Genomic DNA, 40,442 nt, shown 5'->3' with positions numbered 1-40,442 from the left:
CTGTTGGTTGTCCGCTTGTTTTTCATGTCATGCTTGGCGTATCCAAGAGAGGACTCGATTTCAGCTTCCAGCATTTCTTGGATTGTGTCTGCGAATAGATCCTTTAACGCTGACTGTACGTCGTCCACTGACTTCATGTTTTTCTCTTTGATCCACTGCTTGATCTGCTCTTTTGACATCATAAAAATCTCCCAACCTTTCTACTCCTAATTGTAGTTTAGAGGTTGAGAGTTTACACAAAATATTTTACAGACTCGGAATTAATGGCATATCACATATACTACCACTTTGTTAATGTCCACATATGGAGGACGTAGCCAAAGAGTAAGCGCAGAGAAAGCTTTTCTTTTGGGTACTTGTAGCACGGTGTTGAAATAGAGATCTCCCCCATTGAAATACCTCCATGCAAAATCGCTAGTGTGTTGAAAGCCCGTGTCCGAATCGCTATGATCAGGGAAAGGAGGAGATGCAATGCCCGTGGATCGCCGAGAAGCCGAATTTCACGGCATCCGCTCGAAGTAGAGCCGTTTATAGCTCTTGTTTTCAAGGAGGTAAAACATGGATAAAATTTTACCGAAAGAAGCGGCGTTAAAGAAGAAATGGTAGCCTAAAGATACCATAGCGGCGGGTTATCGTCATACCGTCGCCCTTAAAGCGGACGGCACGGTGACGGCTGTGGGTGATAATAGATATGGCCAATGCGATGTAAGCGGCTGGTGCGACATGGTGGCGGTTGCGGCGGGTAATGCTCATACGGGCAATGCTCATACAATCAGGCTGAAAGCGGACGGTACGGTGGCGGCTGTGGGGTGGAATGAGCATGGCCAATGCAATGTAAGCGGCTGGCGCGATATTGTGGCGGTAGCGGCGGGTTGCGCTCATACGATCGGGCTTAAAACGGACGGCACGGTAGTTGCTGTGGGCAATAATCAATACGGTCAATGTGATGTAAGCGGTTGGCGTGACATCCGACTGCCCGGCAATTAGTTTTCTTTTACATATTGTCTGGTGGATTGCAGAATTGCATCTCGGTTATACACAACAACCGGGTATGGTTTTTGATCACTGCGGATAATTTCGGCCTTGCGTCTCGATAAGGCCCGTTTCACGGTCTCCCAACGAAACCAACCCAGACTCTGGTATAGCTGCAATCGATGATATAGGGGGAATGCCAGTCCATAACGGCGTACAGATACATCCAGCCGACCTTCATTGGATTTTCTTCTTTCGGAATTTTCAATACGGTTCAACATTTTTCCTCAATTGTAAAATTTCTTCTGCTGGTCGTCATACATCAAGAAACTCCTTTTTTGCTAACAAGCTTCTATGTAGCAGGATAAAGTGCCCCTGAGTCCGACCCAAGGGCACCTTTCCCGAAAACACCTGCACCTACAACCTAGGACTCACCAGAATCTTCACCTGATTTTTCTCTTTCAACAAAGCCTCAAAGCCTTGCTCCACGACATCATCCAGCTTGATTCGCTGGGTAACCAGCTTCTCGGCAGGGAAGAACCCTTTTTCCATCAGGCTGATGACGGCCGGGAATACATCGCGATACCCGATGATGCCTGTCATGGTCCGCTCCTTCATGACGATGTGGTTCGGTTTGATAGGCGCTTCTCTTTCGAAAATGCTGACAATCATGATCTGTCCGCCGATTTTGGTCGACTCGATCGCCTGGGTGAGAACAGGAGGAACGCCGGTTACCTCGAAGGCGACGTCGGCTCCGCCGCCTGTCCGTTTGTGAATTTCTTGGACGACATCGCACTCTTTCGGATCGAGGACGATCGCGCCCAGCTCTGCTGCTTTGAGCTTGCGTTCCGGCGACAGCTCGACGGCGTAAATGTCCGAGGCCCCGGAAGCCTTCAGTGCTTCGATGACGAGCAAGCCGATCGGTCCGGTACCGAACACGACAGCCTTGTCTCCGACCTTCAACTGGCTGGAGCGGACAGCGTAAAGCGCGACAGCGGACGGTTCGACCAGAGCGCCTTGCTCATAAGAGACGCTGTCGGGAATTTTATGGACCATGTGCTCATCGACGGCTACGTATTCCGAAAACCCGCCGCCACCGCCGGCGAGGCCGAGGAAGCCCATTTTGTCGCAAAGGTTGTATTTGCCTTGCTTGCACGCCGGGCATGTCCCGCACGCGAAGACGGGCTCGACGACGACGCGGTCGCCTGCTTTGATGGAGGTGACACCTTCTCCGACCTCTACGACTTGTCCGGAAAATTCATGTCCCATTACAATAGGGGCTTTTTCGTTTGTCAGCGGGTGGGCGGTGCCTTCCGGGATGAAAATCGGGCCTGCCACATATTCGTGCAGGTCGCTTCCGCAAATGCCGCACCATTCCACTCTGATTTTGACTTTCCCTTTGAGCGCTTGAGGTTCCGTAATTGTTTCCAAACGCAAGTCTTTTACGCCATGCCAGCGCAACGCTTTCATATCTTCCATCTCCTTGTCAGTTCGGATCATAAAAATAGAGTCCAGCAAGAAAAATAGGAAACGTTTCCGAAAATTAATATGTCACAAGTTTGATACATTGTCAAAGTGCTTTTTGAATGAAAGTGTTGGAATAAAATACCTTCCTGAAAAGCTTGATCACGGATGCTTTTGCGTGCGTCGATCCTTTTTTGCGGCAGGAGGGTCCGAGGCCCCGGTGTGCAGCCCGCCTCCCGTCAAAGCATCGCCTCCTATGATATAATAGATCGAGGCGACCGACGTTGGTTCGTATCGCAGAAAACGATTCCAATAAGGAAGGGACATCTCTCTTGGCCACAAAGAAAAAAGTAACGATTGAAGATGTAGCAAAGAAGGCAGGGGTAGGGATTGCCACCGTATCCCGGGCCATTAACAATAGCGGCGGGATCAGCCCGAAAACAAAGGCGCTGATCCTGCAAATAATCGAAGAAATGGGCTTTATTCCGAATACGTCAGCGCAAAGCCTGAAGGTGCGGCAAACGAATCAAATTGCTTTGGCCGTGCCGGATATCCGCAATGCAATCATTCCTGATATCGCCTGGTCTGTGGAGCAGACTGCCAAGCAGCACGGTTACCGTGTCGTGCAGATCAATACCTCCGGGAACGCCCGGGCCGAGCTGGAGATCGTGCGCGAGGTGAAAAAGCTGCATGTGGACGGGCTGATTATCATGCCGCTGGCTTATCCCAAAACGCTGGTCGACTTGATCAATAAAACAACCGTACCTGTCTCGATCATCAACTACGGAAAAAAGCTCGACGACAATGTGAAAGCGGATGTTGTCGGTCTGGCCAGCCAGGAAGGCCGCCTGGTCATGGAGCATCTGATCAAAATCGGGCGGACCCGGATCGCTTACGCGGGTGCTCCCAAGAACAAAATCGAGGAGCGTTACTTTGCCTATGAACAGTCTTTGCCGCAGGTCGATCCTTCCCTCGTCTATTTCGGCGAGGACTTCTCGTTTGAAACAGGCGTGCGTGCGGCTGATTACTTTTACAGCCTGAAACATATGCCGGATGCGATCTATGCGGTAAACGACATGGTGGCGATCGGGATCGTGAACCGGTTCAAGGAGCTGGGAGTTCGCGTCCCGGAGGATGTGGCGGTCGTGGGCATCGACAACAACCTGTGGACGACGGTCACAAGCCCGCAAATCAGCTCGGTGTCGATCATGGGGGGCGAAGTGGCTCGCCTGGCAACCGAGCTTTTGCTGAAGCGGATTCGCGACAACGGGGCCGGGGAATATGAACGCGTGCAGTTCGAGCCTCGGCTGATCGTGAGGGAGTCGAGCGTGGCTGTCATTCGCCAGTCTCCTTCGATCTCGTAAACGAAGCGGCGGGGCTGTACTGTACTGCCTTCGCATGAGCAGGCATGTCTCTGGGACAACGGCGAAAAACGTGTTACGATTTGCAAGTAGCATCATCCTGACGCGCTTAGCTGTTTTGCTTTTCGCAATGGAATGGCATTCGCGCCTGCAAAAAGCAGGCTAAAAACATGGCGAAGCCAGGTCGAAGCAATGATGGCAGCCTGCCATGCACATGCAGAAGGCAGCCATTTCGGACCGATTCATCTCCTATCCTATTAAAAGCACAGGTGAACAATATGCATATCTTATCAGTAGAAAACCTTTCCAAAGGCTACGGCGAGAAGGTCCTGTTCGACGGGATTTCCTTTCACATCGCGGAAGGCCAGCGGATTGGCCTGATCGGCGTTAACGGTACAGGCAAATCCTCGCTCCTGAAAATAATCGCGGGACTCGACACGGCAGACAGCGGGAAAGTAATCCACGCCAATCACTTCCGCGTCGAGTACCTGCCGCAAAACCCGAGCTTTGCGGAAAACTCCAGCGTCCTCGAACAAGTATTTTACGGCGACTCGCCGCTGATGCAGCTGCTGCGCGAATATGAGCAGGCGCTGGGGGAGCTGCAGGCAGATCCTGCCGATGAACAGAAACAGGCCCGGATGCTCAGCCTGCAAGGCCGGATGGATACAGCGAACGCATGGGAGGCGAGCACGCTCGCAAAAACGATCCTGACGCAGCTCGGCATCCACGATTTTTCCCAGCAGGTCCAGGAGCTGTCCGGCGGGCAGCGCAAGCGGGTGGCGATGGCACGCGCGCTGATCCAGCCGGCGGACCTGCTCATCCTGGATGAGCCGACGAACCATATCGACAACGAAACGGTGGAGTGGCTGGAGGAATACCTTTCCCGCTACCAGGGAGCCCTTTTGCTTGTAACCCACGACCGCTACTTCCTGGACCGCGTCACGAACCGGATCTTTGAGCTTGACCGCGGCAAGCTTTACAGCTACGAGGGCAATTACGCGACCTTCTTGGAAAAAAAGGCGGAACGCGAAGAGAATGAAGCGGCTGCGGAGAGCAAACGGCAGAATCTGCTCAGACGGGAGCTGGCCTGGCTGCGCAGGGGGGCCAAGGCCCGCACGACCAAGCAGAAGGCTCGCGTCCAGCGGGCGGAAGAGCTGCGGGACAGACAGGTAGACGGACCGGCGGACAAGCTGGAAATGGCGTTGGGAGCGAGCCGCCTGGGGAAAAAGGTGCTGGAGATTGAGCACATTCGCAAAGGATACGGCCCTAGGCAGCTCATCGACGATTTCAGCTACATCGTCCTGCCGCTAGACCGTGTCGGGATCATCGGTCCCAATGGCAGCGGAAAATCGACGCTGCTGAACATTCTGGCCGGCCGGCTTGCCCCTGATGCCGGAACGGTGGAAACGGGCCAGACCGTGAAGCTGGCCTATTACACGCAGGAAAACGTAGAGATGGATGAGAAGCTGCGGGTGATCGAGTACATCAAGGAAGCGGCGGAGGTCGTGCACACGAGTGACGGGGAAGTGATTACCGCTTCGCAAATGCTGGAGCGCTTTCTGTTTCCGCCGCATTTGCAGTGGACGCCGATCTCTCGCCTGTCCGGCGGGGAAAAGCGCCGCCTCTATCTGCTCCGCACGCTGATGGGAGAGCCCAACGTTCTCTTTTTGGACGAGCCGACGAACGATCTGGACATCCAGACGCTGAGCATTTTGGAAGACTATTTGGAGCAGTTCCCGGGGGCTGTCATTACCGTGTCCCACGACCGATATTTCCTCGACCGGACCGTGGACCATCTGTTTGCGTTTGAAGGCGAGGGGCGGATACGCCAGTTTACCGGAAACTACTCGGAGTACCTCGAGGTCCGGCGCAGAGAGCTGGAGCAGGAAGCTGCGGACAAGCGAAAAGCCGGGAAGGCGCAGGCGGAAGCCAAAGCGGCTGCAGCCGACGAGAAAAGCGCCTCCGGACGCGGAAACAACCGCACGCGCAAGCTCTCCTACAAGGACCAGAAGGAATGGGAGACAATCGAGGACAAGATCGCCGCGCTGGAGGCGAGAAGCGTGCAGCTCAAGCAGGAGATTGCCTCGGCAGGCAGCGATTACGGCAAAGTGGAGAAGCTGTACGCGGAAGAGCAGCAGGTTGCGGCAGACCTGGAGGCTGCGATCGAGCGCTGGGCCGAACTGTCCGCCTTGATCGAAGAGCTGGAACAAGGGAAATAACTGCCGATAACAGAAAAGAAACCCTTCCCGATTGCAGTATGGGAAGGGTTTTTGTCATATTTGGATAATTTTGATTCCGCTGATGATGATGAGAACCGAGATCGCATAGCGCAGGAAAACGGTGGGGACCTTGCAGGACAAGCGGCTTCCCAGCAAGACGCCGGGCACCGAGCCGAGCAGGAGCCAAAAGACAGTTGCCAAATGAACAGTGCCGAAGCTCATGTGCGCCAGACCAGCGGCCGTGGTCAGCAAAAAGGCATGGGCGATGTCGGTGCCGACTACTTCTTTGCCGGAGAGCTGAAAGAAATACATGAGTGCGATGGCAAAGAGCGAGCCGCTGCCGATGGACGTCAAGCCGACCAGAAAGCCGAGAAAAGCGCCGATGATGATGAGCGGGGTACGCTTTTCGCGCGTGCTCATGCTTTGCCATTTATTCCAGGAAGGACTTTTGCGGCTGAGCCAGCTTTTGGCCAGGATGGCCAGGGGGATCAGGATGAGGACAAAGCCGAGTATTTTTTTCAGGATGAGGTCTGCCCCTTGGACATGCTGGTGCACCCAGTTCATCAAATTCACGGCGATAATGCCGCTCGGGATGCTGCCGATCGCAAGGTAGAGCACGATGGGAAAGTGAACGGTTTTTTGCCGCCAATGCTGCCAGGTCCCGAAAATCTTGGTGATGGAGTTGTAGACCAGATCAGTTCCGACAGCGATAGCGGGCTGTATCCCCAGCAGGAGCAGGATCGGGGTCAATAGCGCGGCGCCCCCTACACCGGTCAGGCCGACCAGAAATCCCACCAGGAGGCCGACGACTGTCAAGTGAAAATCCATCAAGCAACCATCCTCTGTATTTCTAGTATGCATGCCTATCATCAGGATAAGCAGATGCCCGGATATCGTGCGCCTAAATTGGGCAGCGCCGCGCCTAATTCACTGTTTGATTGTTTGACAAATCACCCGTTTTCAACTACATATAATTCTATTATTATTAAGGATATCAAAATAATTGTGAAAAAGGGGAAGGCTATGGCGGAATATTTCACGGAACGTAAGGCTTTGCAAATGACTCTGCAGTCGCTTTTGGAACAGCGGGCTTTGCTGCGCCGACAATATGTGGATCAAGACAAACAGCTCGGGCTTGACATCAAGCAGATTTTGGCGCGAGTAAGAGAGCTTGACCAAGCGGAAGGCAATGAAGAACCGCTGCTGGCGGAAGAAGCAGAGAACGGAACCGTCGGCATGAACGTGGAAGTGATGGAACGGCTGAAAGGGCGAAAAACGCATACCCGTCATGACTATGAAACTGTAGCCAATCATGTAGAAACAATCTTGCGGGAGATGTCGGCATTAACGTTGAATGAGCTCTGTGATGAGTTGAAAAGACGGAGCGGAGTCGAATTTGCCAGCCCGTACATTGGCATTCACAAGACGATCAAGCATTTGCCGCAGGTCAAGGTTCAAAAGGACGGAAGAAAACTTGTTTTTTCTTTGGCGACATAGACGGGCAGCAAAAAAGAGGGCAGTTGTGCATTCCGGCACAAAAGCCCTCTTTTCCTTTATCAGGAAATAAACTTCCTCTATTAGGAAATAAAACACACTTGCAGCAAGATTAGCCTTGGAAGGCTTTCAGCATCCACACATGCTTTTCGAGACTGGTCTGGATGGACAGGAGCATGTCTGCGGTGCCCTCATCGCCGAGTTCCTCCACTTTCTTGATGCCGTCTTTTAATTCATCGATTACAGTGGTAAAATCCTCGATCAGTGTTTGAACCATTTCTTCAGCAGTCTCGCGGTCGCTTGCTTCTTCGATGCTGGCGTCTCGAATGCACTCTCCCAATGTGGCAACGGGTTTTCCGTTACGGGCCAGGATGCGCTCAGCGAGAGTATCGATGTGTTCGGAAGCTTCGTTGTACAGCTCTTCGAATTTGTCGTGCAGGGTAAAGAATGCAGGTCCTTTGACATTCCAGTGGTAGTTTTGCAGCTTCATGCGCAGGATCGTCCAGTTGGCTACTTGTTTATTTAGTACAGAATACAGGTTTTCCATTGTTCATCCGCTCCTTATTTATAATAATTATTATCTGATACCTATTATAATATAAAAAACAGTATTGTCAACCGCCTTTCTCCTTTCCGCACGAAAGTTCTCAAGAACAGGAAACGAAGAAAGGATTGAGCCAATCATCAAGCAAATGATTGCGCGTCATTCTTGAATATGAGAAGCCGATTTCTCATTTCACTGTGCATTTCTGTATGAAAAGAAGGGAGATCGGGGGCATTTCTCTCTGTTTCGGCTGGCATTGTTCTTGCAACTTCTCCAAGGTGAAAAACCAAACCGGAAAGGATGAGGTGCATGGAACGCAAATCACGGGAAGAATCTCTTGAGCTTGCCAGTGAAATTCTTTCATTCATCGAAAGCGAGACACTGACAGTCGAACAGAAAAAGAAAATTGTAAGCGATTCGGTCGAGAACTTTACCAACCATGTGACCAAGGCTATACTTGCGCACCGCAAGTCTGTTTCGACCGACTATTCGGTCGTGGAGTGGGAAGATGAAGGAGCCATTTTCCGCGACACGATGGGGGATGAATACATTGATTGCCTGGGAGGCTACGGTGTATACCTGCTCGGCCACCGCCACCCGAAAGTGGTCAAGGCGGTAGAGGCCCAGTTGAAGCGCTACGCTCTGCACAGCCAAGAGATGGTGGACCCGCTGCGGGGCTATCTTTCCAAGCTGGTGGCGTACATTACACCAGGAGATTTGCAGCACTCCTACCTCGTAAACTGCGGTACCGAGGCAAACGAAATGGCCCTGAAGCTGGCGAGGCTGGCCACGGGGAAAAAATGCTTCATTTCAACGGAAAGAGGCTTCCACGGCAAGACGCTCTTTTCCCTTTCGGCGTCGGGGAAATCTACATTCCGCGAGCCGTACATGCCGCTCGTTCCCGGTTTTCAGCACGTTCCGTTCGGGGATGCGGACGCGGTGGAGCAGGCGATTCGCATGCTGATCGCTACTGGCGAAACGGTGGCTGGCGTGATCGTCGAACCGATCCAGGGAGAGGGCGGCGTGAATATTCCGCCGGATGACTACCTGCCGCGGCTGCGCCAAATCTGTGACAAATACGAGTGTCTGTTGATCGTTGACGAGGTGCAGACCGGCATGGGGCGGACCGGCACTCTGTTTGGCGTCGATCACTGGGATGTCGTACCGGATATCATGACACTGGGCAAAGCTTTCGGCGGTGGTGTCATGCCGATCGCTGCCATGGTCGCCAAGAAGAAATGGTGGGGAAAAATGGAGGAAAATCCGTTCCTGCTGGGCTCCTCCACCTTCGGCGGCAACCCGCTCTGCTGCGCGGGGGCTATCGCGGGCATTCACACGATTCTTGCCGACAACATCCCGCAGATGGCCAAGGAAAAGGGCGATTACATCATGCTGCGCCTGAACGAGATCAAGGAGCAGTACCCGGAGGTCATGGTCGACGTACGCGGACGGGGCCTGTTGATCGGGATGGAGTTCGCCACCAACAACCTTGGCTATACGCTGGCCAAAATGCTGTTCGGCAAGAAAATCCTCGTCGGCGGTACGATCAACAACGCGACGGTGATTCGCATCGAGCCGCCTGCAGTCATTTCGTACGAACAGATCGATTACGTGTTGGCTTGCATTGAAGAGGGGATCGCCCAGCTTTCCAAAGAAATGAAAGTGGCGCGGTAGTTTGGCAAAAAGGGAGGGAGCGGTTTATGGATGCTCCCTTCCTTTTTTCATTCGGTTGGCGGATCTTTATAGGCAGGAGAGCGGGGGCGTCGCAAGGAACTGTTAGAGCGGCAGACAATCGATAAAGATGCCAATAAAGAAGGAGCTGACCGTTATGGCGATGTCTCAATACTATAAAGATTTGAGAGAAGCGTTCGGGCCCGGCCTGATTTTCATGCCTTGCGTCGCTGCAATGATCCGCAATGAAAAAGATGAAATTCTGTTTGGACGCAAACATAACGAGGAGAATTGGGGCCTGATCGCCGGGGCGATCGAGATCGGAGAAACACCAGCGGAGGCCGTACGTAGAGAAGTGCTGGAGGAGACCGGTTTGGAGGTAAAGCCGGAGAGAATCATCGGAGTGTTTGGCGGGGAAAAGCACAGATTTACATACCCGAACGGACATCAGGTGGAATACTTGACGGTTGTTTTTGAGTGCGCGGTTGTCGGAGGCGCTCTTCACCCGGAAAACGACGAAATGTGCGAGCTCGGGTATTTTCAAGAAAACGGGATTCCTCCCCTCGCCAATTACTATCCGCGGGAGATCTTCCGAAAAGAAGAAGCAAAGCAAGCGATTTTCGAGTGAGGTTGACACACGGAAAATAACAAACGCCCCAGCCTTGGAAAGGTTATATCAAGGCTGGGCGTTTTGAAATGTGGTTCGGCCTTTAGACAATTGGCCGGGACGTTTCGCAATGTAGCACGGTCTGGGGCAATTAGCCGGGACGTTTCGCTATGTGGCACGGTCTGGGGCAATTAGCCGGGACGTTTCGCCATGCGGCACGGCCTCGGGCAATTGGTCGAGACGTTTCGCCTATGTGGCACGGCCTCGGGCAATTGGTCGAGACGTTTCGCAATATGCCACGGCCTCGGGCAACTAATGTGCGAGGGCGGAGCAATTCGTATAGCGACACTGCCGCCAGCTCACTGCGAGCTTTTTACTTCGGACCAGATGCGGTCGTACAGTTTAACCGAATCGCCGATATCCTTCAGGCTTTCCACCCGCTTCATCTCTTCGGGCGGGGGATAGATGGCGATATTTTCCAGCGTCTCCTTGTCGATCAGCTTGCGGGCCTCGGTATTCGGATTGATATAGGGAAAATCCTTGGCGATTTCCGCGCTGATTTCCGGTTCGAGCAAGAAATTGATGAAGGCCTCCGCCGTTTTCTTGTGTTTCGCACCTGCAGGTATGACGAAGTTGTCAAATGTTATCATCAGTCCCTCTTTGGGCAGGACTGTCGTGATTTGCGGCTTTTCCCGCTGTGCCAGCGCGATTTCCGGTCCCCAGACGAGGGCGACGTTCACTTCGCCGTTGATCATCAGCGTCTTCGGGCTGTCGCTGTCAAAGGCCTTGATATTGGGCATCAGCTGGAGCATTTTTTGCTTGGCCTCCTCGAGGTGGGCAGGATCGGTGTCGTTGCCGGAGTAGCCCAGCGTTTTCAACACCATGCCGAGGATGAACCGCTGATCGTCCACCATCACGATCTGGCTCTTCAATTCGGGTTTCCACAGGTCCGCAAAGCTGGTGATGCTCGTCTTGATATTGTCGGGGTTGTAGGCGAGCGAGACCGTATTGCCCATGTAGGGGACGCTGTATTTGTTGCCGGGATCATGCTCTTTGTTTACGAGGTCGGGCTCCAGGTTCTTGAAATTGGGAATATTGTTCAGATCGAGCGGCTCGATCAGTCCTTGATTGGCCATCGGCTGGATAAAATAGTCGCTCGCTACCGTCAGATCGTAAATGCCGCCCCCTGCGGAAACCTTGGCCAGCATCTCTTCATTGGAGGAAAACGTACTGTAGTTTACTTTTACCCCGTATCTCTCTTCAAATTTTTTGATGACCGAGTCGGGCAGGTACTCAGACCAGTTAAACACATTGAGTTCTTTGTCCAGACCGTTTTCTCCGCCTTGCGATGACGGCGTGGAGCTGCAGCCAGCCGCTGTCAGTGCGATCGTCAGAAAGCCGGCCGCCACTATTTTCCGAAAGCCTTGCTTCATATCAAATCCCCCTTTGTAATAATATGGAAACTCAAGAGCTGAGCGTTTGAACTACTCCTTGCGCATCCGGATGCGTTCGGCAAAGATGACAATAGCCAGTGTGACGACGAGCATCAAAGTAGACAGAGCGTTGATTTCCGGAGTCACGCCGAATTTGACCATGGAGAAAATCTTCAGGGGCAGCGTCGCGCTCGCAGGCCCTGCCACGAAAAAGCTGATGATCACGTCGTCAAGAGACAGCGTAAAAGCAAGCATCGCGCTGGCCAAAATGCCCGGAGCGATGACCGGCATCGTCACTTTGACAAACGTCTGCCAGGGCGTAGCCCCCAAATCCATCGCCGCCTCCTCGATGCTTTTGTCAAATCCGGCCAACCGGGCCCGCACCACGACAACGACGAAGGGAACGGAAAAGGTGATGTGCGCTGCGATCAGGGTGAAATAGCCGAGCGGCACCTTCAACTGGGCGAACAGCGCGAGCATCGAGATCCCCATGACGATTTCCGGGATGACGATGGGCAGGTACAGCATCGCGTCCAGAGCCGTTTTTCCGCGGAAGTGGTAGCGGTACATCCCGACGGCCGCCAGCGTGCCGATCATCGTCGCGGCCAGCGTGCTGATCAGCGCTACGATCAGAGAGGTCTTCATCGCTTCCAGCACGTCGCTGTTCTGCATCAGCTTTACGTACCAGTCGAAAGTAAAACCGGTCCAGACCGCATTCAGCTTGGATTGGTTAAAGGAATACAGAATCAAAATGGCAATGGGCATATACAAAAACAGGTAGATAAGCGAAGCGTAGAAAACGGAGAATTTGCGGCCGAGCGAGTAGCGCATCCTAGAGCAGCTCCTTTCCCTCTTTGTCTTTGGTGATCAGGATGTAGGCTGTGATAAACAACAGCGTCAGTCCCATCAGGATAATGGAGCTTGCCGAGCCGAATGGCCAGTCGCGGGCGGTGAGAAACTGATTTTTGATCAGGTTTCCGATCAGGACGGTCTTGCTTCCTCCCATCAGGTCCGGGATGAAAAAGAGGCCCAGCGACGGAATGAAGACGAGCAGGGAACCGGCCATGATCCCTGGCGCGGTGAGAGGCAGGGTCACCTTCCAGAAGGTATGGACGGGCTTGGCGCCCAAGTCCGAGGACGCCTCCAGCAGCGATTTGTCCAGCTTTTCGATCGAGGCGTACAGCGGCAGCACCATAAACGGCAGCATGGTGTAAACAAGCCCGATCAGAACGGCAGTCTCGTTGTACAGAAGCGGCAGGGGCTGACTGATGATCCCGAGCTGCATGAGGATTGTATTGATGACCCCTTCGGTCCGCAAAAGGACGATCCAGGCGTAGGTTCGGATGAGCGAGTTTGTCCAAAAGGGAACAATGATCAGCAGCATCAGAATGTTGCGGTAGTTGATCGGAGAGCGGGCGACGATATAGGCGAACGGATAGCCGAGAACGAGGCAAATCGCCGTCGTAAAAAAGGCCAGCACACAGGAAATCCACAAAATTTTAAAGTAGAGCGGGTCGAAAAAACGGACGTAGTTCTCCACTGTCAAAGGCAGTTCAATCCCGCCAAATGAGCTGCGGGTAAAGAAGCTGACGCCGAGAATCAAGATGAGCGGCAGCAGGAAAAGGGCACTCATCCAGATCAGGATGGGCCCGATTGTCCAGGTCTTTCCGTAATCGCGGACAGGCCGGTTCGGGGTCGTGGCTGCAGGTCTGCTGGAGGTGGCGGAGCCGATTACAGGGGCCTTCATCGGGTTAACACCACCCCGTGCTCCGGCTGCCAGTTGACGAATAGTTCGTCGCCTTCGTTTACCGGCAGGAGCTGATCCGTTTTTTCCACGGCGACAAAGGGAATTCCCCCGGGCAAGGTGACGACAGTCCGCGTAATTCCGCCGCAGTAGATTCGCTCTGTCAATCGGCCGGGAAGCTGTACGAGCTGGTCAATCCCGGTTTCTACCGGTGCAAGACTGAGAGCCGATTTTTCCGGGCGGATCGCGACGGTCACCTTCTCATTCTCGGGAAGCTGCAGAGAAGCCGCGGCTACCTCCATGCCCCCGCAGTCAATCAGCATCCGGCGGGAATCCCGCAGTTTGACTGTTCCGGTCAACAGGTTGGTCTCGCCGATAAATTCCGCGACAAATCGCGTCGCAGGCCGGTCGTAGATGTCGGCAGGGGTGCCGACCTGTTCGAGGACACCCTTGTTCATAACCGCGATGCGGTCAGACATGGTCAACGCTTCTTCCTGGTCGTGCGTGACGAAGACAAACGTGACCCCGAGCTGCTTTTGCAGATGCTTCAGCTCGACCTGCATCTGCTTGCGCAGCTTTTGATCCAGGGCGCCCAGCGGCTCGTCGAGCAGCAGCACCTTTGGATTGTTTACCAGCGCCCGGGCGATGGCAATCCGCTGCCGCTGGCCGCCGCTCAGCTGCTCCGGCTTGCGGCTGGCGTACTCTTCCAATTGAACGAGGCGAAGAGCCTGTTTGACCCGCTGGTCGATCTCTTCCCTGGCGACTTTTTTGACACGCAAACCGAACGCTACGTTTTCGTAAGCGTTCAGGTGGGGGAAGAGGGCATAGCTTTGAAAGACGGTGTTGACATCGCGGGAGTAGGCAGGCAAATCCTGCACGAACTCGCCATCCAGCTTTACCTTGCCGGATGTCGGATGTTCAAATCCGGCAATCATTCTGAGCGTAGTGGTTTTGCCGCAGCCGCTGGGGCCGAGCAAAGTGAGAAATTCACCTTTCTGGATGTGGAGGGACAGATCGTGTACGACTGTATGTTGACCAAAGCGTTTGACGACGTTTTGAAGCTCCACCATAGGACCAAGCATGGGAACCCCCCTCGTTTTTTTCTTTTCGCACCTCTTGTTACAAGCAAAAATAATGCCAATTTTGAATATTCCAACATATAGGTCGATCAGACACGAAAAAAGAAGCAGAAGGCAGGAAAATCATCGCCCGTTGCTTCCTAGAAATTAGAATACTTTCTCATCATTGAGAAGTTTATGTCCCTCCAGTTTTCTGTATAGAGTCGCCAGGCCGATGTCCAGTTTTTCTGCCACCAGCTTTTTGGCTTCCAGAGAATATCCGTATTGCTGCAGCATGCTGTACAGGATTTGCCGCTCGTGGCGCTGGAGTCGCTCCTTCAACGGCTGATCGGCTTCGCCGGGACCGGTGATGCCGCTGACGCTGTGGTGCTGGCGGATGCGCACCGGAACGCTGTCCAGTCCGATGTACGGCGAGACCTCCATGTTGACGGCGTACTCGATGGCATTTTCCAGCTCGCGGACATTCCCGGGCCAGTGATAATGCATGAACAGTGCCCGAACCTCCGGGGTGAAATCGAGAATCGGGTGGCCTAAAAGCTCCCGGTACTTCGCCAGGAAGTGATCCATGAGCAGCGGGATGTCTTCTACCCGCTCGCGCAGAGGCGGCATGTGCAGGGGGATGACGTTCAGCCGGAAGTAGAGATCTTCGCGGAATTCACGGTTTCGCACCATTTCCTCGAGGTTTTTGTTCGTGGCGGAGATGACCCGGATGTTGACAGGGATCAGCTGGTTGGACCCGACCCGTTCGACCTGCTTGCTCTGCAGGACGTGGAGCAGCTTCACCTGGAGATGCAGCGGCAAATCGCCGATCTCGTCGAGAAAAATGGTGCCGCCGTCGGCCAGCTCGAACTTGCCCGCCTTGCCTTCCCGCTTGGCTCCGGTAAATGCGCCCGCCACATAGCCGAACAGCTCGCTTTCCAGCAGCGCCTCGGGAATCGCCCCGCAGTTGACGATAATGAACGGACCGTCCCGCCGGTTGCTTGCGGAGTGGATGGCGGCGGCTATCATGCCTTTGCCGGTGCCGCTCTCGCCGGTGATCAAAATGTTGGAGGTACCGCGTGCGACTTGCTCCGCCTGTTTGATCACGAGCGACTTGGAGCGGCTTTTGCCGATGATTTCCGAAAAGTACAGGTCCTTGTGCTCGTTGGTCAGGACGTAGGCGAGGCGGCGCATGTCCGCCATCCGGCGAAACGAGGCGACAACCCCCGCTACCCGGTCGGCCACGCGGATGGGACGGGCTGTTACGATGAAGTGCATGTCATGCTCCCCGAGGCGGTAAATCTCCTCCTGCTCGACATAGCCGACGCCGGTTTCAAGCACTTGCAGCATCGGCGAGTCGGCCCAAATCGTTTGCAGGGGAGTGCCGATGAGCTCCTGTTTGTTCTTTTGAATAAGCTGCTGGGCCGTTTTGTTGCAATTGCTGATCAATCCGCGCTCGTCGATGGCGATAATGCCCTCATGGATGGATTCGATCAAGGTTTCCAACTGGGTGAACGTCTTCTTCCACTCGTTCCAGGCTTCCTGCTCGGCGATCTTGCCGGTGAGCAGCTCGGTCATCCGCTGCAAAAAGGTAAGGTACGGCAGCCGATTGTGGATGAGCAGCCTCCTCTGGGTTTCGGTGAAGGCGATCAGGCCGATCACGCCGATCACCTCGCCTTTGTAATGGATCGGCGTGCACAGCTCCGCCAGCTCTTCGGTGACCCCCTGCAGGACGGACGGATCGTAGGAGGGATCGCTGCGGGCGTCCTCGATGAAGAACGGCTGGTTGGTGGTCAGAACCCGGCCGTACAAATAGCCGGCGTTCACTTCGCCGCCCTCCTCCTTGGTGTTGATGCGGTCTTTGTACTTTCCCGTCCCGGCGATAATCGTCATCGTGTCATCGACAATCTCCGTCTCGATCTGCAAAGCGGCTGAGATGGCTTCGGCCACCTGCTGCGTGATCTCCTGGAATTCCCGCAATAAACTCATTTGCATTTCTCCTCCTGTCTGCAGGCAAAACAGTTGCAATACGAGGTCCCCAATCCTTGTAGACGGGGTTTTATTCACAAGACGGAAGCAGAAAAACAGATGCAAAACCCACTTCGACAACAGCAGATAGAATCCTCTCAATTTTGGGAATATTTATAATAAAAAACCGGGCGAGCACCCGGTTGCTTGATATTTACGTGCGAAAACGGTTCACCAGAACCTTTAGTTGTTCCGACAGCTCCGCTAGTGTGAGAGCCGAGGCGGTCACCTCCTGCATAGCAGCCGTTTGCTCCTCCGAGGCGGCCGAAACAGCCTGCGTCTTTTTCGCAGAAAGGCTGGCAATTTCGGCGATTCCTGACACGGCATCGAGAACGGATTCAGTCGTGCTCGACATGTTTTGGGCGCGTCCTGACACTTCCCGAATCATCTCAGTCAGCGAGAGGATCGACTGGCGAATTTCGGCGAAGGAAGCGCCGGCATTGTTGACGGTTTCGATTCCCTCGGCGACCTCGGCGCTGCCGGAGGCCATCGTCTGTACGGCCTGCTCCGCTTCAGCCTGAATGCTGACGATCAATCGCTCGATTTGTTCGGCTGAACGCGCAGACTGTTCGGCAAGCTTGCGCACCTCGTCCGCAACGACAGCAAATCCGCGCCCGTGTTCACCTGCCCGGGCTGCTTCAATCGCGGCATTCAAGGAAAGCAGGTTGGTCTGACCGGCGAGCTCTGTAATCACGTCGGTAATCTGCCCGATCTCCTGGGAGCGCTGCCCGAGCTCCTGCACGACAAGCGAAAGCTGGTTCATGGTATGGAAGATGTTCCCCATCTGCTTTACAGCTTGCTGGATCGCGATATCGCCTTCTTCGCTCTTTGCGCCGGTGTGGATGGCCGCGGCGGATATTTCCTCTGACTGCGCGGCGATCAACCGGGCATTCGAGGAAATATCCGTGATCGCCAGAAGGCCGTTATTTACTTTTTGCACCTGCTCCTCGGAGCCGATCGCGACTTCTGACACATGCTCCGCAATCTGGCGTGAGGCTTCGCTAATCTGTGCTGCGCTGGAAGAAAGATTTTCCGAGGAGGCGGCAACCTCACGCGAAGTCAGCGCGACGGTGTCGAGCAATTCTTTCAATTTGGCGCTCATGTGATTGTAGGAGACTGCGATCCGGCCGATTTCATCGCCAGATGGGTCGCTTAGTTTTCGGGTAAAATCGCCATTCCCGGCATTTTCCAGGACTTCCGTGATCGTGCCGAATCTTTTTTTCAGGCGGCGGGTAAACAAGAAGAACGCAGCTTGGACAATGAGCAGCACGACGATCAATGCCCCGGCAAAAATCGCCATAAACTTTTTCTGGGTGCTGTCGATCAACTCCTGGGAAGCGCCGACATACCAAATGCCGATGACCTTTCCGCTGCTGTCTGTAATCGGCTGATAGGCGGACTGGTAGCGATGGCCGACGACGTTTGCTTCTCCCAGGTAGATCTCGCCATTGGTCAGGACGGTCTGAATGACAACGTCCGATGCCTTTGTGCCGACTGCGCGCTGTCCGTCCTTCATGACATTGGTCGTGACCCGCGTATCGCCCAAAAAGATCGTGACCGTATCGCCGCCTGTCAATTTGCCGATCTCGTCTATCAGCTCGAAATTGTCGTTGATCCGCGTCTCCCCCTTGTAAAGGAACCCGTTCTGCACCGACCATGCTCCGGGAATTTTTTGATCCAGGTAACCATAGCCCAGCGCCAAATCCGACTTGGCCTTATTCAGAGCAGCAGTCTTGATGCCGCTCTCCAGCTGTGTTTGAGCCGTTATCAGGACAACGGCGGAAACCAGCAGCAGAGCGGCTACGAATAGCAAATTCATTTTCGCTCCGAGGGATAATTTGTTGAGAAATGGCATGTGACCGCTCCTTTCTTTGCTATCTTCGAAGTATATTGATAGTATCGAGAAACCGACAATAAAGTTAATTCTTTTTTTCTCTGTGAAAATATAATAGAGTTGAATATTTTGGGTAAAGGAATTGATCGCGTGCGGAAGAAATCGATAGCCGGAGTCATTCTGGCAGGAGGAAAAAGCAGCCGAATGGGCCAGCCCAAAGAGCTGTTGGCATGGCAGGGGAGTACGCTCATCCAATATTTGCGGCAGGAAGTGAACGCGGCTGGATTGCCCTGTCTGATCGTGTCCAATACGCCGGAAGCCCTGCAGAGGGAAGGGGAGAAGGGCCAGGGAGCGGAGGTAGCGGAAGCAGCGGTAGAGGTAGAGGTCACACGCGACCTGGTGCCGTCAGCGGGACCGATCAGCGGGATCGTCAGCGCGTTTCGTTTGCGCAGCGAGGAGGCATTGCTGGTGCTTTCTTGCGATTTGCCGTTTGCGGACCGGACACAGCTCGAACGTTTGATTCAATACGCTGGAGAGGTAAGCGAATGGGATGCGATTGTGGTAAAGGAGGAGCGGCTGCACCCGCTGTTTGCGCTGTACCACAGGAGGTCTCAGCCGAGGTGGGAGGAGGCGCTGCAAATGAAGCAGCATCGCTTGATGGAGGTGCTTCGCGGACTTCAAGTGGTGACGACTCCGCCCGGCTTGCTCGACCCTTGGGCGGCTTTTAATGCCAATACGCCGGAGGAATACCGCATCGCCCTGCAGGAAAAGCAAAAAAGAGAGACCGGGCAGCCGTAACGGCCCGGTCTTTCTCTTTACACAAAGCTCAAGCTGTCGGTACGATGACCCTATGAGGATTCGTGTACACGTTCATCCTGTCATTGCGGATAAAGCCGATCGCCGTAATGTTCAGCTCCTCCGCCAGCTGCAGGGCGAGGTCGGTCGGGGCCGATTTGGACAAAATGATGCCCGCTCCGATTTTTGCCGCCTTCAGCAAAACCTCTGAGGAGATCCGGCCGCTGAAGGTGAGAATTTTATCGGCGGTCGAAATATTTTCCCGCAGGCAGTACCCGTAGATCTTGTCCAGCGCATTGTGCCTGCCGATGTCGGAATACTGGAGCAGCACCTGGTCCGGCGTGCACAGCGCGGCGTTGTGCACGCCGCCCGTCTTGCGGTGAATGTCGGACGAGGCTTGCAGCACATTCATGAGCTGCAAGCATTGCTCCGGTGTGACGGTGACGCCGTCTTCAGCCGGTTTGGCAGTACGCGCGTCGCTGAAGAAATAAAACGACTGCCTGCTTTTGCCGCAGCAGGAGGTGATGCGGCGCTTGGAGTAAAAGCTCTGGGACAGCATGGTCTTCTGATGGGTGTCGACGTACGCGAACCCTTTTCCCTCGTCGATGGTGACTTGCTTGATGTCTGCATAGGAGCGGATCGCGCCTTCTGCGGCAAGAAAGCCGATTACCATTTCCTCCAGATCGGCGGGCGTGCAGACGATGGTGGCAAACTCCTCGTCCCCGAGAAAAATCGTCAACGGGTATTCGGTGACAACCTCGTCGTCTTCCCACTCGGACTTGCCCACCTGTACCTTCAGGACAGGGCGCGTAATTGTTTTGGACAAATCGGACATACTGGCCTTGGCCTCCTTTTGAACCGTTATATCAAAAAAAATTTAAGGAACGTATTGTAGAGTAAGCGCTCACATGGTAGTATACTATTTGAGGTTTTGGTTGTCACAGAATTTTCACCTTTTTACGAAACAGTTCACAAATTGACGTGGGATAGCGTACCTGTCGCCGGTTCTTTTGTCGGACTGCCTGTAAGTGAATACCAAACACTAGCTGTTGATGCTGAAGTAGCGACCCTGCTGATGATTAACTGTCGTGTTTCATCTTTTCGCCCATGTGCCGGTTTCCGGCTTCCAGTAGCGAGGATGGACCGGCAGTTTTTCTTGTTTTCGGGGCGTGCTTCGGTATCGCCTCTCAAGTTGATGATGAAGGAGATGAATTGGCATGCAGCAGAAAGTGAAAAACCGCTGGTTGATTGCAGCGGCTGCGGTGGGAATCCACCTCTCGATCGGTTCTGTTTACGCGTGGAGCGTATTCACCAAGCCGATCACCAGCCAATTTGGCTGGGAGCTGTCCAGTGTACAGCTGACGTTTAGCATCGCAATTTTGTTCCTGGGGCTGTCCGCGGCATTCCTCGGGCACTATGTGGAGAAGCACGGACCGCGCAAGGCAGGCATTCTTTCTTCAATCTTTTTTGGCGTAGGTATTACCGGTTCGGGTCTGGCCATCAGCATGGAAAGCCTGCCGCTTTTGTACATATGCTACGGCGTATTGGGCGGAATCGGACTGGGCGTCGGGTATATTACTCCGGTTTCCACGCTGGTCAAATGGTTCCCTGACCGCCGCGGTTTGGCAACAGGACTGGCGATCATGGGATTTGGCTTTGCATCGATGATTGCGGGACCGATTATTCAAGCACTGATCGAAAGCGTAGGAATCGCGAATACATTCTTTATTCTCGGCATCATTTATTTCGTCGTTATGTTTGCTTCCGCTCAATACCTGGCTCCGCCGCCACAAGGATGGGTGCCGGCAGGATATTCCGCACAAGCAAGCGAGGGACAAAAGCAGATCAAGAAGGACCTGTGCCAGCTGACCGCCAACGAAGCGGTGAAAACGCGCCGATTCTACTGGCTGTGGCTGATGCTTTTTATCAACGTGACCTGTGGTATCGCGATCATCTCGGTTGCGTCTCCGATGGCGCAAGAGATTGCCGGAATGTCTGTCGGCATGGCGGCAACCATGGTTGGCTTGAACGGCTTGTTCAACGGAGCCGGCCGCATCGGCTGGGCATCCCTGTCTGACTATATCGGCCGTGCCAATACCTACACCGCCTTCTTCGCGATCCAGATCGTCCTGTTCTTCCTTTTGCCGAATTTGACGATCCAGACGCTGTTCATGATCGCGATGTTCATCATCATGACCTGCTATGGCGGCGGCTTCTCCTCGATCCCGGCCTACATCGGCGACCTGTTCGGCACGAAGCAATTGGGCGCTATTCACGGCTACATCCTGACAGCATGGGCGGCAGCGGGACTGGCTGGTCCGATCTTTGCAGCCTGGGTACGTGAAAAGACTGGCAGCTACACCGGCACGCTGAGCGTATTTGTGGCAATGTTTGTGGTAGCTCTCGTCATCTCGCTGATCGTCCGTCTCGACATCAAAAAGCTGAAAGAAGAAGCGAAGCGCAAAGAAAACGCTGTTGAACTGGCTAGCTGATAAGTGGTAAAGTTTTAGGTAAGATCAATTAGTTAAAGGTGACTTGCATCGATGAATAAATATGAAGCTGAGTTCAGCAATCTGGTCAGAACCTTCCGAAAGCGACACATGGGCAAGGGACCGAGCAAAATCGTCACGACGTTTTGCAAAAATTGGGCGATTTGCGAGATGGAGGGGAACCTCTCTCCGGTAGAAAAGTTCATTGCGACTGCTGATGAAGGGAAACAGATGCTCCGTGCGGCCCGGACGGAAATGGTAAAGGAAATGTACCGGAAAAACCGTCCGATCGACATGGAGGCATTTCTAGGTGCGGCCCTCGTGGATTTATTCGTCGATATTGACATTGAACGCGATTTTGGGATGTCCATCTTCGTGTTTGACCAAGACATCGAAAAAAAGTTCAAAAACGAGCCGTAAGCCTGAGCGCAGCAGCGATCCTGTGAGCGTTTGGACAAGACGGAGTATCGCCTCACACACGCAAGGTACTTGGTAGCGCTCCTGCCGAAGAACCACCGTGGACATTCCTTTCGCTTTGATGGGACTGTTTCGCGGTGGTTATTTTCTTGCAAATAATGAAAACGCTTTTTTTCGGATGATGGATAGGAAGGAATACGATTGTTTCGGCGGAATAATCGTTAATAAAGAAAGGAGCGAGTGTCATGGGAAAGACGAAGCACAACGGTCCCATTAAGCTTGATACATCCTGGAAACCTTCTATGTGGGCATCTCTGGTTCCAATGGGACTTGGCAAGGTAAAGCCGCATCACATCCGAGATACGGTGAAGGTCATCTACGAGAATCGGGATAACCTCGCATACGCATACCGCATCCTGACGCAGGGAGTGTGCGACGGCTGTGCGCTCGGTGTCTCCGGCTTGTCCGATCAGACGCTGAAGGGCGCTCACCTGTGCACGACGCGCCTGAACGTGCTGCGGCTCAATACGATGCCCGCCATCGATCCGAAATGGCTTGAAAATGTAGAAGAAATGAGGAAGCTGTCCAGCGCAGATTTGCGCAAGCTGGGCCGCATCCCCTACCCGCTCTCCCGCAAGCCTGGTGAAAATCGCTTTGCCCGCATCAGTTGGAACGAAGCCTTAAACCGCATCGCCTCCAAGATCAGAGGCATTTCTCCCAAGCAGCTGGCGTTTTTTCTGACCTCCCGCGGCATAACCAACGAAGTGTACTATACGGCAGCAAAAGTGGCCCGTTTCCTCGGAACGAACAATATCGACAATTCCTCCCGAATCTGCCACTCTCCGAGCAAAACGGCATTGAAACGCTCACTGGGCATCGGAGCGTCCAGTTGCAACTATCAGGACTGGATCGGGACAGATGTGCTCGTCTTTTGGGGCTCGGTGCCAGCGAACAACCAGCCTGTATCCACCAAGTATATGTATGCGGCCAAGAAAGCGGGGACGAAGATCATCCTGATCAACCCGTACCGGGAGCCGGCGATGGAGAAGTACTGGATTCCGTCCATCCCTGACAGCGCTCTGTTCGGCACCAAAATCGTCGACGATTTTTATCAGGTCAATATAGGCGGCGACATCGCCTTCATGAACGGAGTCATGAAGATTTGGTTTGAGATGGAGGAGGCCGAGCGGGGAGCGGCGCTCGATCACGACTTTTTGGCCCATCATGCAAACGGACTGGATGAATTGAAGGCGCATGTCTTGGCTCAGGACTGGGCGGCGCTGGAGAAATCGGCGGGAACGAGCCGGGAGCGGATGAAGGAGTTCGCCGTCTTGCTGGCACGCGCGAAATCAGGAGTGTTCGTCTGGTCGATGGGCTTGACGCAGCACCGTTTTGGCACGGACAACATCTCCCAGGTGGCCAATCTGGCAATCCTGCGCGGCTTCATTGGACGGAAGCACTGCGGCGTGATGCCGATCCGCGGGCATTCCGGGGTACAGGGCTCGGGCGAGATGGGAGCCGACCCGTTCAGTCTGCCCGGAGGAGATTTTGATGAAAAAAGCTGGAGCCGGCTCGAGAAGATATGGGGCTTTTCGATTCCGAAGTGGCAGGGGGACATCGTCGGCGTCTCGCTGGAAAATGCTTTGCTCCCAAACGGCCACGAGCGGAAAACGAGGCTGTTTTACACCAGCGGAGGAAACTTTCTCGAGACGATGCCTGATCCTTCTTATATGAAGAAATGTCTGGAGAACGTCGAGCTGCGGGTGCATCAGGACATCATTTTCAACACTTCTACGCTGGTGGACGCCAAGGAGGAGGTCATCGTCCTGCCGGCGATGACCCGCTATGAACAGCCGGGGGGAGGCACCTCGACCAGTACGGAGCGGATGGTCTATTTCAGCGCCGAGGTAGAGGGGCCGCGGATCGGGGAGGCCCGGGCGGAATGGGAGATTTATGTCGATCTGGCCTGCCGGGTAGACCCCAAGCGAAAGCACTTGATCCAGTTTTCCAGCGCGCAGGAGATACGGGAGGAGATCGCCCTGGCCAATCCGAATTACGACGGCATCCAGCATCTCAAAAAGCGGGGCGATGTCTTCCAATGGGGAGGGGCGTGGTTGTGCGAGGACGGCGTCTGTCCGACTCCCGACGGGCGGGCCAATCTGATTCCGATCGAGCTGCCTGAGCTGCAGAGGCCGAATGGTCAATTTTTCGTCACGACCCGCAGAGGCAAGCAGTTCAATTCCATGGTATATAGTGAGAGAGACCCCTTTAACGACGCGGATCGCTACGACGTTCTGATCCATCCGGAAGATGCCAAAAGCTTGCATATTCGGGAGGGGGAGCCGATCGTCGTGTATAATCAGTTTGGAACGTTTCAGGGCAAGGCGAAGTATGCAGATACGCTTCAGGGAAATATCCAGGTGTATTGGCCAGAGGGGAATGTGCTCATTCCCAAAGGCGTTTACGAAAAGTATGCGGGCATTCCCGAATACAATACGACTGTGAAAGTGGAAAAAGCGGACCGATTTACAGCAGGCAAGGATTTGAAGTACGCGGAAAAGCGGGTGGAGGATCTGGAAGTGGACGTCGGCTAATCGGGCTTGCGATACGCGAGGCAGGGAACATCTAGGAGGAGGAACAAACCATGCGCTTTCAGCGACAAACGATCAGCGTGGAGGAAGCGGTCGGCAGGCTGCTGACCGACCTGGGCAGGCTGGAGGAAGAACAGGTCGACATATACGAATCATACGGACGCATTTTGGCCAGAGATATTACGGCTACGAGCGATCTGCCTCCATTTGACCGCTCCCCGTTGGACGGATTTGCCGTGAGGGCGGAGGATACAGCAGGTGCTACCGTGGAGCAGCCCGTCCCGCTGCAGGTAGTGGAAACGATTGCGGCCGGCGATGTACCGGCAAAGGAAGTGACACCGGGGACGGCGAGCCGGATCATGACCGGGGCGATGCTGCCGCCCGGGGCCAATGCAGTCATCATGTTCGAGCAGACAGAGCAGCCGGGTGAAATGTCGCGGGAGGTCAGAATCAAGCGCCAGCTTGCGCCGGGTGAAAACCTCTCGCGCCAGGGGGAGGAAATGCAGCAGGGCAGCGTTGTAGCCAAAGCGGGCGAGCGCATCAATGCAGGTACGCTTGCCATCCTGGCTACATTCGGCTACGCCCGGGTGCCGGTGGTCCGCAAGCCCCGGGTCGGCCTGCTGTCGACCGGCACGGAACTTTTGGAGGTAGACGAGCCGCTCGTGCCGGGAAAAATTCGCAACAGCAATGCCATCATGCTGTCTGCCATGATCGCGGAGACAGGCGGGATACCGGTCCTGTTCGAAGGGCTTCCCGATGAATTGCCGCTCGCCAAGAAGCGCATCGGAGAGTGCCTGGAGCAGGTCGATTTGTTGGTCACGTCCGGAGGCGTTTCCGTGGGGGATTACGATGTCATGGCTTATCTGACAGACGAGCCGGATGTGAGCCTTTTGTTTAACAGAGTGGCGATCCGTCCCGGCAGTCCGACCACGGCGCTGCTCTACCAAAACAAGCTCATCTGCGCGCTTTCGGGCAACCCGGGCGCTTGTTTTCTGGGCGCCCACCTTTTCCTGCTCCCTGTTTTGCGGTCGCTTTTGGGTGAGGGCAAGGTCCAAACGAAGCGGATCAAAGCGTTTTTGGGCGAGACGTACGACAAGCCCTGCCCGTATCCCCGGTATTTGCGGGGCAAGTTGACAGAGGAAAAGGGGAGCTTGTACGTATGGCCTGATTGGAACGACAAAGCGGGAAACCTTTGCACCATGTCAAAAAGCGAATGCTTTGCCATTATTCCGCCGGGAGGCAGAGGCAAGCTGGCCGGAGAGGTCGTCGAGGTCATCTGTCATGTCATGCCGGGCTGGTCGAGGGAGGAGTGACGGATGGCGAGGGAAGCGGTCGTCCTGCAGATCGTAGGCTATTCCGATTCGGGCAAAACGACATTGATGGCCAAGCTGATCCCGCTTATCGAGGAGGCAGGCATACGTGTAGGTGTCATCAAGCACGACGGCGGGCATGACTTTGAATGGGATCAGCCGGGCAAGGATACGTGGACATACAGAGAAGCGGGAGCCTCGCTGGTGGCGATCACATCGCGGACAAAAACGGCGATGCTGGAGCAGCGGCCGCTGCCTTTGTCAGAGCTGATCGAGCGGATGGCAGCAGCAGGTGCCGAGCTGGTGCTGGTCGAAGGCTTCAAGCGGGAGAACTACCCGAAAATGGTCGTCCTGCGCCGTCCGGAGGATCAGCAGCTGCTCTCGCTCGTATCGGGTGTGGTCGCTGTGATTAGCTGGGATGCTTTTGCACATCCAGAGGTGCCTGTGTTTTCGGTGAATGACCGGGATCGGGTCGCCCGGTTTGTGCTGGATTATTACGAGGCTGGAAAAAAAGGGACGGGCTAAATTGCGTCCTTTTACTACGGGCAATCCTGATTGAAAATGGATTGCGGTACAAAAAGGTGCGCTTAAAAACCGTACTTAAAAGCCGCTCTCAAACAGCCGTTGTCCTGCCACTTGGGAAAACGGCTTTTCTTTGTTTCATTCCGCCCGATCCCCAGTGGTGAGCGTTTCCTAATAGATACAGCTTGCGCATTTGACAGGCGCATTCCTGACGTGAGGCGGATATGTTTGCTCTCTTATCAAATTTTTTCTTCCATCCCAAAATATTTTCTTCCTATAATATAGAGACAGCAAATGAAGACATCCTTGCTTCTACAAAATTTTGGAAATACTCTGCACATGGTGAAACCATTGGGTTACAATGACAGGGGGAGGGGTACATAATGACAAAGCAATTACCACAGCGTTGGGATTTGGATGTGTTTTTTCCAGGCGGAAGCGCCTCGGAAGCGTTTCGTACATTTTTGGGCCAACTGGAAGACGAGGTTGCCGCACTGCGCGCTCAGTTAACACAGAAAGGACTTTCCCTTTCTGAGCCGTCACCGTTTCAAGCCGTACTCGCTACTGTGCAAAGCATTGCGGTTCGCCTGAAAGAAGCGGGGGCGTTTATTTCCTGCCTGACAGCCCAGAACGTCCGGGACGAGCAGGCTACGCTTCTCGGGGGACGGGTCAAAAGTCTGTCCGCTGCGTTTGCCTCCGTTTTGACGACATGGGATGTTCACCTGCTGAACATTGACGAGCAATCATGGAATGCGATCCTGCAGCTACCGGATGTGGAGCCGATCGCCTTTCCGTTGAACGAACGGCGCAGACGGGCTCAGGAAAAGCTGACTCCTGAACAGGAGATGCTGGCTACCGATCTGGCTGTCGACGGATATCATGCCTGGCAGGATTTGTCCAATGCAGTCGTAGGACGCATGACGATTGAAGTGGAGATCGACGGGGAGACGAAACAACTGTCAGTCGGTCAAGCGGCCAATCTGATGAACCATCCGGATCGTTCCGTCCGCGCTCTCGTATTTGCCAAGTGGGAAGAAGCTTGGGCGAAAGAAGCAGAATTGTTTGCCAAAGCGATCAACCATTTGGCAGGCTTCCGTCTCGCGCTGTACCGCCATCGCGGCTGGGAATCCGTTCTGCGCGAGCCGCTTGACATCGGCAGAATGCAGGAAAAAACGCTCGATGCGATGTGGCAGGCGATCAACAACCGCAAGGACCGCCTGGTTGCGTACCTGGAGCGGAAAGCGAAGCTGCTCGGTGTGGAAAAAGTGAGCTGGTACGATGTGTCCGCACCGATCTCCAAAGAACATAAACAGGTTTCTTATGATGAAGCGGCTGCCTTTATCCTCGAGCAGTTCGGCCGTTTCCACCCGGCGATGGCTGAATTTTCCCGCCGTGCATTCGAGGAAGGCTGGATCGAGGCAGAGGATCGCGCAGGCAAACGTCCCGGGGGTTTCTGCACCAGCTTCCCGGTGAGAAACCAATCCCGCGTATTCATGACTTACGCTGGAACTGCGAAAAACGTATCGACCCTGGCGCACGAGCTCGGTCATGCTTATCATCAGCAGGTCATGAGCGGTTTGCCGCAATTGGCGCAAAATTACGCGATGAACGTGGCGGAGACGGCGTCCACCTTTGCGGAAATGATCGTCGCCGATGCGGCTGTGAAAAACGCTGCCAGCGACAAGGAACGCATCTCCCTTTTGGAGGACAAACTGCAGCAGACCGTCGCTTTCTTTATGAACATCCACGCTCGCTTCCTGTTCGAGACGCGTTTTTACGAGCAGCGGAAAAAAGGACTGGTCAGCGTCGGCGAGCTGAATCGCCTGATGGTCGAAGCGCAGAAAGAAGCCTACTGCGATGCGCTCTCCGAGTACGAGCCGCATTTCTGGGCGTCCAAGCTGCATTTCTATATCACCACCTATCCGTTCTACAATTTCCCGTACACCTTCGGCTATCTGTTCAGCCTGAGCGTATATGCACGCGCGCTGCAGGAAGGGCCCGGCTTTGCCGACATGTACGACGCCCTGCTGCGCGATACGGGGCGGATGACCGTCGAGGAGCTGGCTATGCGCCACCTGGGCGAGGACATTACGACTGTGGAGTTCTGGCAGACAGCCGTCGATCTGGCGGTAGCCGACATCGATGAATTCCTGCGGTTGACGGAAAAAGAGACGGTGTAGGAAACGTCCCAATAGCAAGATCCGGCCGGTGAATGGTCGGATCTTTTTTGGTGCGGAACGTTTTCCTTCGATGGGAAGGGCCAGCTTGAGCGTACAGAGACATCAAAAATGTCCTGCTGCCAAACCATTTTTTATCAAAAATAGGAGAAACAAATCATTTCCATATCCGTAAATATTGATATTCTGTTACGTGGAGGTGAAAAGGATGGCTCGACTGGAATACCGTCTGCTTGACGAGGAAAAGGATTATCCGGTTTTGTACTATTACGACGGGATTGACAAGGACGAGATTTCCTTGCGGTTTGCCTGCGATTACCTGGTCAAGGGTCACGTCGTGTTTGAAAAGACGTCCTGCGCGACTGAGCCGGGGTGCTACGTCATTTATGTCCGGTATTCTGCGGAGGAGCAGGCCGTGGACTACGTCGATACAGCGGCAGCACGCTGGGGCAGCATTCAGATTGAGTTGCGCGAGTACAAGGAAGGAACCAATGTATACCCGCTTATACATACGTACTCCTTCAAGGATGACGACGATGTTCTATTGCTGTTGCAAAGCGACTATATTACTTTGAACGGTCGCGAATGGGAAAAGACATCTGCAGAGGTGGATGAAGATCGGCGCGTGTATGTTTATTACGCACGGCCGTCAGCGTAGGAGGAAAGATGATGACACAAACCAAGACGGCTAAAGTAGTCGGACTGTTCGTGGCTGCGGCATTGACGATCAGCGGCTGCTCGTCGGGGGGCTATGACGACGATTGCTATGACGCGGACAATGATGGATATTGTGATGATGGCGGGGGCGGTTCGAGATCGAGCTCCTCTCACTATTACCATTCCAGCAGCAGTAAAGACAAGAGCAGCTCATCAGGCATCAGCAGCGGTTCCAAGGGCGGCATCGGCAGCTCCGGAACGTCCAGTTCGGGGTGAGAGATGACAGCGCCGCACAACATTGATCGGGAACGTTTATACGGTCCTCTGAGGACGGAAGGCGTGTTTACATGGGATTGGATGTACGGCGAAGAATACGCGTTGGCCGACATTCATCTGATCACAGGCTCCTTTCGCGAGGAATTGGCTTTGGCGACGAAGCAATTGGCCGTAATTTTCGCAAAAACGGTGCCCGTGCTGCAAAAGGCAGATGACTCTCTGTTGCTTGAGCTGGGTGTGCCGCAACCAGCACTGCGAGCTGTGCGAACCGCCATCCCGCAGATTCCTGCGACGGTCGTCGGCCGTTTCGACTTTGCCCAGACAGCAGAAGGGTTGAAAATGCTGGAGTACAACAGCGATACGCCAACGGGGATTGTGGAAGCCTTTTGCGTCAATGAGCACGTCTGCCATGCTTTTGGAGTAAATAACCCAAACCAGGGGATGGAGAAGAGATTTGCTCCGTCATTTCAGAACATACTGGAAGCTTACAAAGAACGGGGGTACCGGACGAAGCACATCTGGTTCAGCGCGCTTGACTGGCATGAAGAAGACAAAGGGACGACGCAATACCTTCTGGAAAAGTCCGGGTTGCCAGCCCGCTTTGCCGGACTCGAGCAGCTGCGTGTCTTCGAGGACCGGCTGTACGTGCTCGAGGGCGAGGACCTGACCCCTGTGGATGTCCTGTACCGGCTGCATGCCCTGGAAAAGCTCGCAGAGGAGAGAGACGAGGACGGCTACCCGACCGGCGAGCATGTGCTGCAGCTGATCGCAGATAAAAAGCTGGCGATTATCAATCCGCCTTCGGCCTTTTTGCTCCAGTCCAAGGCTGTTCAGGCCCTGATCTGGAATTTGCATGAAGCGGGCGAGTTTTTTTCGCAGGAAGAGCATGACATTGTTGCAACGTATATGCTGCCGACCTATTTTGAAAACCGGTTCGCGGGCGTTGCCGATTACGTCACCAAGCCTGTCTTTGGGCGGGAAGGAGGCGGGGTCGTGCTGTTCGATGCGGAAGGCAGCGTCGTAGAGAAGGACCAGGAGGAGTTTTACTGGGACCAGCAGATGATCTACCAAAAGCGCGTGGAGCTTCCCGTCGTTACGGTAAGAACATCTGAAGGACAACGCGAAGGGCGGCTGCTCTGGGGCTCGTTTTTGATTGGCGGAGAGGCATCGGCAATCATTGCCCGTGTCGGAGGGCCGATCACCAACAACATGTCCTACTATTTGCCGGTAGGCCTACAAGAATAAAGGAGGGAGAAGAGAGCGACATGGACTCACAAGTGGGGTATCTATTAAACTTTCTTTCTTATTTGGCTGTCACCATTCCCATTTTGGGAGTAGGTATTTTTGTATTTACTTTTACGACTCCGTACAAGGAATTTGAACTGATCAAGAATGGATCGCAGACAGACGATCCGAAAAAAATGGCTGCAGCCAAAGCGGCGGCCCATGATCTCGGGGGAAAAATCATCGGGCTTGCGATCGTGCTCGGATCTGCGGTTTACCATTCCGTAAACCTGCTGGACCTTTTGCTCTGGGGGATTGTCGGGGTCGTTTTTCAGGTTCTCGTCTTTTACCTGTTTGAATGGCTCACTCCATTTAAAGTCGTTTCGGAAATTCCAAACGGAAACGTATCAGTCGGCATCTTTGCTTCCCGCTTGAGCATTGCGGCGGGGCTGCTGCTGGCAGCGTTGATCAGCTACTAGTAAAGGAACCGTCAGGGTGTATGCCCCGGCGGTTTTTTTGTCGCTCGTAAATCGGACAGCCCCTCGCTTTCTTAAAGAAACCTTTACCTTGCATTGATTCAGGAGTTACGAATGTTCCGTACAGTTGAGGGAGAGGGAGAAAGAGAAAGGAAATAGGGAGAGCGCTGTTGCAGGAGGCTATGCGTACAGCAAAAAACGTTTGGGAGGGATCGTCATGGATACGGGAAGTCATCTGTTGCTGGGAGTTACTTTGGGGGGCCTTGCCCACCTGAGTCCGGGCGTCGCGAGCGATCCGGTATTGGCGCAAGCGGTCATGGCTGCGACTGTGATTGGTTCAAATGCACCCGACTTTGACACGGTGGTCCGGGTCAAGGGACAGACAACCTACATCCGCTATCACCGGGGGGTTACGCATTCAATCCCGGCATTGTTCCTGTGGCCGGCCGTTATTTCCTTGCTGGTGTCTGCCGGTTACGGTTTGTGGGGTCATCTCTGGCTCTTGTATGGGTGGGCTTTGGCTGCGGTCATCCTCCACGTTTTTCTCGATATGCTGAATACGTACGGCGTCCAGTGCCTGCGTCCGTTGTCACAGCGCTGGGTCCACCTCGACATTCTGGCCATTTTCGAGCCGTTCCTGTTTGTGCTGCATGCGGGTGGGCTGGTATGGTGGATTTTCTTTCACGGAGAGCCGGGAACGATTTTCGCGATTGTCTATCTGGCATCATTTGGCTATATTGCCGTCCGGGCTTGCCAGCATCAGCTGCTGATTCGCCGTGTGAAAGGCCAGTTTGGCCTGGACGGGGTGTATCATGTGATCCCCAGCTTTCATCCGTTTTTCTGGAGGTTTGTCGTGGAAACGGACCGCCACTTCTATACGGGAAAAGTGGAGTATCAGCACATATATGTAGAGGAGGTTTACCTGAAGGAGCAGAGGAATGAGATTATTCGGGCCACGATGGGAGTCGACGGGGTCAGGGCCTTTCTCGGGTTTGCCCAGCGGGTCCATGTGACGTGGAAAGAGATTCACGACGGTTATGAAGTGACCTGGAGCGACGTGCGGTTCTGGTACGATCGCAAGCTTCCCTTTGGCGTGGATGTTCGTCTGGACCGGGAGCTAAACGTCGTTTCTCTGAAAATGGGCTGGCGGAAGAAAATGTGGAATCCGCCGTTTGTGTGACTTGGTGCACGGGAGCTGTCCCGTGTTTTTTTCCGTGTTGTTTCCATCCTCCTTGGCTAATTGCCGGAGCCTTTTTGTCATTGATTGATGTTTGTGAGGGAGAATGTGAAACTCCCAACCTGTTCGTTAAAAAAGGTTGGGAGTATTTATAGCTGGTTGGACGATTAATACGATGAATACCCGATCGAATGTTTTAAGGTAGCTACCGCTGTGTTGTACTGGTAGATGGATTCAACATGCCTTGTCTCCAGCTCCAACAATTCGCTCTCCTGCTGGGCCAACTCCGAAAGAGCCGCCTTCCCGTTGTGATAGTTTGACAGAACGGCGCGATAACGCTTCTCTGCCGATTTTCTGCTTTCAGCGCTTTCCTCCATAGCTTGTCTGGCCGCAACTGCTTTCTTGTAGCTTTCCGCGATTTCCTGATCCGCCTTTGCTTTTGCTCGCTGCAAAAGAAGCTCCGCTTTTTTTCCGTCGTTTCTAGCCATTTTGCCGAGGTATGTACTCAAAGCGGAATAATCTTTGAGGTAATCGATTTTTTCCTGGGCAAATGTTTTCTCGGCTATCGCTTTTACGATGTCCGGGCGTTTTTCGTACGCGGCTTTCTGGATTTCCTCAAGAACGGGCAGTTTGTCATTCGTCAAGTCATCGGCTGCCTCCAGCTTCCACTCTTTGGACGGATTCTCATTCAACAGTTCGTTTAGCTTGGCTAAAGCTTGTTTATGGTTGGTTTCGAGATTTTCGATGTTTTTTTGCGTTTCTTCACTTGGAGCGGAAGACCAGAATTGTCGCTTGATGCTTTTCTTTTGCAAGTCGAGCTGTGCTTTGCCAAACAGCGCGTCAAGGTAAGCTTTTTGCACTTGCAGGCGCAAAGTGTTTTCTTGTGCTTTCATCGCAGCCTGGCTATGGACGAGGTCCTTGCGTGCCTTCGCCATTTCCTCGTACTTCTTTTTTGCCTGATCAAGCGTTTTTATCGAGCCGCTCTTGATGGCCCCTTTTTCTTGCAAAGTCTGGCGTGTCTTGTAATAGGTTGAATCGGCATCAAGCCGCAGCATGGCCAGATCGATGCTGTTGTTTAGCGCTATGTCTTCAGCCTGAGCAAGCGTCAATGCTGCTGCTTTTGCCTGTTCAGTCTGGTTTCGTGTGAATGCCGCTGCCTCAGCCTGTTTTGCCTGGTTTACCGTTGACGGCGCTGCATCCGTCTGTTTAACCTCGCTAAGCGCTGCTTTGTCTGCGCTAGCTTGTTCGGCATGTGCAGCAAACGGAACACCAAGAGCGATGTGCGATCCCGACAGGAAAGCGGTGATCAAGGTTGTACTGTAAAGACGTTTGATAACTGTAGATTTCATATGAGACCTCCAAAGTAAATATATGATAACGATTATCATTATCAATATCGTGTTTAGTATATATTTTCCTGTTCACATTCGTCAACATGAAAAACGCACTCACATTTTAAAAATTAGCAGATAACCAGTCGCATCACGTCCTTGTAATGCCAGATGCAAAACGGGAAGGACGCCAGGGATCCAGTGCTCCTATTGACAAAAAACAAACAGGAGGGGTAAAGTTGAATCATCAAATAAATATTCGATGGTGATCGAATGAAAAATATGTATTCTATATATATCGAATTCTCTCCTGTGTACGAATGTATAACCAGCTTTTATGCATACACCCATCAAAAGGAAGTGAAAAGCTATTTTCTCGAACCTGCCTGGAGAGAAAAAACAAAACAACTGCTGCCAGCGTCCTTTGCTGCAGAACTGGAGGATGAGCGCTGGGAGGTGCTCCACCGGATCGTTCTTTTGGCTGCACAGTCACCCCGAAAGGAGACGGTCGGCGAATTCCTTGACTGGCTGGGCTCGCTGCCTGCCGGAGAGATGTATGAGCGGATGGCACCGTGGGTCGACTCTATTCCACTCAATTTGGGAGAAATTCGTGATCGCTCCTTGAGGCTTTTGTCTAGCTGGAATGAGCATTACTTTTCCCGTCAGGAGCAGGCTGTTTTGGCTTCTTTGAAAGAAAGCGCGGGATACTTGCGGGAGCGGGCAAAGAGCATCGAGGCGCCGTTCTTGATCGATGAAGCGACAAATGGCATCTGGATCGAGCCGACAGAGAGTCTCAAACGCGTCGTGCTTGTTCCTCAGGCTCACTGTACACCGACCACGATTCTTGACTTTTATCGCGGCATGGCGACGGTCTTGTACCCGGTCATTGACGGAGAAATTGTGAAACAAAACCCAGTGAGGCAGCTATTGGCGACTACCCAATGCCTGGCTGACGAGAAGCGCCTCCTCATCCTTCGTACGCTGGCCCAGAAAACATGCACATTGAGCGAATTGCAGGCAGCAGTCGGGCTCGCCAAAAGCACCGTTCATCACCATGTCACGGCTTTGCGCAGGGCAGGCCTGATCCGCGCCCACTACGCTGACAGTACAACGGTGCAGGGCTATAGCATACGGGACGCGGTCTTTGCCAAACTGCCTGACATGTTGTCGCAATACTTCTACGATGGAGGAAGCGAGCGATGAACAGGCTGAAAGAAGCGTGGGCCGCCCAACATCCCGTTGTCCATCTGCTGATGGCAGGCACCGTATTCGTCATGCTGACGCAGTCGATGAGCATGCCGTTTTTGGCGATTATGCTGAGCGAGACGACGTCGCTGTCGCCTGCAGAGATCGGCGTGATTATCGGTGCCGGTCCCTTGGCCGGAATGGTCGGAGGATTTCTGGGCGGCCTGCTGTCCGACTTGTTCGGTCGCAGAAAGCTGATGCTTCTGTCCATGCTTTTGATGGCAGTCGCTTTCGCCGGATTTGTCGTCACCAACGACCCGTTCATACTCCTTCTCAACAGTATTTTGAGGGGATTGGCCAGCGCCTTCTTCGGTACCGTATCCAAAGCGCTGATGGGAGATTTGACACCGGAGGACAAGCGGTTTCGCGTCTTCGCCAACCGGTATTTGGCGATCAACCTGGGCTTCTCCATCGGGCCGATGCTGGGGGCTTTTCTCGGAATCGCGGGCAGCGGCTTCACGTTTGTGCTGACTGCCATGACCTATTTGCTGTTCGCCGGATTGCTCTCGTATGTTTGCAAAAAGTACCGGGTAGGGGACGCGCCCGGCCAGTTGGCGGAAAAACCGCAAGTTGCAAAGATGTGGCAGGTGCTTGGCCGCGATGTCGTCCTGCTGATGTTTGTGCTCGGAGGCGTACTCTTGGTTACGGTACATGGCCAGATGTCCGTCACACTCTCTCAGTATCTGCAGCAGAACATCAAGGAGGGCGTGGCTTTATTCAGCGTGATGATGAGCGTCAACGGAGTGACTGTTCTGCTGCTGCAGGCCCCTTTGACCAGATGGGCAGAGCGCTTAACGCTGTTTCGCCGGATGGTCGGGGGAGTGCTCTTGATGGCTGCAGGCGAGGTTGGCTTTGCCTTTTCCCAGGAATGGAGCTCATTCATCATTGCGATGATTGTATTTACTCTTGGTGAAATATTGATCGTTCCAGCAGAATACGCCCAGATCGATCAGATTTCTCCCGCACACATGAGGGGAACCTATTATGGAGCGCAAAGCTTTAGTGAGTTGGGCAATTTTTTGGGCCCGTGGGCCGGCGGCATGATTTTATCCACTTATGGGGGAACGGTCATGTTCCTCGTCATGGCGGCACTCGCCGTCATCAGTCTCGTGTTTTACGGAGCGGGGCGCAGTCTTTACGAAAAGAAGCAACGCAGGTTGGCCAGTCCAGTATCTGCAGGTTGAGCCGGACGAACGATGCCAACGTGAGATATTGGTGTAATATCGTATGCAGTGCCAAATAGATTACGAACGCAGTACGGCATGCAGAGTCGAAGCCGAATCAGAGCCATATGCAGCACCGAATCCGTCACGAAAGCCCGGACTTTTTCTGTTCGGGTTTTTCCTGTTTGTCCGACAGGGAGCATAGAGTAGTAGAAAAAGAGAAAAGGAGGTCGCAAAGATGCAGAAACGGATGGAGGAAGACGACACAGCAGCCGTTTCTTGGGGAAAGGGGATCGAGCAGGCGTCGTTTCTATTTTTGCGGTTCGTAACCGGACTGGTTTTCTGGGCGCATGGCCTTGCGAAGCTGAAAAAGGGGATGGAGCCGGTCGGAGAATCGTTTGTCGGCTACGGTTTGCCGGAATGGCTGGCTTATCCTGTTCTGGCCGTGGAACTGCTCGGAGGAATGGCGTTGATCCTCGGTATCGCCACCCGCTATGCGGCATGGGCGCTGGCAGCCATCATGATCGGTGCCATTGTTACGGTAAAATGGCAAAACGGCTTGATAGGAAGCGGAGGCAAAAGCGGGTATGAGCTTGATCTGGTGCTGCTGGCGACAACTCTCTACCTGGGTGGTCGAAGGCAGAAGCCGCGGATAGCAACGGACTAATGAGTCGTTTTCTGGCAACAGCTTTTATCGTTTCAAAGGCCTCCCGACTGTTCTGCGACTTGGATTGGGATGTGCATGAAGACGCGAAAAAACCGCCAACGTGTAGCGGTTTTTATCGGTACATCGGCTGCTCCCACCATCCGAGCGAAACGATCAAATCGACAGCTTCTCCCTCCCCGGGAAAATAAAATAGCAGAGCTGTACCGGGACCCAGTATCCAATGGCCGGTTTTTTCGGCGGCGACGGATGAGCTGGGAGAGACGACCCGCGTAGCCGAGGCAGTGCCGTTCATGGGAAGCGGGCCGGTATCGTAGACGATCTGACCTTGGGGCTGTGGACAGGGGGAGAGCTGCACAAATCCGGGTGTGACGAACTGGGATACGGTAGGATTGCCGAGAGAAGCGGCTTTGCCGAACCAAAGCTGCGCTTCAGCCGGATAGGCGGCAGAGCGGTTCGTGATTACATACTCATTTACGAACAGATGGACTTCAGAGCGGAGCGGATTGACCAGCGCCGCCCAGGCAGAAGTGCCGCCCCCCGCTGTCAATGGTTCGGTCTGGCCGAGGTAGTATTTGCATTGCATGGCCATGGCCATGGGCAAAGGGATGCCAACGTTCGCATCGGGATGTTCTTCGGCTGTCTGTCCTGGATAGGGGTAAAAGCCCATTTGCATGTACATATCTGTCATGCCGTAAAAGTAAGGCGGCTGATGAGAAAACGGGTGTTTTGCCATCCGGTTCGCTCCTTCGGGGAAACTCACCTACAGGATATGGCAAAGGCCCGGGTGCCGTGCTAGGCATTTTCGCTGAAGATGTCAATTCCGCGTCTGCTCAAAATCGCGGCAGCCTGGCGAACAGGGAGGCGCGGCAGTCCGAATTCTGTTGCAGAATGGAAAACGGCTTCTCCGTCGAAGAAGAAGCCGCATGATGTAAAGACAATGAGTAGGTTAAGAAGCTGTTTTCCACGCCTGGATGGCAAGCAGCGCCCAGCCGACCAGGAAAAGCACGCCCCCGAACGGGGTAATCGCACCCAGCACCTTGATGTTGGTCAAGCTGAGGGCATAGAGACTGCCGGAAAACAGGACAATGCCGAAAAAGAAGCACCAGCCTGCCCAGGTCAATGTGGAGGAACCGGGGAAAAACTTGATGAGCAAGGCAACCGCGATCAAGGCGAGAGCATGTGTGGCCTGGTAGGTAACGCCGGTCTGAAAGACGCCCAGCAAATACTCATCCAGCTTTTGCTTCAAGCCATGGGCTGCAAACGCGCCGAGTGCAACGGACAAAAAACCGTTGATCGCGCCAAGCAATAAGAAGGTACGCAACGTATATCGCTCCTTTGAAGAGGAAATGGTCAATTCAACTGACTCGCTGCTTCTATTGTACCTTACAGGAAGAGCAATGCCCAATTGCAAATTGATGAACACGCCTTGTACTTCTGTCTAAACCGCTTGGCCACCTCTCGCATAGGGTGTAGTAAATCCAGCAGAAGTTAGAGCTGGGTGAACGGGAGGTGACGCACAGATGAACAAATGGCTCTCGCTTCTTGGCGGCTTGGTCGGAGGCTATGCTTTTCTGAAAACGCCTCTGGAAGGTTCCTTCCTCTCCGGCCTGAACCCTGTCGTGGATGGACTGGGCATTATCTCGATACTGGTATTTTCCGCTGCACTTATCTATACAGGTGTACGCGACATCATCCAGAGGTAATTGCAACAAAACGGGGATACGGGTTCTTGTGCCGATGGCGGCGTCCGGGGGAAGGACGCCGTTTTTTTTATGGAGGGAATTGAGGCGATAAACTTTAAGGAGAACCAAGTCAGAGTAGCAATATATAACAAGTATTGGCATCGCACTAGGAGTTTAGAGTGGGAAAACGAAGCGACGAAGTTTTGGCTTCTGGTGCTCAATGAGTTGAAAAAGAACCGTAGTGTCAAGTATATGAATCACATCCGTTAATAATTTGAAAGGGTACTGAAGTGATATCAGTTTCCTATCTAAAGTTTGAAATCCACAAGTTAATCATATATCAGAATAGAAACTCGATTAAGTATGTATTCCACAAGTAAGAGTAAGATTATATGGAAACCTAACCCAATTTATAACGTTCCACCGGAGCAGACAGCTTTAAAAGTACGGGATCATTTTAAACATCCTTCTCAATTTATATCTTGAGCAATTTGTCAATCCCTATCGGAGATTCAAAGGTTGATTTTAAATCCGAATGCTATTGAGAGTTACCACTGGAATTTCGGAAAGTAACCGATAGGAAGTTATCTAAGGTAGAGGCTCATCTCAAATGCTCTACATTGATGACGGACATCTTACTGGAAATGGACGGGTTGCGTCAATTAGGTCTGTCAAGATTTTCGAGTAAACTCAATCAACCTAAATATATGAAAAGGTTTCATCCCCCTAATAATTTTCTGATTTTTCTCTTCCAATTAGGGTCATAGGTTCGCTTTACCTACGCCTTTGACTCGATTGGTTCTAAGGGAGAACTTCTAATTAGGGAATGAAACCTTATATACTGGTATGTTTGATTTTACATAAATTTATTTACAGACCCTGAATCTTCGACCATTTTCCACGGAATGATATTCCTTCCCCCTGTTCAGAAGATAGAATCTGAAGTTGTAGTAAACAGATGATAAAATTCAAAATGAATGTTTATTGTTTATTTTACAATGCTTATCAAAGTAAACTGTACGATAGCTCAAAGTGTACTTCGAGAACTATTTAATCTTTTGTTTTATTCGTCTTAATAAAATTACTTGACCACTAAATAAGAATACTAGAACGGCACATGAGCCAATTAACACAACCTCCGCCATTTGGCAGTACACCTCTCATTTCCTATAATTAACATAGATTTAAGAGAAGAAACCCTGATTGTATTGTTTCTACATTCACAAACTACGATGGAAATTGATCTTCGTCTTCACTATTTTCCTTCTTTTCTTTATTTGTTTTTAAGTGTAAGTCAAGAATATTTTTTACTCTAACTTGCAAGTCCACATGGTTACATGTGACTACTAGAACTAAAAAGCAGACGATAACGGCGAGCACATTTATCAAATCAGATGGTATCATAGTTGAATTTCTCCCTGGCGGATGGCTTCAATCATAGCGGCTTTCATTTCTTGAATAGATTCTTCTCTAGGTAATTTAATAAAGTTTGCAAGGTATTCCATATCAGGGAGTAGAAAGTCAATAACTTCCATCATAGCTTGGTTATCACCTGCCATTGCAAGTTTAAAAGTCATGTAAAAGGAGTCATTTTTTCTTTGAGTATTCGAAGGTATTTGTTTTTGCATTTGTTCACTCCTTGTCTCGAGATTTTTAATTTTTTTGCTACTTCTTCTTCTGTTTGTCCGTCGATGACAATACTACAAATGATAAAACGAGCTTTTTCTGGTATTTGAGAGAGTACTTCTTCGATATAGAGCTTTGAGACGGTATGAGAAGTGATATCTTCACCATTGTCAACTGCAAATGAAAAT

General features: G+C 53.0%; 35 protein-coding genes and 3 pseudogenes. 22 read left to right on the top strand and 16 right to left on the bottom strand.

The features are described 5' to 3' along the window. A pseudogene (locus tag EDM54_RS27460) lies at nucleotides 1-188 on the bottom strand (IS256 family transposase); the annotation flags it as partial. Nucleotides 189-615: 427 nt separating this feature from the next. On the opposite strand from EDM54_RS27460, the pseudogene EDM54_RS14025 reads away from it, so the two are divergent. After that, nucleotides 616-987: pseudogene (locus EDM54_RS14025) on the top strand (chromosome condensation regulator); the annotation flags it as partial. 402 nt (nucleotides 988-1,389) lie between these two features. Here EDM54_RS14025 and EDM54_RS14020 read toward each other — a convergent pair. Beyond that, entirely contained in the window at nucleotides 1,390-2,442 is a 1,053-nt protein-coding gene (locus EDM54_RS14020; RefSeq protein WP_024983531.1) for a 2,3-butanediol dehydrogenase, read from the bottom strand. A gap of 326 nt (nucleotides 2,443-2,768) precedes the next feature. Between EDM54_RS14020 and EDM54_RS14015 the strand changes: the two genes are divergently transcribed. Next, on the top strand, nucleotides 2,769-3,800 hold the full coding sequence (locus tag EDM54_RS14015) for a LacI family DNA-binding transcriptional regulator (protein ID WP_122958367.1): 1,032 nt from the start codon (nucleotides 2,769-2,771) through the stop codon (nucleotides 3,798-3,800). Between the two features lie 275 nt (nucleotides 3,801-4,075). Continuing rightward, nucleotides 4,076-6,016: a ribosomal protection-like ABC-F family protein gene (gene abc-f / locus EDM54_RS14010; protein WP_122958365.1), complete on the top strand. Its 1,941-nt coding sequence runs from the start codon at nucleotides 4,076-4,078 to the stop codon at nucleotides 6,014-6,016. Between the two features lie 54 nt (nucleotides 6,017-6,070). Here abc-f and EDM54_RS14005 read toward each other — a convergent pair whose 3' ends face one another. Beyond that, nucleotides 6,071-6,844 (bottom strand): sulfite exporter TauE/SafE family protein, encoded by a 774-nt coding sequence (locus tag EDM54_RS14005; protein ID WP_003388205.1) that lies wholly within the window; start codon nucleotides 6,842-6,844, stop codon nucleotides 6,071-6,073. A gap of 195 nt (nucleotides 6,845-7,039) precedes the next feature. Between EDM54_RS14005 and EDM54_RS14000 the strand changes: the two genes are divergently transcribed. Continuing rightward, nucleotides 7,040-7,513, top strand: coding sequence for a hypothetical protein (locus EDM54_RS14000; protein WP_003388204.1), 474 nt, complete (start codon nucleotides 7,040-7,042; stop codon nucleotides 7,511-7,513). Nucleotides 7,514-7,622: 109 nt separating this feature from the next. Here the strand turns inward: EDM54_RS14000 and EDM54_RS13995 are convergent, their stop codons facing one another. After that, nucleotides 7,623-8,057 carry a Dps family protein gene (locus EDM54_RS13995; protein ID WP_003388203.1) on the bottom strand — a complete coding sequence of 145 codons (435 nt, stop codon included), beginning with the start codon at nucleotides 8,055-8,057 and terminating at the stop codon, nucleotides 7,623-7,625. 306 nt (nucleotides 8,058-8,363) lie between these two features. Between EDM54_RS13995 and EDM54_RS13990 the strand changes: the two genes are divergently transcribed. Both EDM54_RS13990 and EDM54_RS13985 read left to right on the top strand, forming a co-directional pair. Further along, nucleotides 8,364-9,728: a putrescine aminotransferase gene (locus tag EDM54_RS13990; RefSeq protein WP_039070807.1), complete on the top strand. Its 1,365-nt coding sequence runs from the start codon at nucleotides 8,364-8,366 to the stop codon at nucleotides 9,726-9,728. Between the two features lie 154 nt (nucleotides 9,729-9,882). Then, nucleotides 9,883-10,353, top strand: coding sequence for an NUDIX domain-containing protein (locus EDM54_RS13985; RefSeq protein ID WP_003388201.1), 471 nt, complete (start codon nucleotides 9,883-9,885; stop codon nucleotides 10,351-10,353). Between the two features lie 338 nt (nucleotides 10,354-10,691). Here the strand turns inward: EDM54_RS13985 and EDM54_RS13980 are convergent, their stop codons facing one another. The 6 genes from EDM54_RS13980 to EDM54_RS13955 form a co-directional block, all read right to left on the bottom strand. Next, nucleotides 10,692-11,765, bottom strand: coding sequence for an ABC transporter substrate-binding protein (locus EDM54_RS13980; protein WP_024983526.1), 1,074 nt, complete (start codon nucleotides 11,763-11,765; stop codon nucleotides 10,692-10,694). A gap of 51 nt (nucleotides 11,766-11,816) precedes the next feature. Beyond that, nucleotides 11,817-12,596, bottom strand: coding sequence for an ABC transporter permease (locus EDM54_RS13975; RefSeq protein WP_024983525.1), 780 nt, complete (start codon nucleotides 12,594-12,596; stop codon nucleotides 11,817-11,819). A gap of 1 nt (nucleotide 12,597) precedes the next feature. Beyond that, on the bottom strand, nucleotides 12,598-13,398 hold the full coding sequence (locus EDM54_RS13970) for an ABC transporter permease (protein ID WP_141334252.1): 801 nt from the start codon (nucleotides 13,396-13,398) through the stop codon (nucleotides 12,598-12,600). A 110-nt stretch (nucleotides 13,399-13,508) separates the two neighbouring features. Next, complete coding sequence (locus tag EDM54_RS13965) at nucleotides 13,509-14,591, bottom strand: ABC transporter ATP-binding protein (RefSeq protein WP_003388199.1); 1,083 nt, start codon at nucleotides 14,589-14,591, stop codon at nucleotides 13,509-13,511. Nucleotides 14,592-14,735: 144 nt separating this feature from the next. Then, nucleotides 14,736-16,556: a sigma-54-dependent Fis family transcriptional regulator gene (locus tag EDM54_RS13960; RefSeq protein WP_003388198.1), complete on the bottom strand. Its 1,821-nt coding sequence runs from the start codon at nucleotides 16,554-16,556 to the stop codon at nucleotides 14,736-14,738. Between the two features lie 193 nt (nucleotides 16,557-16,749). Continuing rightward, nucleotides 16,750-18,450: a methyl-accepting chemotaxis protein gene (locus EDM54_RS13955; RefSeq protein ID WP_122958364.1), complete on the bottom strand. Its 1,701-nt coding sequence runs from the start codon at nucleotides 18,448-18,450 to the stop codon at nucleotides 16,750-16,752. 129 nt (nucleotides 18,451-18,579) lie between these two features. Between EDM54_RS13955 and mobA the strand changes: the two genes are divergently transcribed. Then, nucleotides 18,580-19,227 (top strand): molybdenum cofactor guanylyltransferase, encoded by a 648-nt coding sequence (gene mobA, locus EDM54_RS13950; protein ID WP_122958363.1) that lies wholly within the window; start codon nucleotides 18,580-18,582, stop codon nucleotides 19,225-19,227. Nucleotides 19,228-19,255: 28 nt separating this feature from the next. On the opposite strand, the gene fdhD is transcribed toward mobA, so the two are convergent. After that, nucleotides 19,256-20,059 carry a formate dehydrogenase accessory sulfurtransferase FdhD gene (gene fdhD / locus EDM54_RS13945; RefSeq protein ID WP_003388194.1) on the bottom strand — a complete coding sequence of 268 codons (804 nt, stop codon included), beginning with the start codon at nucleotides 20,057-20,059 and terminating at the stop codon, nucleotides 19,256-19,258. Nucleotides 20,060-20,441: 382 nt separating this feature from the next. On the opposite strand from fdhD, the gene EDM54_RS13940 reads away from it, so the two are divergent. The 11 genes from EDM54_RS13940 to EDM54_RS13890 all read left to right on the top strand — a co-directional run bounded on the left by EDM54_RS13940 (nucleotide 20,442) and on the right by EDM54_RS13890 (nucleotide 32,543). Beyond that, the gene (locus tag EDM54_RS13940; RefSeq protein ID WP_003388193.1) at nucleotides 20,442-21,716 is read left to right on the top strand and encodes an L-lactate MFS transporter; all 1,275 of its coding nucleotides are present in this window, start codon (nucleotides 20,442-20,444) and stop codon (nucleotides 21,714-21,716) included. A gap of 51 nt (nucleotides 21,717-21,767) precedes the next feature. Further along, the gene (locus EDM54_RS13935; protein WP_003388192.1) at nucleotides 21,768-22,133 is read left to right on the top strand and encodes a Na-translocating system protein MpsC family protein; all 366 of its coding nucleotides are present in this window, start codon (nucleotides 21,768-21,770) and stop codon (nucleotides 22,131-22,133) included. A gap of 242 nt (nucleotides 22,134-22,375) precedes the next feature. After that, on the top strand, nucleotides 22,376-24,724 hold the full coding sequence (locus EDM54_RS13930; protein WP_003388191.1) for an FdhF/YdeP family oxidoreductase: 2,349 nt from the start codon (nucleotides 22,376-22,378) through the stop codon (nucleotides 24,722-24,724). A gap of 50 nt (nucleotides 24,725-24,774) precedes the next feature. Further along, a complete protein-coding gene (locus EDM54_RS13925; RefSeq protein WP_003388190.1) occupies nucleotides 24,775-26,034 on the top strand; it encodes a molybdopterin molybdotransferase MoeA in 1,260 nt (419 codons plus the stop codon). Between the two features lie 3 nt (nucleotides 26,035-26,037). Beyond that, nucleotides 26,038-26,556, top strand: a complete 519-nt coding sequence (mobB, locus tag EDM54_RS13920; protein WP_122958362.1) for a molybdopterin-guanine dinucleotide biosynthesis protein B — start codon at nucleotides 26,038-26,040, stop codon at nucleotides 26,554-26,556. A gap of 380 nt (nucleotides 26,557-26,936) precedes the next feature. Then, on the top strand, nucleotides 26,937-28,733 hold the full coding sequence (locus EDM54_RS13915) for a M3 family oligoendopeptidase (protein WP_024983519.1): 1,797 nt from the start codon (nucleotides 26,937-26,939) through the stop codon (nucleotides 28,731-28,733). A gap of 205 nt (nucleotides 28,734-28,938) precedes the next feature. Further along, nucleotides 28,939-29,388, top strand: coding sequence for a hypothetical protein (locus EDM54_RS13910; protein ID WP_003388187.1), 450 nt, complete (start codon nucleotides 28,939-28,941; stop codon nucleotides 29,386-29,388). Between the two features lie 11 nt (nucleotides 29,389-29,399). Beyond that, the gene (locus EDM54_RS13905) at nucleotides 29,400-29,663 is read left to right on the top strand and encodes a hypothetical protein (protein WP_003388186.1); all 264 of its coding nucleotides are present in this window, start codon (nucleotides 29,400-29,402) and stop codon (nucleotides 29,661-29,663) included. A 3-nt stretch (nucleotides 29,664-29,666) separates the two neighbouring features. Then, nucleotides 29,667-30,908 carry a glutathionylspermidine synthase family protein gene (locus EDM54_RS13900; RefSeq protein WP_039070802.1) on the top strand — a complete coding sequence of 414 codons (1,242 nt, stop codon included), beginning with the start codon at nucleotides 29,667-29,669 and terminating at the stop codon, nucleotides 30,906-30,908. A gap of 20 nt (nucleotides 30,909-30,928) precedes the next feature. Further along, on the top strand, nucleotides 30,929-31,366 hold the full coding sequence (locus EDM54_RS13895; RefSeq protein ID WP_003388183.1) for a DUF350 domain-containing protein: 438 nt from the start codon (nucleotides 30,929-30,931) through the stop codon (nucleotides 31,364-31,366). Nucleotides 31,367-31,580: 214 nt separating this feature from the next. Beyond that, nucleotides 31,581-32,543 carry a metal-dependent hydrolase gene (locus EDM54_RS13890; protein WP_024983517.1) on the top strand — a complete coding sequence of 321 codons (963 nt, stop codon included), beginning with the start codon at nucleotides 31,581-31,583 and terminating at the stop codon, nucleotides 32,541-32,543. Between the two features lie 164 nt (nucleotides 32,544-32,707). On the opposite strand, the gene EDM54_RS13885 is transcribed toward EDM54_RS13890, so the two are convergent. Beyond that, entirely contained in the window at nucleotides 32,708-33,889 is a 1,182-nt protein-coding gene (locus tag EDM54_RS13885; protein ID WP_003388181.1) for a TolC family protein, read from the bottom strand. Nucleotides 33,890-34,144: 255 nt separating this feature from the next. Here EDM54_RS13885 and EDM54_RS13880 point away from each other — a divergent pair, with 255 nt between their 5' ends. The 3 genes from EDM54_RS13880 (at nucleotide 34,145) to EDM54_RS13870 (ending at nucleotide 36,946) form a co-directional block, all read left to right on the top strand. Beyond that, nucleotides 34,145-35,074, top strand: coding sequence for an ArsR/SmtB family transcription factor (locus EDM54_RS13880; protein ID WP_122958361.1), 930 nt, complete (start codon nucleotides 34,145-34,147; stop codon nucleotides 35,072-35,074). After that, nucleotides 35,071-36,300, top strand: a complete 1,230-nt coding sequence (locus tag EDM54_RS13875) for an MDR family MFS transporter (RefSeq protein ID WP_122958360.1) — start codon at nucleotides 35,071-35,073, stop codon at nucleotides 36,298-36,300. Before EDM54_RS13880 ends, EDM54_RS13875 begins: the two co-directional genes overlap by 4 nt. A 217-nt stretch (nucleotides 36,301-36,517) precedes the next feature. Beyond that, the gene (locus tag EDM54_RS13870; protein WP_081924304.1) at nucleotides 36,518-36,946 is read left to right on the top strand and encodes a DoxX family protein; all 429 of its coding nucleotides are present in this window, start codon (nucleotides 36,518-36,520) and stop codon (nucleotides 36,944-36,946) included. Between the two features lie 112 nt (nucleotides 36,947-37,058). Here EDM54_RS13870 and EDM54_RS13865 read toward each other — a convergent pair whose 3' ends face one another. Next, nucleotides 37,059-37,679, bottom strand: coding sequence for a DUF6143 family protein (locus tag EDM54_RS13865; RefSeq protein WP_003388177.1), 621 nt, complete (start codon nucleotides 37,677-37,679; stop codon nucleotides 37,059-37,061). A gap of 213 nt (nucleotides 37,680-37,892) precedes the next feature. Further along, the gene (locus tag EDM54_RS13855) at nucleotides 37,893-38,267 is read right to left on the bottom strand and encodes a DUF423 domain-containing protein (RefSeq protein WP_024983513.1); all 375 of its coding nucleotides are present in this window, start codon (nucleotides 38,265-38,267) and stop codon (nucleotides 37,893-37,895) included. Between the two features lie 199 nt (nucleotides 38,268-38,466). On the opposite strand from EDM54_RS13855, the gene EDM54_RS13850 reads away from it, so the two are divergent. Then, the gene (locus tag EDM54_RS13850) at nucleotides 38,467-38,649 is read left to right on the top strand and encodes a hypothetical protein (RefSeq protein ID WP_003388175.1); all 183 of its coding nucleotides are present in this window, start codon (nucleotides 38,467-38,469) and stop codon (nucleotides 38,647-38,649) included. 1,379 nt (nucleotides 38,650-40,028) lie between these two features. Here the strand turns inward: EDM54_RS13850 and EDM54_RS26775 are convergent. After that, nucleotides 40,029-40,166, bottom strand: coding sequence for a hypothetical protein (locus EDM54_RS26775; RefSeq protein ID WP_221175479.1), 138 nt, complete (start codon nucleotides 40,164-40,166; stop codon nucleotides 40,029-40,031). A 35-nt stretch (nucleotides 40,167-40,201) separates the two neighbouring features. Beyond that, nucleotides 40,202-40,442 (bottom strand): annotated as a pseudogene (locus EDM54_RS26770) (hypothetical protein); the annotation flags it as partial.

The sequence above is a fragment of the Brevibacillus borstelensis genome (assembly GCF_003710865.1).
Taxonomy (GTDB): Bacteria; Bacillota; Bacilli; order Brevibacillales; family Brevibacillaceae; genus Brevibacillus; species Brevibacillus borstelensis.
This window is presented reverse-complemented; position numbering and strand designations above follow the sequence as displayed.

Coding starts and splice junctions, on each gene's coding strand:
- EDM54_RS13915 (WP_024983519.1), top strand. CDS start 26,937: ATGACAAAGCAATTACCACAGCGTTGGGATTTGGATGTGTTTTTTCCA.
- EDM54_RS13880 (WP_122958361.1), top strand. CDS start 34,145: ATGAAAAATATGTATTCTATATATATCGAATTCTCTCCTGTGTACGAA.
- EDM54_RS13965 (WP_003388199.1), bottom strand. CDS start 14,591: ATGCTTGGTCCTATGGTGGAGCTTCAAAACGTCGTCAAACGCTTTGGT.
- EDM54_RS13940 (WP_003388193.1), top strand. CDS start 20,442: ATGCAGCAGAAAGTGAAAAACCGCTGGTTGATTGCAGCGGCTGCGGTG.
- EDM54_RS14000 (WP_003388204.1), top strand. CDS start 7,040: ATGGCGGAATATTTCACGGAACGTAAGGCTTTGCAAATGACTCTGCAG.
- abc-f (WP_122958365.1), top strand. CDS start 4,076: ATGCATATCTTATCAGTAGAAAACCTTTCCAAAGGCTACGGCGAGAAG.
- fdhD (WP_003388194.1), bottom strand. CDS start 20,059: ATGTCCGATTTGTCCAAAACAATTACGCGCCCTGTCCTGAAGGTACAG.
- EDM54_RS13885 (WP_003388181.1), bottom strand. CDS start 33,889: ATGAAATCTACAGTTATCAAACGTCTTTACAGTACAACCTTGATCACC.
- EDM54_RS13890 (WP_024983517.1), top strand. CDS start 31,581: ATGGATACGGGAAGTCATCTGTTGCTGGGAGTTACTTTGGGGGGCCTT.
- EDM54_RS13985 (WP_003388201.1), top strand. CDS start 9,883: ATGGCGATGTCTCAATACTATAAAGATTTGAGAGAAGCGTTCGGGCCC.
- EDM54_RS13895 (WP_003388183.1), top strand. CDS start 30,929: ATGGACTCACAAGTGGGGTATCTATTAAACTTTCTTTCTTATTTGGCT.
- EDM54_RS13975 (WP_024983525.1), bottom strand. CDS start 12,596: ATGCGCTACTCGCTCGGCCGCAAATTCTCCGTTTTCTACGCTTCGCTT.
- EDM54_RS14005 (WP_003388205.1), bottom strand. CDS start 6,844: ATGGATTTTCACTTGACAGTCGTCGGCCTCCTGGTGGGATTTCTGGTC.
- EDM54_RS13990 (WP_039070807.1), top strand. CDS start 8,364: ATGGAACGCAAATCACGGGAAGAATCTCTTGAGCTTGCCAGTGAAATT.
- EDM54_RS13870 (WP_081924304.1), top strand. CDS start 36,518: ATGCAGAAACGGATGGAGGAAGACGACACAGCAGCCGTTTCTTGGGGA.
- EDM54_RS13930 (WP_003388191.1), top strand. CDS start 22,376: ATGGGAAAGACGAAGCACAACGGTCCCATTAAGCTTGATACATCCTGG.
- EDM54_RS13850 (WP_003388175.1), top strand. CDS start 38,467: ATGAACAAATGGCTCTCGCTTCTTGGCGGCTTGGTCGGAGGCTATGCT.
- EDM54_RS13980 (WP_024983526.1), bottom strand. CDS start 11,765: ATGAAGCAAGGCTTTCGGAAAATAGTGGCGGCCGGCTTTCTGACGATC.
- EDM54_RS13865 (WP_003388177.1), bottom strand. CDS start 37,679: ATGGCAAAACACCCGTTTTCTCATCAGCCGCCTTACTTTTACGGCATG.
- EDM54_RS13875 (WP_122958360.1), top strand. CDS start 35,071: ATGAACAGGCTGAAAGAAGCGTGGGCCGCCCAACATCCCGTTGTCCAT.
- EDM54_RS26775 (WP_221175479.1), bottom strand. CDS start 40,166: ATGATGGAAGTTATTGACTTTCTACTCCCTGATATGGAATACCTTGCA.
- EDM54_RS13995 (WP_003388203.1), bottom strand. CDS start 8,057: ATGGAAAACCTGTATTCTGTACTAAATAAACAAGTAGCCAACTGGACG.
- EDM54_RS13905 (WP_003388186.1), top strand. CDS start 29,400: ATGACACAAACCAAGACGGCTAAAGTAGTCGGACTGTTCGTGGCTGCG.
- EDM54_RS13910 (WP_003388187.1), top strand. CDS start 28,939: ATGGCTCGACTGGAATACCGTCTGCTTGACGAGGAAAAGGATTATCCG.
- EDM54_RS14020 (WP_024983531.1), bottom strand. CDS start 2,442: ATGAAAGCGTTGCGCTGGCATGGCGTAAAAGACTTGCGTTTGGAAACA.
- mobB (WP_122958362.1), top strand. CDS start 26,038: ATGGCGAGGGAAGCGGTCGTCCTGCAGATCGTAGGCTATTCCGATTCG.
- EDM54_RS13935 (WP_003388192.1), top strand. CDS start 21,768: ATGAATAAATATGAAGCTGAGTTCAGCAATCTGGTCAGAACCTTCCGA.
- EDM54_RS13900 (WP_039070802.1), top strand. CDS start 29,667: ATGACAGCGCCGCACAACATTGATCGGGAACGTTTATACGGTCCTCTG.
- EDM54_RS13960 (WP_003388198.1), bottom strand. CDS start 16,556: ATGAGTTTATTGCGGGAATTCCAGGAGATCACGCAGCAGGTGGCCGAA.
- EDM54_RS13925 (WP_003388190.1), top strand. CDS start 24,775: ATGCGCTTTCAGCGACAAACGATCAGCGTGGAGGAAGCGGTCGGCAGG.
- EDM54_RS13955 (WP_122958364.1), bottom strand. CDS start 18,450: ATGCCATTTCTCAACAAATTATCCCTCGGAGCGAAAATGAATTTGCTA.
- EDM54_RS13970 (WP_141334252.1), bottom strand. CDS start 13,398: ATGAGTGCCCTTTTCCTGCTGCCGCTCATCTTGATTCTCGGCGTCAGC.